Raw genomic sequence first — 57,671 nt, forward strand, 5'->3', positions numbered from 1 at the left:
GGTTATATCAATTTATCGATGAGTTGCCGGAGTTTTTGCGCTGTGCGATGCTGGTAGTATCACATGATCTGCACTGGGTAATGAAAGGCAGTCGCCGTGTCATTTGTCTCCAACAAGCACATTTGCTGTGAAGGGACAACCAAGCGAGCTTGCTATGAGCTCTGAGTTTCAAAAGCTATTTGGTCATCATTATGAGCAGCCATATGTGCATCAGCCACATGCTTGCGAGCATCATGCACCAAGCGAGCTATAACGATAATGACCAAAAACAATGATGAACTAAATCGAAAATAGCTAACATCAAATTCGTTAAAGCCAGCGTTACCAGACCGATAGACAGCACTAACTTTTCTTATAAAAATTTTACGGACACTTCTTATGACCGCTTGGTTAGCCATTATTGCACCTGCTTGGATCGCTGGCAGTATTTTAGCCCTACTATCAGCGCCTTTAGGATGCTTAGTCTTGTGGCGACGCATGGCATTCTTTGCCGATGCTTTAGCACATGGTACCTTGCTTGGAGTCGCACTTGCTGCTTGGTGGCAGTTGCCCATGGGTATAGGTGTGGCATTGGTTAGTGCAGCGGTGGTGCTGTGTCTGGTACTGATGGATGATGACCGTCTGCCAGCTGATGCCGTGCTTGCGGTGGTAGCCGTCACGCTGTTGTGTTTGGGGCTATTGACTTTAACGCAGCTGACCAATCAACAAGCCAATGTCTTGGGGTTTTTATTTGGCAATTTACTTGAACTGGACTGGGCGGATTTGCCACTACTCGCTGGTAGTGTACTGGCTGGGTTGGGGCTACTATTGTATATTTGGCCCGCTCAAATAAAACTTGCAACTCATGAAGCATTAGCTCGCATTCAAGGCATTAACCCGACCCGCCAGCGACTATTTTTTATGGGTGTTCTTGCAGGGTTCTGTGCGATTGCGCTACAAGCTGTTGGAAGCTTATTGATCAGTGGTTTATTGGTATTACCTGCACTAACGGCACGCTTATGGTCTTCATCACCAAAACAAATGGTGATCACAGCGTTTATCATTGCGCAGCTCGGCGTGACGCTTGGCGTGTGGGGAAGTATCTGGCTAGATATCCAGACTGGACTCTCTATCGTATTGATATTAGCGATATTGTTTTTTATCGCGCTAATGATTTCGAAGCTAGCCAAAATAAAATTTCGGTCAGCGCGCTAGCGTGCTGATATATAGGCTATAGCAGCATTATACATCTGCTTTAGTCAACTTTATTTCATTGATATCACTAGAGCTTTCATTGGCTTTATGTTATAAACTTGCTTTGCCATTATTTGTACCGATTCACTATATGACTCGTCATTAATTAGTGTTAATAATAGATTAGGGCGTGTTGAACATTCACAAATAGGCACTGCTGATCGCTAAAATTGTTCCAGACAAGGCACAAAGCGACGATAATGCAGATGCCTTAGCGAGATTTGTAACGCAGTATGGGGCAATTTTAGCATCAGTCCCAACGATAAACGGGGGACAGGACTCTTTTTGCCGCTTCATCGTTAAAAATAAGCGCTTAGAATGACTAAACTTATTATTTTTAACATCGAATCGCCTAAAAAATAGTCGCTGTCAGTGCCATGGTCGAATGTTCAACACGCCCTAATATAATTTTTGAAAATAGTAGATCATTTATCCATATTCGTTCTCACAATGACCATTGTTTTGATTCGATAAGGGACCGACCCAATGCCGAACTATCCCGTCAATAAAATCAGCACGTCCGATGAACAGATAAATATTTTACAAATCACTGATTTGCATCTATCTACGCCTGTCGCTGCTGATACTGACAGTAGTCATGTCAATGAAGTGGGTGATTGTCAGCGTAATTTTGAAGCTGTACTGCAGCAAGCACTGAGTGAAGATATTCGCTGTGATTTGATTATCGTGACTGGCGATCTGGTCAGTAAAGTAAAGCCCGCCACCTATGACCATATTTTTGCCGTACTACAGGCAACTCAAATTCCCTTTGTATGTATCGCTGGCAATCACGATGTGACTGATGAGAATGGTGAAGACTTGCCGTTTTTTCAGCGGACACTCATTGCCCAGCCTGCTGACTCACGCTTACTCAGTCGGCACATCATTGAGAGTGATCACTGGCAGCTACTGTTATTAGACTCGTCTATCACAGGGAAAGTGGCAGGTGAGATAACCACTACAGATATTGATTGGTTATGCAAACGGCTTGAGGCATGTGATAAGCCTGCGCTTATCGCCCCACACCATCACCTCATCCCAGTAGATTCTGACTGGATTGACACCCATATGGCGCAAAACGCTGAAACTTTTTGGGAGTATATGGCGCCTTTTGAGCATTTACAGGTAATCATTAGCGGTCATACTCACCAAGAGCAGATTCGTCATCGTCAAGGTGTGACTGTTTATAGCACACCATCTACCTGCTATCAATTTAAACCTTATTCGCATGATTTTGCTTACGATGAAGCTTGCTTGCCTGGTTACCGCTGGTTGCAATTAGCCAACAATGGAAAGGTTGCAAGCTGGATTGAAAGACTGGATACTTAATGCCCATATTTATTGGTGCATAAAATAGCTATAGCGCTTACACGTCAAGGATTTAGCACCTATTAACTGAAGTGGCACTAGAGAGTAGATTAAGCAAAAATGAGATCAGGGATAAAAAATAACTTCATTATTATTAAAAACAATGATACAACTTGTAAAATGAAGCGAAATGACCTGATATCTCACATTAGTCAGCAATATAGTAGCTAAAATCGTTTTTCACAGTCAGTCATTTACCACATGATTGCAGCCATGCTATTGAACGAAAATTTTGCATCGCAGTATACCTAAGCAATGGTGTGTCGATACCGATAGACCAGCATAACGATATTATTTGATCAGCTGTGTTACTTGTGTTACCAAGTGGTAAAACGTTTGATAAAAGGACAAATTATAGCGTTTGTAAAACTGATAACGTCTTGTCTTTTGATACGTCGTTTTATTGAATTAATTTGAAAAAGTAGGATACCTATATGAGCACCGTGACCACAAATCCAAGTGAAGTCAAGTTTACTCCTTATGTGCCAGCCCCAGACGAAGAGTATATGTCTGATGCACAGTTAGAGCATTTTAAGGCGATTTTGTTGGAATGGAAAAACCAACTGATTGGCGAAGCGGATCGTACCAAAAGCTACATCCAAGACGAATCAAGCGCCATGCCTGATATCAATGATCGTGCCACTCAAGAAGAAGAGTTTGCCCTTGCTTTACGCACACGTGACCGTGAACGCAAACTTATCCGCAAAATCGACAAATCCATATTGGAAATCGAAAATGATGACTATGGATTTTGTGAAACTTGTGGCGTAGAAATCGGTTTGCGCCGTCTAGAAGCACGTCCAACCGCAACCCAATGTATCGACTGCAAGACCTTGTCTGAGATTAAAGAACGCCAAAACCAAGGCGCTTAAATCAGATAGAACTAAGATGACTGTAAAACAAAGCGACCCTATGAGTGGTCGCTTTTTGCATTTTAGACGACCGTTTAGATGACTGCCTCTTCACGCAAACGCTCCCCCTACTCTGTGTTAAGTAGAGGGAGCGTTGGTGAAATGTTGCCTTTGCTCACGAAACAATCTCATTTAATAAATATCTTTTGGACCTGATTTTTATTATTCTATCTGTATTATTTTTATCGATAGCCATTTATTGTGAAAACTATTCCTACTGATACGCCATCTCACACCAAATCATCCCAGCCTATTGGCCGCTTTGCCCCTTCACCAACGGGTGAGTTGCACCTTGGTTCTTTGACCACGGCACTTGCAAGCTTTTGCCATATCAAATCGCTCGGTGGACAGTGGCTGCTGCGTATCGAAGATACCGACACCGAGCGCTGTGATAGACAGTTTACTGAACAGATTTTGATGGACTTAGAGGTGCTTGGGTTGCACTGGGACGGTGATGTCATTTATCAGTCTGAACGTATTGATATTTATAACGAATACTTGTCTTCATCGTTACGCCCATTGACCTACGGCTGCCAGTGCTCACGCAAATACCTAGAGCAATATTGGGCGCAAGAGGAAATTAATAGACATCACAATAATGCTAACTTAACACAACCATGCAATCAAACGCAGCCAAACAGACAGCGTTACCCACGACGCTGTGTTGCATCTGGCCTTGATAGGCAACAGCATAAATTACGTATACAGCTGCCAGACTATAAAATTGGCTTTCACGATGGTATCCAAGGACTGCAATGGGACAATCCGCAGCAGACACTAGGAGATATGGTGGCTCGTCGTCAAGACGGTATGATCAATTATATACTGGCAGCCAGCATTGATGACGGCCTACAACAGGTAACTCATATCATGCGTGGTTTGGACATTTTACCCATGACCACAGCACAGATCAGTATCATGCAGGCGGCACAACTGCCAACCATCGACCATTGGTATCATTTACCATTAATCAATAATGCTGACGGTCAAAAGCTCTCTAAGCAAAATCTTGCGCAGCCAATTGATACCCTCAGACCCAAGCCGTCTCATTACTCATGGATTAGAGCTACTCCAGCAACCAAAGGTCGATATCGACACACCAGCCAATATGCTCAAGCAAGCAATTGCTCAATGGGACAATACGCCGCTACGAGGGAAGCAGCAGTTGAATTCGCCTTATTGAAGATAACTAAAAAGCAACTCACAAAAAAATAGATAGCAAAAAGCGCCACTGTTTGCGGCGCTTTTTTAGTGCTTGATCATAGAATGTATAGACTAATTTAAACTTTTTAGTAGTAGCGGCATTGGCTCTTTTCAATCTCAGGACTTTCTTTATATATTTTTAATAATAAAGCCACCATCATCAAGCTAATCAACATTGAAGAACCGCCATAACTAAAGAATGGCATGGTGAGACCTTTGGTAGGAATGGCACCCATGTTCATCGCCGCATTAATAATCGTCTGCGCAATAAACACCACACCGATACCGAACGCGGTATAGCTCATGCGCATTTGGCGACGTTTTAGCGCGTTGTAACTGATACGCATCGCACTACCGATAATCAATGCTTCAAGTATCAATACCATACTGACACCAACAAAACCCAATTCTTCACCCGTAATCGCCAATAAAAAGTCAGTATGCGCCTCAGGCAAATGCGACAGTTTTTGCACGCTTTCGCCATAACCAACCCCGGTAAACTGTCCACGGCCAAAAGCAATCAGACTACGTGCCAGCTGATAATCGGTATCCTGCACATCATCAAACGGATCCATGAACGACATCACACGTACCAATCGATACTCTGCCGTGGTCACCATCAACACTGCGCCACCAACGGCTGCCGCACCCAATGCTAAGAAATGCTTATAAGGTGCTCCAGCGATATAAAAAATCGCAAATAGCGTCCCCAAAATAACGACAAAAGAACCAAAATCTGGCTGCGACAATAGCAGTATCGTTATCAGTACCACCACTAGCATAATGCGTAAAAAAGCCGTCTAGGCCATTACGAACCTCAAAAGAGCGGCGCACCACAAAATCAGAGACAAACACAATCATGACAAGCTTAGCCAACTCGGCTACCTGAAAGTTAAAGCCTCCCAGCGTGAGCCAGCGCTTAGAGCCGTTAATGGGTGTACTAAACAGCGTTGCCACCAGCAAAATACCAGTAATACCCAACAAAAGAAACTGCGTTTCAGTCTTATATAGCGTCCGTAACGACACACCATAATAAGGGATAATGGCGACGATTAACCCAATCGTCATGTAAAGTAGCTGATTATTGAAAAATACAGCTCCGTCATACCGCGACTGAGCGCAAAAGGAATAGAAGCAGAAGCCACCATCAGCAGACTAAGTACCATCATGCAACCTACGCTCGATAGTAAAATTGCGCGCGCTGATGGCATAGAAAGCACACCATCTGAGCCAGAGGCTTGCTTGGTTTTGGGCGAAGAACGAAAAAAAGAAGAGAGCGCCATAATTTTATATACACTAACAAACGAAAAAACACGGCGTCTATGAAACGCCACCGTTTAAAAAAATCATAAAGTAAATCTTACTAGATAGACGATGATAAAAACCCTCAATCATCAAAAAATGCTTGAGCAATCATTTATCTAGCAATCAGAGTCATTACGGTCGACAGTAGCAGCAATTTATAAGCAAAACAATCATTTATACGAGAAATACTGCTTTGGTTAATAAGTAACTCACGTGCTACTACACCATCTAAGCTAATCTGTTCGAGCCCATAGCCATTTAAAACTTTTAACTGATAATCGTGCTGTCTGATTGTGCCGTGTCTAACTGAGCAACCAATCGACTGAAATGCTCACCGCGAGCCGCATAACCACTGTATTGATCAAAACTGGCACAGGCAGGTGACAACAATACCGCTTGCACTTGCGATAGGCTGCTGGCAGTGACTTGCTGAATAGTGACAAAGGCGTTTTCTAATGTTTGGCATTGATGCAATGCGACATCGTCGCTGATCTTGGCGGCGCGTAAATGCTGCTCAATCTGCTTGCCATCCTCACCAATAAACAGCACTTGGCTGACATACTGATTGATAAAGGGCGTCAACTCGCCAAACTGCTGGCCTTTACCTTGCCCGCCTAAAATCAATAATAGCTTACCATCTTTTGGTGCATAGACCGCGCCTAGCCCTTCGATAGCAGCCATGGTCGAGCCAATATTGGTGCCTTTAGAATCATCAAAATAGTCGATATTAGCAAAGCTCCCTACATACTGGCAGCGATGCTCAAGACCTGTGAATTGCTGTAACGTTTCGAGCATACTCAAGGGGCAAACCTGCAAGCTCACCGAGCGCTAAAGCTGCTTGCGCGTTTAGCAGATTATGACGTCCTTTCATCAACAGTTTGTCTGCGGACAGTAACCTTTCTGTACCACGCGCAATAAATGTTTGACCTTCCCCATCTGTTATCAGGCCGTACTGTCCTTTGTCAGGCGCATGGATGCCAGTACTGATCCTTGGCAGATTGTCTGCAACCAATGGACGGGTGAGTGCATCCTCACGGTTGATGACGACGGACTTAGCGCCTTGGAAAATACGATGTTTGGCCTGATGGTAGCCCAGCATATCACCATGGCGATCGAGATGATCTGGCGACATATTGAGGACAGTAGCAACCTTTGCCCCCAAGTTTGTGACGGTTTCTAGTTGAAAGCTAGATAGTTCTAGCACCGCCAGCTCCATGTTCGTATTATCCAGCAAAGTGAGTGCCGGTATCCCTATGTTGCCGCCCACACCCACATTGATACCAGCGTCTGCTGCCATTTGCCCCACTAAGGTGGTCACGGTGCTTTTGGCATTGGAGCCTGTGATCGCCACGATCGGCACCGTACAAGCCTCACAAAAAGCTGAATGTCGCTGACGACGGGAATATTTGCGTGACGAGCTGCTGCAATGGCAGGTGTGTCAAGCGAGATACCAGGACTGATAATAATGCGGGCAGCTTGCTGCAATAATTCTGCATCAATGTTACCAAACTGACGAACCTCAATCTCATCTGGCAGTTGTGCTGCCAGTGTAGGCGCGACCTGTGCATCTGTTACCGCCACTTGATAGCCTTGTTTGGCAAGATAATGCGCGACCGATAACCCAGACTGTCCCAAACCAACCACGACCTGTAGACCATTACCCTTGTGGATCAAGGTTTCTGTTGCGTTATGAGCGGTCATATCTATTCCTTCTATTGAACGAGCGAGATGTCATCAAGCACACTGATGCGGATAGCGACTCCAAATGACACCGTCGAGATGACAAGCATCATAACGGTATCGTTCAGATTTCGGTACTGATTTTTTATGTGTTTGTGCTATTATTCGCCTATTTTTATATTCAGTGGCTAATGCTATAATAGCTAACTTAATTGATGCGTGACATTGCTATATGATAAAGCAGTTCACCCAAGCATTTTAGTTTATCATGTTGTCACATTAATCGCGCTATTGTCACGTCTCTTTAGCAATGATTCAAGTGTCACAATGGGATGTCAGACCCGCATTCTTTTCTGGCAGATTATTGATTACCCTCTACCGCAGCAAGTGATTGCTGATTCTATGTCTTACGATAGGCCTTTTTTATAGCCTATTTTAAGCAATCTGGTTCAAACCATATTTTAGGTAGTTTTATTGCTCTTATCATCTTTTTGAATATTGATGAGCGTATTTGTGATACCAAAAAAATCAGTAGACATACTTATGATTGACCTTTCACATTCCAACACGGCAACATGACCTGTGCATGTTGACGTAAAAGAAAAAATGAATAGCTATTTTTAGTGACACGATCATTTTATAAATGAGTAATGATTACTTTTTTGCCTCTAACCCTATGTAGTTTACTTATGATATCTTTTGTTGATAACTTGCGTGACGAGTGGTTCTCCAACGTTCGCGGTGACGTTTTATCGGGCTTGGTTGTCGCCTTGGCGCTTATTCCAGAAGCCATTGCCTTTTCTATTATCGCAGGTGTTGATCCAAAAGTCGGCCTATATGCCTCATTCTGTATCGCGGTCGTGATTAGTTTTGTCGGTGGTCGTCCAGGTATGATTTCGGCAGCAACGGGTGCTATGGCCTTAGTCATGGTTGATTTGGTTGCCGATCATGGTTTGCGGTATTTACTGGCTGCGACCTTATTGTGCGGCGTCATTCAGGTCGTCATGGGCATCCTAAAGCTCGGTAATTTGATGCGCTTTGTCTCGCGCTCAGTCGTCATTGGCTTTGTCAACGCACTGGCAATATTGATATTCGCCGCCCAGTTACCAGAATTAAATCCCATGACTGAACGTGTCGGTATGACGGTATATATCATGACGGCTGTGGGTTTGGCAATTATTTATCTGTTTCCACTTATCCCTAAAATAGGCCGTGTGATTCCCTCTCCATTGATTTGTATCGTTGGTTTGACAGCGGTCGCCATGTATATGAATCTTGATATTCGTAACGTCGGTAACATGGGTGATTTGCCAGATTCGTTGCCTGTGTTTTTATTGCCTGATATTCCATTAAACCTAAATACATTGTTGATTATTGCTCCTTATTCTATTGCGCTTGCCATTGTGGGTTTATTAGAGTCTATGATGACTGCGACGATTGTCGATGAGCTGACCGATACGCCAAGTGATAAGAACAAAGAGTGCCGTGGTCAAGGCATAGCTAACGTGGTGTCAGGTTTCTTCGGTGGTATGGCAGGCTGTGCGATGATTGGTCAGTCAATGATTAATGTAAAATCCGGTGGACGCACGCGCCTTTCTACCCTTGATCGCAGGTGTAGTACTGCTTATCATGGTGGTGTTTTTGAGTGAATGGGTCAGCCAAATTCCGATGGCAGCCCTCGTTGCTGTCATGATTATGGTATCGATTGGCACGTTTAACTGGCAATCTATTCGCGAATTCAAAACGCACCCTATGTCATTCAATATAGTGATGCTAGCGACGGTATTGACCACTGTCTTTACGCACAACTTAGCTTATGGCGTTGGTGTTGGCGTGTTGCTATCTGCCTTAGCATTTGCCAATAAGATTGGTCAGTTCTTAACCATATTCAGTGAGTACGATGATAGTAGCAATACCCGTTATTATTATGTTCAAGGACAGGTATTCTTTGCCTCTACGACGCAGTTTTTGAATAGCTTTGATACCAAAGAAGCGGTAGACAGCATTCAAATTGACGTCAGCCATGCACATTTTTGGGACATCAGTGCTGTTGATACCTTGGACAAGCTGGTCATGCGCTTGCAACGTGAAGGTATTAATGTCAAAGTGGTAGGACTCAACAATGCGAGTCGAACACTGATTGACCGCTTCTCTATTCACGATCGCCGAGATATTGGCTTATTAGATTAAGCAAATCTACGTCTAACTTGTCATTGATGTATGGCAAGGTTGTATGGCAAGGTTTTGTGAATCGATGGATAAGATGGATAAATAGACAGCTGCGTTGGTCAAAAGAGTTGGGTATGTACGTGATGCCTTAGCCCTACGCTGAGTGGCTGATTTTGATGATTAGAATGATGTGGCCGTTTTATGAGTAACTTAAAACCAGATAGTGTCATTGCTTGCTTGGACTGTCCTGATCATGTTCAAGCTGTATTAGAGGCCAGCATGTGGGCTTCTATTCGCTTGCGCGCGCCTGTAGGACTGCTACATTCAGTCCCAAGCTTACAGCAAAAAGCTGCGGTCAATTATTCTGGTTGTCTCAATATCGATGATGAAAATGCCTTGCTTGAGCAGTTCACAACCAAAGAGCATTTGGGCAACTGTGAGCTAAAAGCACAGGGCAGACTATTATTGTCTCAAGCTACCACGTATTGCGAGCAAAAGCCTCATAAGCTTAAAACTTATACCTTGCATCGTCATGAAAACCTGAACCAGAGTATCGATTACGTCGATGACAAGGCACAATTGATCGTCATCGGTCATCATGTCACGTGCAAATCGACATTAGGACAACTGATTAGAGTCAGCCACTGCCCCATTTTGGTGACACATGCACCATTTTTGCCCCCTACTACCGCTTTGTTTGCTTTTGACAACAGTCCAACATGCCATAAGTTACTTAATTGGTTGTGTAAAACTCCGCTCGTGCGTGCCTTGACCATTCATATTGTCATGATCGGTAAAGAAACCTCTGATAACTGTGACGCCCTACGTGAAGCATACGCGAAGCTCAAGCAAGCAGGTATCAAATCTAAAAAACATTATTAGACTGCCGTGATGTTGCGGCGGCTTTAAATTACTACCAAAACCAAAACGATATCGGCCTACTCATAACAGGCGCGTTTGGCCAATCGCGTTTACGTGAGTTGCTACAAGGCAGCGATACTAAGAAGTTATTAGGCAGCACCAAAACACCGTACCTCCTTTTTCCTAAGGCTTAAGCATCGTTTTATCTACACACATAGCCTATCTATATAAGCGCAGAGCACCAATGACTCTTTTGGTCTCTGCCGCTTACCGCGACCTCTCCTCTATTTAGCTTTAATCAGCTGTCATCAAACGTTCATTTTATTACTAAACTCAAGTTAGCAAATCGTCACATGAAATAGAGGGATAGCCTCCCCAAGCACCTAAAAAGTTGGTTATAATAAAGTTTTCATTAACCAAACGCTAAAGGTTGATTCGCTTTTACTATGTTTATAATGATGGCTCTCATCATTACATCGTCACCCATATACTCTGTTGCAACCGCGGTTATTTTTGAATAAATAAACCCAATTCTACCTCCCCCTTGAGTAGGTTGGCACAGTTCTTGAATAACTTATCGTAAGCAAAGCAGAGATACGACGATGCACTATAATGCCTCTATCAATCTGCGGCATCACACAAATAAGGAATTTTTTATGAAGCTAATCACTGCGATCTTAAAACCGTTTAAGCTCGACGATGTGCGTGAAGCGCTTTCTGACATCGGTGTTAAAGGTGTTACCGTCACTGAAGTCAAAGGTTTCGGTCGTCAAAAGGTCACACAGAGCTCTATCGCGGCGCAGAATACGTGGTGGACTTTTTACCTAAGGTAAAAGTCGAAGTCGCTGTGATCGACGAGATGGTCGAACCTGCTATTGAAGCAATCACTCGTATCGCTAGCACTGGCAAGATTGGTGACGGCAAAATCTTCGTCACTGCGCTTGAGCAAGTCATTCGTATCCGTACGGGCGAAACCGGACCTGATGCTATCTAGATTTGAGGCCATATCTATAAACATCGATTTATAGAGAAAGGCTCTTACTGCATTTTTATCTATCGGTCATACCGATATCTATATTGTAAATTCAAGGGGGAATTTAAATGGAAAGTCAAATCTTTGAGCTCCAGTATGCGCTCGATACGTTTTACTTTTTGATCTGTGGGGCGTTGGTCATGTGGATGGCAGCTGGCTTCACTATGTTAGAGGCCGGATTGGTCCGATCAAAAACACGGTCGAAATCTTAACTAAGAATGTCGCGCTATTTGCAACCGCCAGTATCATGTACATGATATGCGGCTACGCTATTATGTATGGTGGCGATCTGTTCTTGAGCGGAATTGCAGGCGGCGACACCTTGGTAGAAGACGCGTTAGCAGCCTCTGCCGAAAATGGCTTTAGTGGTGACTCCGTCTACTCTGCAGCCTCGGACTTTTTCTTTCAAGTTGTCTTTGTAGCAACCTGTATGTCAATCGTTTCAGGTGCTGTTGCTGAGCGTATGAAGCTATGGGCTTTCTTATTATTTGCTGTTGTCATGACTGGTGTTATCTATCCATTAGAAGGCAGTTGGACTTGGGGCGGCAACGATGTCTTTGGATTATTTAACCTAGGTGACATGGGTTTCTCTGACTTTGCAGGCTCTGGTATCGTCCATATGGCGGGCGCTGCTGCTGCTCTAGCAGGTGTATTACTCCTAGGACCCCGTAAAGGTAAATACGGTCCTAACGGTGAGATACGTGCGATTCCTGGCGCCAATCTTCCACTAGCCGCGCTTGGTACGCTGATCCTATGGATGGGTTGGTTCGGTTTCAACGGTGGTTCAGTACTAAAACTTGGCGATATCGCCAGTGCCAACTCTGTTGCCATGGTCTTTTTGAATACCAATGCTGCTGCTGCTGGCGGTGCTGTAGGCGCTCTGTTAATCGCTCGTATCATCTTTGGTAAAGCGGATCTAACCATGCTCCTAAACGGTGCATTAGCCGGCCTAGTCGCCATTACTGCAGAGCCATCAACCCCTTCTGCGCTACAAGCCACTCTTTTCGGTGTTGCCGCTGGTGTCATCGTCGTATTATCAATCTTAGCGTTAGATAAAATCAAAATTGATGATCCAGTGGGTGCAATCTCAGTTCATGGCGTGGTTGGTCTGTTTGGTCTACTAATCGTACCAATTACCAACCCAGCATCTACCTTTATCGGTCAGATTACAGGCGCTGCGACCATCTTTGCTTGGGTATTTGTTGCAAGCTTCATCGTTTGGGTCATCATCAAAGCTGTCATCGGTATCCGTATCTCTGAAGAAGATGAGTACGAAGGTGCTGATATTGCAGAGTGTGGTATGGAAGCTTATCCAGAATTTATCAGATAAGATCTCTTAATAGTCTAAACCCTATCGTTCGATACGCTGATACTACTTACCGTAGTGTCAGCGTTTATTATTTTATTGAGTAACCTCCCTTACTGATACAATAAAATATAAAACATAAAAAATCCCGCAGTACCTTTCGGTAGTGCGGGATTTTATCTATTAAGTACAGATCTGATAAAAAACTACTTGATCGACTTATTTCTTTTCCACTCTTGGCTACGAGAGAATGGACCAATATAGCCTCTTAGCTTCAAAGTATTACCACTTAGATTTGCCGTCATACGATAATCTTTGCCTTTTTCAGGATCAGTAATCGTACCACCGCTGTATTTACCGCCGCCATCAGATTTTAGACCTCTAATAATGGTCTTGCCTATATGCTTTTTGCCTTTGGCTGAGTTAGTAGCAATGAGCGTACCTGTCAGTACCCCATTTGACTCAGTAATTTTTACCGTACCTTTTGGCTTGCCTTCATCATATGTCTGCCAAGTCGTATTGGCTAATGGGTCAGCAGCAAATGCCATACTAGCAATACCAATACCAGCAACGGCTAACGTGGTTTTTGTAAATAATTTCATAGATTGACTCCCCTTCATACAATGATTGCTCGAAACATTATGTTTCTGATGTCCTATGCTTATCCTTTGCTAGAATCTTTTATTACAAGCTTTGCGACTCTCTACTTATAAAGCGTAGGTTATCGATATTGCTCATAACTCTTTGTCAAAGATTTTGAGCGACATAAGCGATGTCTTGACTCATTATAATCAATTTTCCGACTTTGCCTAGTAATTTTTTTTATACTTTATTATTTCTATAAAATAAAACCATATCAAAGACTTACAAGAAGGGATTGTCGATATCTTTGCCGAATTGGTCATCATTTTCCTTTGACTTATCATCATTATTATTATAAAGGTTTTTACTTTCAAATGTGTTTATGACCCGACTCATTAGCTCATGCAATTGCTGAGCGTGTTCATATCCGGATGCATCCAAAGTCAGGTCTAGATCACCATAGATGATGATTTTGTCCTTTTGGTTTTCAATAACAAGATCACCAACCTGCATGCTTTGGTGATCATTGGCGAATGGGTCAATCATGTGTGCATCCTTATGGTGTATTTAAAACTCAAAAAGTATTCTACGTTTTGCTCTATGCCTTTAACTGCGAAAGTAACCACTCCAAAATAGCCCAGACGAATAGCATCCAATCCGGCTCCTGAGCTGGCGCATCAGTTGTGTCTGAACTCTCCCCCTGCCTTCAATGGCAAATCCAATGCTTCTCGCTTAGTTTGAATGTCCAACATCGGCAAGACATCGATACCGGTTTCAGCGGTCAGCTCATCGATACTAATAACATCAATGCGTTCAGATTCGTCATTTGGTGCGTAATATACCCCTGCCTGATTGGTCGCGGGTATATACACTGCTTTGAAAAAATGGCTGGGTACAAGCACACGATTGGCAAGCTGCTTGGTCTTAGTATTGGTAAATGCGACGCCAGTAATGGTATAAACCTCACCGTATTGCTGGGTCAAATAGCGAGTTGCCGATTCGATATTGCGCCAAATATAACGATTATTGCGCGGCGACTGCGGCGCGATATTGGCCAGACTGAAGCTATCATACTGTTGGCTGCGCGTTGCCATATTGGCATTTGGTGCTAGGTGTCCGCGATCATAACCAGAACCTGAATAGTCAGTTAATGACGCGCGTGCTGATTCTGGGAGCTTGCTTTCTTCGTGAAAACTGTCTTCGCGGTCGATCTGTTTGGCTTGCTGCAGACGTGTGCGATCTAGATGTTCTGCTGACCAGAGCGGTGTCCGTGATACACCAGAGTACATAACGGCAAAGCCATCCATGCATAGTGTTTGTGTTTGATTACTTAGCTTGGTGTTGGTAAATTCAGGATAGATACCACCATAAAGGACTGGCTACACTGCGTGAAATCATCAGCATGCGCCTGAGTGATACCTATTGCAACTGTCATGACAGTCATTAGTATGCTGTGTTTAAGTCCATATGTGCGCTCACGGAAACTTATCATTCAATCTTCAACCATTTATACTCATCATTGCGTATCTGCTATCCCTAGCAGGCAGTTAGCAATAAAGAAAGATAGCGCGCAAGTCGTGACATTTTAAATGGTATCCGCTATACTTAGGCGTTCAAAAAACGGTGAAGTGGGTGAGTGGCTGAAACCGCACGCCTGGAAAGTGTGTATACGTTAATCGCGTATCGAGGGTTCGAATCCCTCCTTCACCGCCAATCTTATCTATTCTGAGAAACGCACTAGTTTTTCTGTACTGTCATACTCTATCCTAAATAAAATCCAGACACCTTAACAGTAAGACTGTCAGTCTGATCGTCTAATGCTGCCTAAATGGTGATTTTTATCCTATCTATCAAAAAAACCACCAATAAAGAATATTGCTGGCTCATATCACTGCTCTATTGCTGCTAATATCTAAACCTACAGCTGTTTACTGCCTATACATCTCTTTATTGCTTCTTTTCACTGTCACTTAGATTCATATGTAACTTGTTCAACCCCAAATTTATGCGGCAGTCTCGTCTGATTTTTTTCGTTTCAGCAGACTTGACTGGTTTTGGAGTCGCGTTTACTGCTTCTGCAAAAGCAATGCTTGGTACCATCGCGTTGGCTAAGTAGCCTATTACACTGAATAAGGTGATAAATAGTACGAACAAGGTTTGTCTCATGGGCGCTCTCAGTCGATTTTTAAGATGATTATTTAGGACAGTCAATGAATATTTAACATCACTGGTTTGATTGAAAAGCACTACTTGAGATAACTAGCGCGCGCAGACGATGTTAATACTGCCTCTTATCATAGCCAGTTCCTATGTTAAGTAGCTTGATGAAAGTTTAAGAAACGTTAAGGTGTGAGCGTTTTGCATATCTGCTAAACCGTAATATCTCTTCAAATAGAGATACAAGACCAGATATATCACAACTACTAGCCAAACCATTGCACATAAAAATGACGCCTACTTAGGGCGTCATTTTTAAATAATCAGATATCACTTTTAAGAGCGGTGTCTGTAGTCGTTTTTGCTTTGTTTATCGTTTTTATATTTGCCCTGATATTTGTCTTGATGCTTTTCTTGTGCTTTATGCTTGGCAGCCACTATTTTTGCTTTTTGCTGTGATACCTTTGCCTTGTTTTTGACAACTTTATGTTTACTACCTACTTTGGCTTTAGCATCATGCTTTTGATGCTGTACTTGAGCGGCATGAGACTTTGAGTAGTCAGGTGCAGCGTTGGCTTGACCAACCATAGATAAACAAGCGGTAGCGGCTAAAATCGAACTTACTATTATCTTTTTCATTGTTTTTCCTAATGTAATTCATATCAATAAATGATGATTAAAGATACCTTATGAAGTATTACGATAAAGCATCGCTCTATCGACAAAGAAAATGATAACTGGTTCTCGTATTAAGTAGCTTTATGAAACTTGAAGAAAGGTTGCGATTGTTACCGTTATTTGGCATATTCGTCCACTAAACTGCAGACAGTTGAATAGTTGTGCCACTGGTGTAAATAGACGGGCAGACCTAGAAGTATGTATAACGCTTTTGGTCGCTGTTGATGTGGCTGTAGCGTTTAATATTTGATGCTGAATGTTTGACACTTATATAAAAAGCGTGATTGATCTATCAGTGCTGACAGGATAAAAAATTTATGTTTGGATTATTACGTATCGTATTGATAGCGCTTGGATCCATACTCATCATTGACTGTACTGCTCTGATGGCCGTAGATAAGGTTAATTTTGGTACAGTGCTGCCTTTTTTGATAGGCGTGGTTTTTGTAGGGCATGGACTAGGTGCTCCTTTAATTATAAAAATACTTGCTAAGAATCCTTTACTGCGACGTATTTGGTACGGATTGTGGCTAGCGTTTGGGTTATGGTTCATAAGCTTTTTGCTCTTTGTTTATTCATTGCAGCAGCAGATTGCCCAGGGCAAACAAGATTTGCCACCTGTAGCAGCTATTATTGTACTCGGTTCTGGGACGGTCGATGGCAAGCCGACCCCTACCTTAGCTAGTCGCTTAGATACGGCAGCAACACTGATCGAGCAGCAACCACAGGCATTGATTATTACCAGTGGCGGTGTGGGCTATGAGCACACGCGCAGTGAGGCGGACATCATGGCGACTTACTTGGCGCAAGCACATGACATTCCACTAGATCGTATCTATCAAGAAGGGAAAAGTACCAGTACTGAGGAGAATTTGGCGTACAGCCAAATCATACTTGAACAGCATGGTATTGATAAAGAGGTACCGATTGCGATTGTCACCAGCGACTTTCATACCATCCGCGCAGCCGCCATTGCCCTCCATCAAGGTTATACGCAACCAATCACGCTTGCCAGCCCAACCCCACTGTCTATTCGCTACAATGCATGGTTTCGAGAGTATTTTGCCTTTGGTAGCGGTTGGCTACTACAAGAATACTGATTAGTGGATGCCGTAACAAAAATATTAAAAGGCTCTCAACTGGACGCCTTTTTTTGCAAAATATAAACCACAAACTTGGCCTCTGTATTAAATGGCGCGTGCTTACTAAGCTCCAGTAACGCTTGTCTTTTTTCACTACGTGCGCGGTAGGCATACGGGGTCATGGTCATTAAATCAGCCAAATCATCCGCTGATAATGTCATCTCTGTACTAACATGGTCAGTCCCCATCAACGTAAAGTATGGCGCCAACTCGTGTAAAAACTTATCAGAATCATGCTCACGCACATCATCGAATAAGGCATCTCGCATCGTCGCCAAGTGTCCGGCATCTGGTTTGGCAATGATTAAATAACCATCATCGGCCAATACCTCAGCGAACGCTTCAGGTAAAATAGGACTAAAAATACTGCTAATACCCGTCACACTATGAGAGCGTAACGGTAGATGCGCGGCGCTGGTCACTAACGGATAAATCACCGTTGTTTTGGCAGCGTTAGTATTATTGCGCTGATACCAAAGACGACCTGCCGCTTTACTCACTTTAGCCAATTCCACCAATGCAGGTTTGCTGATATCCGCTGCGAGTAAGTTATCAATAATACCTGAGCCCAGTTGTGCCATTGCCTGCGTGTAGTAGCCCTCGCCGCAGCCAATATCAAGCCAATTCACAGACTGAGTATCCTGCTCCTCTATGGCCTCACTTTTTGACAGTAGCGCTGCCATCTTTTGGCTAATCAGATTCTGTAACGGCCCATAGTGACCATGACTCAAAAATCGCTTACGGGCATTGATAGAGTCTTGACTGTCGCCAGGTGCTTTTGATTTCTTCTGCTGTACAGGCAACAGGTTGACGTAACCTTGGCGAGCCACATCAAAAGGGTGTGAGGTGTTTTTGGGGTGCAAACTACCGTCACAGCGCCAAGTATCTGCGGCAGGCTGTAGTGGCGACTGGCAAAGTGGGCAAATAAATAAGGACACAGGTATCTCAACGTCATAGCAATATGACCCACATTTTAACAAATTTCGTGTTGCTTAGACGATAAAAAGCCACCTCAATAATCATCGAGATGGCTTCTAAGCAGGAAAGTTAGGTATGTTTGAGGCTTGTTTTTCTAACGCAGCTTCAAAGTCATTAGCCCAAGGATGACGAGAATGATGGCGATAATCCAAAAGCGTGCCACCACTTGCGTTTCTTTCCAGCCAATTTCTTCAAAATGATGATGTAGGGGAGCCATACGAAAAACGCGTTTTTTGCGCAATTTATAAGAGCCAACTTGCAGCATTACTGATAGCGCTTCAGCGACAAATAGACCACCCATAATGGCAAAGGCAATCTCTTGTCGCGTCATCACGGCAATTGTACCGAGCATCGCACCCAGTGCCAACGCGCCCACATCACCCATAAATACTTGTGCAGGATGCGCATTGAACCATAAAAAGCCAAGACCCGCCCCGACCATAGCACCACAAACGATAATGACTTCAGAGTTATAGGGAATGTACGGAACATGCAAATAATCCGCAAAGCGCACATCGCCTGACACATAAGCCATCGCACCCAAGCCTGCTGCGATAAGCACTACTGGTAGGATTGCCAAGCCATCCAGGCCATCGGTTAAGTTAACCGCATTGGACGCACCATTGATCACAAAGTAGGTAAAGATAATAAAACCAATACCAAAAGGTACTGCCGAAAATGGAATCATCCAATCTTTAAAGATCGGTATCAACAAGTCCTGCATCTCGCGAGTGGTGTTGATATCCGGCTGTAGTGTGGCGATGTAGTATAAAGAGACGCCGACGAATAATGCGCCCATCGACAACCAAAAATATTTCTTTCGCGCAATCAGACCTTTAGGGTCTTTATACTTGATTTTGAGCCAATCATCCGCCCACCCTACAGCACCGAAGATCACCATAACAACGAGCAAAATCCACACATAAGGATTGTTCAAACGTGCCCATAGCAGAGTCGATACCCCAATAGCACTGAGAATCAATACCCCGCCCATGGTTGGCGTACCAGTCTTGACCAAATGCGATTGCGGCCCATCATTGCGAATGGCCTGACCGTATTTGAGCGCACGCAGATGCTGAATGACCCGCCCACCAAAAAACATACTAAACACAAGCGCTGTGATAACCGCAAGCAGCGCTCGCAACGTCAATGAAGAAACCGCAGAAAACGGTGTATAATACTGGCCAAGCCAGCCAAACAACCAAACTAACACCGCCTACTCCTCTACTAGCGCATGAATAAGTGTTTCCATTGTCATGGAACGCGAGCCTTTGAACAACACAGTACAAGGCTTGGCTTGTTGCGCTTGCAAATACGGCTGTAAATACTGTAATAAACTGTCTTTGTCTGCGAATGCCTGAGCATTGATATCAGCAACCTCTTTCGCACCAGCAACGGTGGCCTTGGCATATTCGCCAACACAGAGCAGCACATCGATACCTGTGGTCGCGATAGTACGGCCGAGGCTTTGATGCTCACTAACTGCCGCCTCTCCTAGCTCGCCGATATCACCCAACACCATCACTTGCGTACCCGTTTGTGCAGCCAATACTTTGGCAGCGGCGCGTACCGAGTGTGGATTGGCGTTATACGTATCATCAATCAGACGGTGCTTACCCAGTATCTGACTGTTCAGACGACCTTTGGCTGGACGCGCGTTTTCAAGGCCGATAACAATATCACTGACGTTGATATTTAATGCATGCGCACAGGCTGCAGCAGCCAAAGCATTATTGACATTGTGTTCGCCTGCTAATGGCAAATTGATATCATGAATCTGATTACCGATATGTAGCTTAAACTCACTACGCTCTGGTTCTACATCTAAATGGCTTGCGCTGACATCGGTATTACCAAACCCAATCACATGTGACGTGTGCTTTTCAGCAATGCGGCGTAACTGATTGGTAAAATCGTCTTTATCAGGAACAATCGCAAACTGCGCATCCGTTAAGGTGTGATAAATCTCCGCCTTGGTTTGGCAAATACCTTCACGGCTACCGAACTCACCCAGATGAGCCGTACCAATATTTAGGATACAGGCCACATCAGGGCGCACAATCTCAGTCGTATAGGCGATCTCACCAATGTGGTTGGCACCCAATTCTAAAATGGCATAGCGGTGATGGTCTGATAACTCAAGCAGCATCATGGGCACACCCAAATCATTATTGAGATTGCCACGGGTAATCAATGTCGGTGCAAGGCGACCAAAAATACCACCAGCATCTCTTTACAAGTGGTCTTGCCGCTAGAGCCTGTAATGGCAATCACGGTCAGATTTTGGTGCTGCTGGCGACGATAGCTTGCCAGCTGCCCTAACGCCAAACGGGTATCACTGACAACCAGCTGCGGAATCGCATTTGACTCAGATAAGATAGGACGAGACACAATGACAGCAATGGCCCCTTTTGATGCTGCCATATCGATATAGTCATGACCATCGAAGTTCTCACCACGTAACGCCAAAAAGATATCACCAGGCTTTATCGTACGGGTATCGGTCGCAATACGCTGACTGGCTAGGGCTGGCTGGCCTGCATCTGTATAGTCTTGTGGCAATTGCCAGTGACCATCGAGCGACGCTGTCGCCTCGAGCATATTATCCATTTGCCAGACATAAAGCCCTTGCGACTGGATGGTGTTATCGTTGTCGGCTGTCATAATGGTTACCTTATATAATGACTACTCAATTTTTATATTTAATGTTTAATTTTTTGATAATAGGGGTATCGATAATCACTCGACTATATACGGCCCGCTTGCGCTAACGCCTGCTGCAAAATCACACTGTCATCAAAATCATAACGGACGTTATTAATCTCTTGATAGGTCTCATGGCCTTTACCGGCGATGACGACAATATCGTCTGGACCTGCCTGACTGACGGCATATTCAATGGCCTTTTGGCGAGCAGGTTCTATATGCGTACGTTGATATTGCTCAGCACTCATCCCAGCCTGCATATCCTGTAAGATGGCATTAGGGTCTTCGGTACGTGGATTGTCAGCGGTCAAGACAACTTGATCAGCACCTGTGAGGCCCGCTTGCGCCATCAGTGGGCGCTTACCTGCATCACGGTCACCGCCACAACCAAACACTGCCCATAGCTGGCCTTTACAGTGAGTTTTCAGGCTCGCCAGCACTTGACTTAAGGCATCTGGCGTATGCGCATAATCAACGATAAAACAGCCATCATTCGATGGCACGCGCTGCATACGCCCAACTGCACCTTGTAGCTGCGTGACCGCAGTCGCAATGCGTCCAATATCCACATTTGAATCAGTAGCAGACTTAGTAGCAGACTTAGTACCAGCAACAGTACCAGTCGCTACTGCTGCTGCGATAGCGGCAAGCAAATTAGCAACATTAAAGCGCCCTAATAGTGGACTGACAATCTCGATAATATCCGTTTTCTCATCACCAACTGTTTTATCATTAAAGTCAGTACGCAGACTTATCTTGACGCCCTGTAGACTTGGCTCGATATCAGCAGCGACAAAAGTAGCAGATGTTGCAGACTCTAGACTATACGTCCATACCGTCAAGTCACTAGCAGTGGCTGTATCCAACATAATATGAGCATGTTCATCATCGACGTTGATGATGGCATGGGTCAAATCTGGGAAGTGAGCTTTATCAAATAGTTTGGCTTTGGCAGACGCGTATTCTTCCATATCAGCATGATAGTCTAAGTGGTCACGACTCAGATTGGTATAAATCGCAATGCTAACTGGCACGCCTTGTAAACGCTGCTGATCCAGACCATGAGAGCTGGCCTCTAATGCCAATATTTCAGCATTCTCGGTACCCATTTGATACAAAAACTGCTGTACAGCCAAGGCGTCTCCAGTGGTATGGCTGGCTTGCACCAAAGCGCCAAGGCGACCATTACCTGCCGTACCCATCACTGCACTGCTCATGCCTGTTAATTGGGTCAGCTGTGCCACCAATTGACTGATGGTGGTTTTACCATTGGTGCCCGTGACAGCGACTACCTTTGGCAGGGTCACTGGCTGCTGATATTGCAAATATGCTTGGATTAAGCTGCCTAAGAAATCACGAATATTAGGGACGTATAAGATTGGGCACGGCAGCGCTGCTAATTGCTGCTGTGCGTTAGACTCACCATCCATCTTCAGAGGGGTATTTGCTTCGCTAATCAAGGCAGCAGGATCCATCTCTGAGAGGACAAAAGCAGCCTTCTCAGCGGCTTGTAGCAAATAATTTCGGCTCTTTTGGTGATTTGGATTGTGGCTTTTTAAAAGGGATGAATACGTCATTATTGGATAGTTGACGGCTGTCTAGTTGGAACTGCTGAAAAGGAATATGAGCAATTGATTGAATCTGATCCGCCCCTGACTGACTCGACGCCTGTTGAACCGATGCTGCGATCATCGCGGTTAGCTGTTGCGCCAGCCTATTATCGCTAGTATCGATAAGCTGCTGTAGAGTGGCCGTCGTAACAGTGGCGCTATTTGGCGATAAGGTAGGCATGGTCATGAGCAAATCCTAAACAGTTAATACAAATCAGCCCTTAAAGAGCTGACTACTTAAAATCATTGAACGCCTACTGTGGTTCTGTTTTGAGCGGCTTATCTAAAGGCACATTATACAATCGTAACGCTTCTTTCATCACGTTGTGGAACACAGGTGCGACCGTTAGACCCGCATAAATCTGACCGCGCGGATCTTCAATAAGCATGACGCCCACAAGCTTTGGATTAGACGCTGGTGCCATACCAGCAAAGACATTGCGATACTGGTCAGAATAATAGCCACCCTCTGGGTTGATACGGCGCGAGGTACCCGTCTTGCCTGCCACACGGTATCCGTCAATGGCGGCGGCTCTAGCTGTTCCACCTGCCTCGGTCACGCTCTCAAGCATCTGTACAATAGACATCGCCTGCTCGCGCGCCATAATGCGTTTGCTTGGTTGCGGTTTGTCATCTTTGATCAAAGTCAACGGGTGCATCACTCCGCCTGCTGCGAGGGCTGAATAAGCCTGCGCTACCTGCGCTAGTGTCACTTGTAAACCATAACCATAGCTGACTGTCGCACGGCGTGACGTCTCTTTCTCTTTTGGCGTCACAATCAGACCACTGCCCTCACCTGGGAACTGTAAAGGCGTTTTTGAACCAAAGCCAAACTGTCGTTGCATATTAGTAATGGCATCAGGCGGTAGCGACAACGCAATCTTAGTTGAAGCCACGTTACTAGACTTCTGTAATAGCGTCGCCATGTTGATCATGCCCAAGTTATTATGATCGCGGATGGTATAGCCACGCACGCGAATTGAGCCAGGATTGGTGTCAATTAAAGTGGTCGGCGTATATTTGCCTGAATCTAAGGCTGCCGCAACGGTAAAGGGCTTCATCACTGAACCGGGTTCAAACACATCCAATAGCGCACGGTTACGCTGGTTTTCACCGGTCATCTCATTGAGATTGTTTGAGTTGAATGATGGCCATGTGGAGAGCGCCAGTACTTCACCAGTCTGTACATCGACGATCATACCCGTCGACCAGCGCGCTTTTGCAGACGCCCTGCTTTTTCTAGCTCTTTGTAGAGCAAGTATTGCAACCGCGAATCAATCGTCAGTGCCACATCTTTGCCTGGTATCTCAGGTTCAAGTTGCTTGATCTCTTTTAAGCTGTTTTGTTTGGCATCTTTTAAAACAAGCACTTTGCCATCGTCGCCTGCTAAATCTTTTTCATACTGGCGCTCAATACCAGCACGTCCTTCGTAACCACCCTCAGGGTCGTTGGCGTTTTGCCCCATAAATCCTAACAGCTGCGCATTAGACTGCGGCTGCGGATAATAACGCTGAAAGAAGTTTTTCTCATGGACACCAGGGAAATCAAGCGAGCTAACACTTTGTGCAATCTCAGGTGTGACTTTATTGAGAAGGGGTAAATAATGCGAGCCTGCACCAGAGGGCAGCGCCGCTTTGACTGCTGCTTCATCGGTCACATCAATACTGTCATCGATTGCCGTGGCTTTTTTTAGCTCATCGACAGAGATGTTGGCAGCCGCAGCCAGCGTCGTCAGATCCATATTGTCCAAACGCTTTTGCATACGCGCCTGCAATTGTGGACTGTTAGGATTGGTCAAGATAATACGTTTGAGCTCGTAGTATTCGCTCGCGTAATCATGCGGGCTAAATGACACGGTCGCCAGCGGTGCGCTCACTGCAAGTGGTAAATCATTACGGTCAGTAATCATACCGCGATAGGATTTTTGCGTACGCTCACTGGTAATGAGCTCATTACCTTTGTCTTGATAAAACTGCGCGTTGGCCACCTGAATATAGTAGGCACGGCCAATCAATAGCACCAATATAACCAGCGCCAAACCCCAAACGGTACGAAAACGGTTTTTATCCTGCTCAAAGCCGCCACGAGACGAGGCGCCAGAGGCTTTACCCAAAAACCCTCTTTTGCTCTTTGGGTTTCTGGCACTAGCATGCGTCCCTTTCGTGTCACTCTTTTGATACGATCAAATAATTTGGCTTTACGACTGCCTGCCGCTTTATCACTCGTTTGTCCAGATTTGGCAGCGCTCGCACGGCGTAATGGTTTGGTCACCTTGCCACTGGCTGGTTTTTTGCTGGTATTTTTTGCTGATGTGGATTTAGGTTTTTGTCGCTCATTGTCCTGCCTCCGCTACCGGTTCTTCAGGGAGATATCGGTAGAAGCTCGTGGTCCGACCACATCTAAATCTAACTCATCGTCGTCATCAGAGACTACTGGTGCCAAGGCGGTGGCGACACCAGGCTGAATAATCAGCTTATCCTTTAGTGTCGGTGAGTACATACCCAATTCCGCCACTGCACGACTGGCGATTTGCGGCGTGGCGCTAAAGGTTTGCTGCTCAATCAATAGACGCTGATGTTCTATTTGTAGCTTACGCTCTTGTTTTTTCATGTCTTGCAAGGTTTTATAATCCTGATGATATTGCTGAACGGCTTCGGCAGTCTTGATGCCGCTCCATACGATTGCAGCTGCCAAGAGCAGTAATACGACCACATAAATGCTCACCACATTGAACCGACGCACGAATAGCTCGCCGATATCGGTGTTATAGGGCGCGGCGGTGCGGCGGTTTGCAGGTTTGTCAGATATTGCCATGACGATCTCAAAAAGTGAACGTAAACGATAAAGTAGATAATGGTCTGCAAGCAATGAACGCATCATTGCTCAGCCATACCATTGATAAAAATAAAACCAAAGATGACCGTCTTATAGCGGCAACAGCCTGCCGCTATAGCGATATGTCATATCAAAACCTGCTGTCTTACTAAACCTGCTATCTTGCAAAGTCGAATAGGTCGAATAAATAATCACGTTATTTTAGAGTAAAGAATGACTGAGTCGCTTGATATCTCAGACACTCTCAACTAATAAATGACGGAAAATTATTTGCTGAGCCTAACAGACAATATTTACAGCTTTTTAACAGTGGCGTAGCGATTAAGACATTTATGCATCATTCAGACAAACAATAGCAATCATATGCGATTTACTCCGTGTTTTCATCCATGATTTATGGCGCGGCCGTCTGCTGATACTCTGTGTCGGTGCGAGTTGCCATACGCAACCATGCACTGCGCGCGCGCGGGTTTTGGCTCGTTTCAGCTTTGCTGGGGCCAACGCGTTTTGGCTTGCTAAAATAGCGCGGACGATTGGGCGGCATCGGTAGATTTTCATCTTCTGGATATTGCCCTTTGCTATGTCGCTGCAAAAACTGCTTAATACGGCGATCTTCTAATGAATGAAAACTAATGACCGCAAGCTGCCCGCCTGACTTTAAGATAGCAATACTTTGCGCTAAAAAGTCGTCAACATCGCCCAGCTCATTATTAATAAAAATACGCATGGCCTGAAAGCTTTGCGTGGCTGGGTGCTTGCCGCGTTGCCAATTGGGATGCGCCTCTTTGATTACCTCTGCCAGCTCAAGCGTAGACTCGTAGCTGTCCATTTGCTTGATAGCGCGAGCAATACGGCGACTATGACGCTCTTCACCAAATTCATAAAGCACATTGGCCAATGTCTCATCGTCAACCTGCTCAAGCCACTCGGCAACTGACTGGCCGCGACTGGTATCCATACGCATGTCCACTGCCCCATCGCGCATAAAGCTAAAACCGCGGCTACCATCATCAATTTGCGGTGATGAAATACCCAAATCCGCCATCAAGCCATCCACTTCACTAATGCCCATAGCAGCCAGACTATCTGTCAACGTTGCAAAGCTGTCATGAACCACATGCACACGGCTGTCTTTACTTGCCAATTCCTGCGCCACACTAATGGCTGTCGGATCTTTGTCAAAGACAATCAGTGTGGCGTCATCGGCAAGCTGACTTAATAGTAACCTGCTATGACCGCCACGACCAAAGGTCGCATCAACGTATATACCGCTTATATTTAAGCCATTTTGGTCGCCGTCTTTTTTGCTTGGGTAGGGATTTTACCCCTAGCACGGCAGCGACGGTCTCCTCTAGCAGCACCGCATCGTGGACAAAATCCAGCTTATTAGACGGGGCAGAATCTTCCATTGACGATTGCAGGTTTTGAGCTGCATCATTTTCTATCGAAGAGGGGCTGATCGCAGGCTTAGGAGCAGCCGCGACTGAAGAATGGTTAGCGTTAGCATTTGACTTAGATTTAGATAGGGACACAAACAACTCAATAGATGACGACCATACTGGCCAGTAATTGGATGAAAATAAACAAGTTATGACTTGCCTAGCATTATTATCGCAAGGATACACGGGTAGTCAAGCACTAGAAGGGCTTTTCATTAAAAATATCACATGTCTCTGTTATACTAGCGCTATATTTTACGCTATTTCTTAACACCCTCTTCATATCTTTCATCGCTATTTATACTAATAGCCTATATTGATAGTAAACTTTGAGACTTTTATCATGCAAACCTCTACTGACAGCAAGCGCCCTGTACGCACGCGTATCGCCCCATCACCAACTGGCTTTCCACACGTAGGCACGGCCTATATTGCACTATTTAACTTGGCTTTTGCCAAAGCACATGGCGGCGAATTTATCTTACGTATCGAAGACACTGATCAGACGCGCTCGACTGAGCAATCAGAGCAAATGATTTTGGATGCCTTGCACTGGGTTGGCCTAGACTGGAGCGAGGGTCCAGATATTGGCGGCCCGCACGCCCCTTATCGTCAGAGCGAGCGTAGTGATATCTACAAAAAACACGCCGAGATACTCATAGAAAAAGACCATGCGTTCCGCTGTTTTTGTACCCCTGAAGAGCTCGATGCCATGCGCGCTGAGCAAATGGCCAATGGCGAGACGCCGCGTTATGACGGTCGCTGCGCACATCTTGCTCCAGAAAAAACCGAGCAACTAGTAAGCGAGGGCAAACCACACGTGATTCGTATGCGCGTGCCGACCGAAGGCACCTGTCAGGTACAAGACATGCTACGCGGTACGGTTGAGTTCCCTTGGACCCAAGTCGACATGCAAGTACTGCTAAAAACAGACGGTATGCCAACCTATCATCTCGCCAACGTCGTCGATGACCACTTGATGGAAATCACTCACGTCATGCGCGGTGAAGAGTGGCTGAACTCTGCGCCCAAGCATCAGCTGCTATATGACTACTTTGGCTGGGAAATGCCGACCCTCTGCCACATGCCGCTACTGCGCAACCCCTGACAAATCAAAACTGTCTAAGCGCAAAAACCCAACCTCTATCACTTACTATCGTGATGCAGGCGTGCTGCCTGAAGCGTTACTCAACTATCTCGGTCGTATGGGTTACTCCATGCCCAATGATGCTGAGAAATTTACCTTAGATGAGATGATTGCAAGCTTTGATATTCAGCGTGTGTCGCTTGGTGGTCCGATTTTTGATATCGAAAAGCTCAACTGGGTCAATAGCGAGTGGCTACGCGCGCTCACCCCTGAAGAGCTAAAAAATAAAATCCTTGAATGGGCCAGCAACAGTGACAAGCTGACTGCTATCGCCGCGGCGATTCAGCCACGTATCGAGCTATTGTCTGATGCGGTTAATTGGGGTGGTTTCTACTTCCAAAACCTACCTGACATCAACGCTGAGAGCTTTACCCATAAGTCACTCTCGCCTGAGCAGATTATCGAAATGCTGCAATTAGCACTTTGGCAGCTTGAGACCCTACCAACGTGGTCAGAAGAAAACATCTATGCCACACTAAAAGGCCTTGCTGCTCACCTTGATATCAAGATGCGTGACTTTATGGCGCCGTTCTTTATCGCGATTGCTGGTAGCACTTCATCGACGCCAGTCATGAACTCTATGGCGATTATCGGTGCTGACATGACTCTGACTCGCTTGCGTCATGCAGTTGATGTATTAGGCGGCCTCGGTAAAAGAAATTGAAAAAACTTGAGAAACAAGCGGCAGAATTGCCAGACTTTTTGGCTGTTGAGTAGTTAAAAACTTAAAATGGATCAAATTATGACGTGGGTTTGCAAAAGCTAATTTCACGTCATTTTCAAATTCAATCTGCTCTATAAAGCTTAGATAAAAACATAGGATAATATTATATGGAAGAAGGATATTATAGAGTTGATAAGTACATTGATACTTTTAAAGGTAAAAACTATGGTCTTATCCCAGTGAAAACTAGTGGTACACAGTTAAATAACAGGTTTAAAAATTCTGAAAAATGGGAGCTTATCAAAGAAAAAAGAAATATTGATGAGAGAAATGACAATCAATGTGACATTGATAGAGGCTCTAATTTAACTTATCAAAACATCGAAACAAAAAATATTGTTAAGGTTACTCAGGAACGTTCTAGAAGCGGTAAAACACTACATTGGTCATTTTGCTATTTTTTTGAAGGAAAAGCTGATTTCTAAAAGATGTAGAGCAAATAATTTGTAAGACATTATTAGCATAGTAAGGTGATGACTGCCCAGTCTTGTCTTAGCACTGATATTTACTTAAAATTATCGATTGGAAATGAACATGGCCGCCAAAACCGTCATAATAGAAAGCAAAGATTATGTGTTTAACACCCTAAAAGAAGCGCAAAAATACTACGATACCATCGTAAAAGAGCTTTTGAGGCAAACCTTACCCTAACCACAGGTCAGGATTTTGAAGATTTAAAATGGATATACCGCACTTACTGCGGTTATACCAAGCATAATCTAGATAAATTAGGCAAATATGACATCATTGGGGTCAAAAGTATCAGAACAATCCGAGAAAAAGGCGGTCAATATGTGCCAACGGAATGCTGTGCGATTATTTTTTCTGATTGTAGCGAAGCAGAGTTTTATACCGATAAAGCCATCAAAGAGATCGCGCTTAAGCAAAATCCACGCTAATTTGGGTTTGTTTAGCCTTTAAAATAGGCTAAAACGCTTTTTTTTGCATATTTATGAATTATTTTTAAAATAGTGGTTGACAAGACTGCCGCTCTTACATAAAATACGCACACTCTTAGCGAGGGGCTATAGCTCAGTTGGTAGAGCACTTGCATGGCATGCAAGGGGTCAACGGTTCGACTCCGTTTAGCTCCACCATACTTTATTTATAGCAACGCTCAGTATTACTGAAACGTAATCGTAAATACTCGCTAGTAGGACGATATCAGCACCTAGGCAAGGCTTGCTCTATTATTAATAGATAAGCTATCTGATATTGTGAAGTACCGTTGTAACCACTGGTTATAACACTCTATGCGTCCCCATCGTCTAGAGGCCTAGGACACCGCCCTTTCACGGCGGTAACGGGGTTCGAATCCCCCTGGGGACGCCACTATTCGGCGTCACTTATTAGCCCTTTTGCTTAGCATCAGATCAGACTAATAAGCGAACAATAAAAAAGCCCATTCATCATCCGGTGTCTGGGCTTTTTTACGTCTGTCATTTCTCTAATATATCTTAACGCAGTTCTTTTCATAGCTATCCGCGCTATTGCCAAGCTATTCAATGCTCGCTACTATCTACTCCATAAGTATTCTGTACAATATAAAAATGTCCTACGACGTATGAATTTTTGGTGCTATTAAAGGAAGGTATTGGCTATGTTTGGTATTGAAAACTACCTAGGGTTTGTCCTAGCGGCTATTTTATTGAACCTCACGCCCGGCACTGATAGCATGTATATCATCACTCGTAGTGTCTCGCAAGGGCAAGCCGCAGGAATATATTCTGTATTGGGCATTACCTCGGGCACTTTGGTACATACACTATTGGCAGCACTAGGATTGTCAGTCCTACTCGCCAACTCCCCCTACCACCTTTATGCTTGTTAAATATATCGGTGCGGCTTACTTGTGTTATCTAGGCTTTAAAATGCTAACGAGCAAAAACTCGAACTCAATCGCAAACAGTTTGTCTAAAGCTCAGAATGTGACTAACCAAAAGGCCTTAGACGGGTGGAAAATCTATCAGCAAGGCATGTTGACCAATGTGTTTAATCCAAAGGTTGCCTTGTTTTTTATTGCGTTCTTTCCGCAGTTTATCGACCCTAGTTATGCTTATGGCATGCTGTCATTTTTGATGTTGGGACTGACTTTTGCTACCACTGGCTTTATATGGTGCTTATGTTTGGCGCTATTGGCGGCGCGATTTAGTACACGCTTGCGGGAAAACCCCTCTATTGAAACAATGTTAAATAGAGTCAGCGGTATGGTGTTTATTGGGCTGGGGATTAAGTTATTGACTGAGAAGGGTTGAGTAATTTTTGAGTTGGGGTATGTTGGAAATTAGTCCATAGCAATAATAATTTACTATCTCATCCTAATATATCAAGATTGCTATTTCATCATTACCGCACATCTCCTTTATGCTGTTGTATACTCATTAACAAACAACCGCCGATGATATCTTCTATGCAAAACAACGATACCGATCAAATTATTCAAGCCATACAGCAGGTTTGTCAGATGCGGCAGATTACTTGTCTGCACGCTATTGAAAGTGGCAGCCGTGCATGGGGCTTCGCCTCACCTGATAGCGACTATGATGTCCGTCTGCTGTATTGCCAACCGTCTGACTGGTACTTGAGTTTGTTTGAGGGTAAAGACACGTTTGAGTTTATCCAAAACGATCTGCTCTCAGTACCATTTGACATTGGTGGCTGGGACATCAAAAAGCTCTACAGCTACTCTATAAATCCAATGCAGTGGTATTTGAATGGCTACACTCACCTATTGTTTATGAGCAGCAGACCGACCTAATGGCACACTTGCAAGCATTGAGCATAGACTATTTTCAACCTATCACCGTGTTTCACCATTACCTCGGTATGGCAAAAATGCCAGTCGTGATCTCGACCTTAATGCACCTGTGCGCCTCAAAAAGTGTTTTACTTACTGCGCGCACTGCTTGCGGCAAAGTGGATATTAACAATGCATACGCCGCCGCCAGTCATCATGAAGCAGATGCTTGAGCTGTTTGAGCAAAAAGTGCAAACTGAGATACTAACCTTGATTGATATCAAGCGCACGCAAGATGAAAGTTACATACACCAGCTTTCACCAATAATGATCAACGCGATTGCATCACTACGCGCCAGCATCGACAACCCCACTTTTGCACCCACCACGGCTTCCGATATTGCCCCCTTAAATGCGTTTTATCGTAGCGTTGTACGCTCGATATAACAGTATATGGCTAATATTTAGGTTAAATGGCAACCAATATAGATGACACATTCAATATCAAAAAAGAGAAGCCCGTTATGCCAGCAGCCCCTTTAACCATAGAGCGCCTCAAAGCTGAAGGGCTGATTCTCTTAGAGTGCGTCTCAGGTAGTCGCGCTTATGGCCTCGCGACCGCCGATTCAGACACTGACATCAAAGGCGTGTTTTATCTGCCAAAGTCTTATTACTTTGCTCGCCACGGCGACTATATCGCGCAAGTCAGTAATCGTAGCAATGATATCGTCTACTATGAGCTTGGACGCTATATTGAGCTGTTGCTGCAAAACAATCCCAATATGATGGAATTGCTTGCCACACCAGCCGAGCACATCCTATATCAACATCCGCTCATGGCACATTTTTCTGCTGATTGGTTCATTAGCAAATTGTGTCAAAAAACCTTCGCAGGCTTTGCGAGTAGTCAAATCAAAAAAGCACGCGGATTAAACAAAAGATCGTCAATCCGATGGACCGTGAAAAAAAATCCATTTTAGAATTTTGCAGCGTATTTATAGATGGGCGTAGTATGCCGCTGAACGAGTGGTTACAGAAAACCGCAATCGATCAGCGAAGTATTGGACTGGCAGCGATGGCAAAAGCGACGCACATGTATGCCATGTATATTGATAAAACTGAGACACTTAGATTTTCGGGCTTGTATCAGCATGCAGATGCCACTCAGCTGCGCCTAAGTGCCATTCAAAAGGTATGACGCCTATCGCTTATCTGTCGTTTAATGAGCAAGGCTATAGTAAATACTGCCGAGACTATAAAGAATACTGGCAGTGGGTTGCTAACCGCAATGAAACGCGCTATCAATCTACCATTGCTCACGCCAAAGAATATGATGCTAAAAATATGATGCATACCATTCGTCTACTTGAGATGGCATACGATATTGCCACGACTGGCAAAGTCATCGTCGAGCGTCCTAATCGTGATGCGTTGCTGAGCATCAAAGCAGGTCAAAGTGAGTACAACGAACTATTGGAACAGGCTGATCATCTAAGCATCCAGATTGCCACCGCTTTTGAGCGCAGTCAGTTGCCTGATGTACCCAATGAGCAAGCAGCATTGTCAGCTTTAGTCATGGTCAGAGATCGGTTGTATGCAAGTACAGATTGAACCTATTCAGCGATATATGATGCTGATATGAAAATCGTAGCGGACAAAAAAATGCTCAACCAATCGGCTGAGCATTTTTTATGATACTACATTCCATATTGAGTATAACTAGCGATTAGCCTGCTTCTTTGCTCTCGCTTGCCAATTGACGCAGTACATAGTGCAACACGCCACCATGACGCACGTATTCGCGCTCTTTTGGTGTCTGTAGGCCGACATTGACCTCAAAGGTTTCGGTCGAGCCATCGGCGCGGGTGGCAGTGACTTGAGCGGTTTTGCTCTCGCCATTGTTTAGGCCAGTGATGCTCAGTACTTCAGAGCCATCGAGCTTGTAGGTTTGAGCGTCTTCGCCATCTTTGAAAGTCAATGGCAGCACACCCATACCAACTAGGTTTGAACGGTGAATACGCTCAAATGAAGTGGTGAGTACCGCTTTGACACCAAGCAGAATGGTACCCTTCGCTGCCCAGTCACGACTAGAGCCTGAGCCATACTCCGCCCCGCCGAGGACGACGAGCGGACGCTTGTCTTCTTTATACTTCATCGCTGCATCATAGATAGCCATTTCTTCGCCATCTTGTAGCGTCGACTTATCATCTTTGAAGTAATAGGTATAACCGCCTTCTTTGCCGCCCATCATTTGGTTTTTGATACGGATATTGGCAAGGTACCACGAGTCATGACTGCATCATTACCACGGCGTGAGCCATAACTGTTGAAGTCCGCTTCCATGACGCCGCGCTCTTGCAGGTACTTACCTGCTGGTGAATTTGGATCAATATTGCCCGCAGGTGAGATATGGTCGGTGGTGATTGAGTCACCAAACAGACCTAAGATACGCGCACCTTCGATATCAGGGATACCCTCTGGCTCCATGGTCATACCATCGAAGAACGGTGGATTTTTGATGTACGTTGAGCCTTCATCCCATGGATATAGCTGGCTATCGGCTGAGCTAATCGCGTTCCACTCTTTACTACCGTCGAACACTTCACCATAGTTTTTACGGAACATATCAGCATCGATATTATTGGCAATCAGCTCGTTGATCTCATCTGACGTTGGCCAAATGTCTTTTAGATAGACATCATTGCCGTCTTGGTCTTGACCGAGTGGGTGGGTAGTCAAGTCAATATCGACTGTACCTGCTAAGGCATAAGCGACAACCAATGGCGGCGATGCTAGGTAGCTGGCCTTGACGTGTGAGTGAATACGACCTTCAAAGTTACGGTTACCTGACAAGACCGCGGCAGCGACTAAATCGTTCTCTTCGATGCCTTTTTCGATCACATCAGGAAGCGGACCTGAATTACCAATACACGTGGTACAACCGTAACCGACCAAATAAAAACCTGTTTTTCGAGCTCATCCATCAGTTTGGTTTTTCAAGATAATCGGTGACTACTTTTGACCCAGGTGCCAATGAGGTCTTAACCCAAGGCTTGGCTTTGAGGGCCTTTGGCAGCGGCCTTTTGTCGACCAATCCAGCACCAATCATGACGGCTGGGTTCGAGGTGTTGGTACAAGAGGTAATAGCGGCAATCACGACTGAACCATCGCGCAATTTGTGCTCTTTTTCGTCAATATTAACGCTTGAGAACACGTTATTGGCTGGCTGGTAGCCTTTGCTATCGTCAGTTTCGGTGTCAACGTCGATCTTTGGTTCAGCTGCCAAGTGTTCCGCTTGCTCTTGCTCGCCGCCTTCTTGGTCAAAGCGTACTTTGCCTTCGACTTCTGACTTGCGGTCTTTGGTCATTTTTTCTAGCGTTTCGCCAAACTTCTCATGCATATCAGACAGGTTGATACGCTGCTGCGGCAAGTTCGGCCCTGCTAATGCTGGTTGTACTGACGATAGATCGAGCTCTAGCTTGCTCGAGTAAGTCGCCGCTGGCGTATCGGCATCATGCCATAAGCCTTGCGCCTTGGCATATTTTTCGACCAGCTCAATTTGCGCTTCGTCACGGCCTGATAGACGCAGATAGTCAATCGCCATTTGGTCAATCGGGAAGATACCACAAGTCGCGCCATATTCTGGCGACATATTGGCAATCGTCGCCCGATCCGCTAATGGCATTTGATGCAAGCCTTCACCGTAGAATTCGACAAACTTACCGACCACGCCATGTGCTCGTAGCATCTCGACCACACGCAAGACGAGATCCGTTGCGGTGACGCCTTCACTGAGTTTGCCTGTCAGCTCAAAGCCAACCACTTGCGGGATGAGCATCGAAGACGGCTGACCGAGCATCGCCGCTTCAGCTTCGATACCGCCAACGCCCCAACCAAGCACACCGATACCATTAATCATCGTCGTGTGACTGTCGGTACCAAATACCGTGTCAGGATAGGCGGTCAGCTCGCCATCGACATCCGCTGCCATGACTACGCGCGCAAGATACTCAAGGTTGACTTGGTGCACGATACCCGTCGCGGGCGGGACAACGACAAAGTTCTCAAAGGCATTACGGCCCCAATGTAAGAACTCATAACGCTCATTATTACGCTTAAACTCAATCTTTTCGTTGAGATCCAGCGCATCCCTCACGGCCATAAGCATCCACTTGTACCGAGTGGTCAACGACCAGCTCACTAGGAATAAATGGGTTGATTTGCTCAGCACGACCGCCAAGCTCCACTACCGCATCACGCATCGCTGCCAGATCGACGACTGATGGCACGCCGGTGAAATCTTGCAGCACTACCCGTGCTGGCATGAAGGCAATCTCTTTGGACGCCTCAGCGCCAGCGTCCCAGTTGGCCACTGCTTCGATGTGGTTTTTGCCGACAGACTGACCATCATCTTCGTTACGCAATAGGTTCTCTAGTACAACTTTCATACAGTATGGTAGCGTATTGATATTGTCGTAAGTCTCGGCAAGTTTGGGCAAGCTATAATAGGCATGCTCCTTGCCATCGACCGAAATGGTGTCTTTTACATTAAAAATATCACTCATGGTAGCTTCCTTATCGTTGTTATAAATCCTAAACATAAATGGCCAGTTACAATTTAGCATTTATGTGGATATTGGTGGCTCAATAAATGGTGGTTTATTAAAGAAACACTGTGTCAAAGTAGGCACTAAAAACATTCATTATTACAAAACCATGTAAGACAAAAATCCTAAGATATATGTTTCATCAACCCAAGCTGTAAAAGTGCTTGTAAGACCTGACATCAGCTTGTTTTTACCATAACAAATATATAGTACTTTGTTAACGTCTGGACGTAGTCAAATCGTGGCACAATCGTAACTGTAACAATGTGTTAGCGCTTTATTAATGAGAGGCTAGCCAAATCCATTTTTATTATTTTTTACGGCGACCACTACGAAACACAAATGCATCATCATAAAAATGAGAATCTTCATTCTCGGCCCAAAAATGCGGCACACCTAAAATGGGCAATGGCGATAAATGACACGGTGTGACTGTGTCCTTTGATAATAATTCATTCATATAATCAGCCAATTTATTATCCAAAAGGCGATGCGCTGCTGCGTTGACAAGGCAAAGAAATCTTGGCCGACGCTGATGACCACACTATGCGCGCACAAGGGCTTACGCGGCGTTATCAATTGCTCAAGGAGAGCATGACCAAAAATATAAACCACCGCTTGCGCGTTTGGACTAGGACTTGTAGGGTCATCCCACTGCGTGCGCGGCTGCACCAAACTGCCCTGCCAGTCAAAGCCAATCAACGCCTCGCCAATACTAGGATTGGCGGTAACCAATACCGCGCCGTTTTCATCAAACACAGTGATGGTATCGCGCACCCGCCCTCGACTGGCACCGACCCCTTGCTGCTCAATCTCAAGCATATGATAGTGGTTTAGCAGGGCTTTGGTCTTAGGAAAAGTCAGCCAAATACTGCCGTTAAATAAGTCGTGTAAGTTATCACGCGTCGGGATATTGCCCGTACTGCCGATAAAACTTTCGTAAGCCTCGCCATCGGGCAATGCATTTTGAGAGACAAACTGTAGCGTTTGAGGCGTTTGGTTATGGGTAGGTTTGGTCTGCGGTAATGGCTGCTCTAAATGATTGGCCTGCTGCTGCATCGCCGTTTTTAAGACGTTGGCAATCGTGTCAGGCGTGCTGATGTTACAAGCATTGATACCATGCGTATCTAGACTTTCTGCATTATCCAAACTACTCGATTCACTTAAGTTATTCATCTGCTGACTTGGTCTACTAAGGTGCTCAATAGTGGTGCTCAAGTAATGTCGTTGAGTAATGTGCAACAGCCACGGCGCTTGCCAATCAATCTCAGCAAAGCTGTTATCAAGTGTGCCCTCTATTTTAGAAGGCGGCTCAATACAGGCGTTAGAATCAGGTTTGGTAGGTAAATCACTGGCAGGCATAGGCGCTATCTCTTAAAGGCTATCTCTGTTAGATGTCTGGCTACTCTATGGTATCATGGTGCGCTTTTTTACGGCTAGACGGGCAGCTCGAAACGTTGTGTTCGCGCGCTCTTTATTGATGAGTTTTTATGGCAAATTTTAATACCCACTTAAATGTCGCTTTTATGGTCAGCGGCACCCTGAGTTTGACGGTTTATAAAGCTGGATTGATTGATGATTCAGGGTTTTTAGTATGCGTGGCGCTTGGTACCATCGGTGGATTGCTACCAGATTTGGATTCAGATAATTCAACACCGATTAAGCTGGGTTTTAATATTACCTCGTTTGTCTTTGCCTTTGGCTTGGTCATGCATTGGCGTAGTGATTTGAGCTTGCTCGCATTGATCGCATTATGGCTGGCGGGTTATGGTTTTATGCGTTATGTGATCTTTCATATTTTTACCACCATGACCGTACATCGCGGCGTTATCCACTCTGTGCCTTATATGGCGATACTTGGACTGGGGTTAACCTGTCTAAGCTATTATGGTCTGCATCTACCGCTGACAACCAGTTGGTTTTATGGTCTGTTTTTATTTGGTGGCGCGATGGTGCATTTATCATTGGACGAATTGTATAGCGTCAATTTGTCCAATATGAAAATGAAGCGCTCGTCGGGTACGGCGATGAAGTTTTATCAGCATAAAGACAAATGGTGGTATTTGCTGCTATACGTTATTTTGGCGTTATTGTTATATATCGCGCCGCCGTTTGACACCTTTTGGCAACAGGTCAGTGATCCTGCAGCTTGGGCAAAGCTTAAGCTCGGTCTATGGCCAGAATTGATAAAAGGCTGGCGAAGTTAAGGCCGCCTCTACCAGCAAAAAATGATAAATAATGAGAGTACACTATGTCGACTTCTGCCGCCCTCCAAACCTGCCCTTGCCAAATCAACCCCGCGTCAGAAACCACCACCGCGCCCCTACTTTATAAAGACTGCTGTCAGCCTTATCATGACAGCCTGTTAAATAAAGAAGCGGATAAAACTGACGGCGTACAGGCAGAAACGGCGGAGCGGCTGATGTGCACGCGTTATAGCGCTTTTGTGCTTATCAAGCCAGAATACATCGTCAAAACCACACTACCCGCGCAGCAAAGCTTACTTGATGTGACAGCAATTGAGGAATGGGCCACCAAGACCGATTGGGCAGGATTAGAGATTGTAGAACACAAGCCAAAGCTTGGTAAAAGACATGCACAGGTTGAGTTTAAGGCTTATTTTAATACCAAAGATAATACAAATGATTTAGCAGGAAAAATACAAGCGCACCACGAGTTGTCTGCTTTCGTAAAGGTTACAAACAAAACTAATCAAGATGCACGCTGGTACTTTATCGACCCGACCGTGCGCATGAACGTGAGCCAAAAACAGCCGTGTATTTGTGGCTCAGGGGAGAAGTTTAAGCGGTGTTGTGGGGTTTATATTTAAACAACGTTAGATATCCATTGACCGCTAAACACTCGCCCCAACTTCCCTTGCAATCGCAATCCCTTCCTCAACGGTCAAAAACTTGCGCTGACTTGGGCTGTCTTTATAAATGACGTCACCATCTTGAAAGATTAAGCATTCATTGACGGCGAGCTGCTGCCACTTCTCATTTTCAGTCAATGGCACGGTCACCAAAATCGTCACCTTATCGGTATCGGTGGTGACATCGCTAAAATTAATCGCCATATCATCGTCCGCCAGTTTGGCTTCACCAAATGGCGCTTTGCGCGTGAGATAAAACAGTAAGCTACCTGCATACGCCAGTTGCCACCTGCCATTGGATATTAAGCAATTAAATAACCCATTGGCCGATAGATAGCGACATTGCGTGGTCAAAAAATTAAACAGTGTCTTGTCATCAGGACGGGTTTTAAAGCTGCTCTTTAAACGATTGACCAAATAGCAGAATGCCATCTCAGAATCAGTACTGCCTACTGGTTGACAATGCGCGGCATTGCCGTTGTCTTGCAAGCGCTGACAGCGTTTGATAAATTCGCTATTCATCTGTCCATTGTGCGCAAATACCCACTGTTCGCCCCAGACTTCACGGACGAATGGATGGGTGTTTGCCAAGCAGTTCTGCCCTTGCGTCGCTTTACGAATATGCGCAATAACGTTCATGGCTTTGATTGGATAGTTGTTAACCAAATCAGCGACTGGCGATAGATGGCTTGGACGATTATCATGAAACAAACGCAGACCCGTTGAGTCATTTGCCGTCTCATCATTGGTTTTGTCATTATTGCTGCATTCGCTGCGCTCAAAAAACGCAATACCAAAGCCATCTTCATGACTGTCCGTCATACCGCCGCGCTTGCGAAACCCTGCAAAGCTAAAACCAATATCTGTTGGGGTATTACAGTTCATTCCTAAGAGTTGACACATTTATAAAGTACCGCCGTTATTGTCATCTATTATTGAGTTACCTTGAGTAGCATTGCCTTGAGTAGCATTGCCTTGAGTAGCATTGCCTTGAGTAGCATTGCCTTGAGTAGCATTGCTTTGATTGGCAGATAGCGCATCAAAGTCAGCATCACTCATCTCATCAAGCAAAGCGGCACCATCAGTTGGGATGGTATCCAAAATGCGCTGAGCTTCTGCCAAGACGGTGTCTTCTACCCAGAGAACGATACCCGAGTTCATACCAGGGATTGCGCTGAGCGGCTGCAAGGACACGGTTATGCCGTTATTACGTAATAGATTGGCATGCAGCTCGCCTTGTATATTGGTATCAAAGCGCGCCAGTTTGTGCCAGTTGTCAACGTGATCGGTCATGGGATCGCCTTCAAAGTGTTGGTAGGTACATACCTGAGTAAAACATACTTATGCCAATTGGTCTAACGTATATGTTTCAATCGTAAAATCATTGGTGTTGGTTAAGTGATCATGTGCTTGCTCAGCTTGGGTAATACTGCTAAACACACCGACTATTTGATTGTCTGGTTTGCTTAATAGTACAAATACGGTGTTTTGCGACTTTTCAACATGCGCCCAATGGTAAGCGGCCAGACGCTTCATTAGGTCAGGGTTTTTGACCATGATGTTATCACCCGTACGACCTTCGGTACGGTTGTAATGAATCACATTGAGGCGCAATAACCAAAAAATCACGGCCGCTTTTGCTAGCATCACAGGTAGTGCACGTTTTTCCTCACCATTGAGTGGACGTATCGATTCATAACCTTGTAAGAACGCTGCCATTTTACTGCGGTCAAAGTTCACAGATTCACCTTGTTCTGCGCCGCCCCACGTGGTACAAAAAATCATTGATAGTGATCGCAATATCCATCACGTAATGCTCGACGCTGACTTCGGTGAAGTCTAGTAGACCTGTCAGACGCGCCTCGCCTTTTGTAGATTCCATAAGGTATTGTCGGCAAACATATCTAAATGGCATAGACCTTTTGGCAAGGTATCTAATGGCAGCTCTGAATAAGCGCGCCAAATATCGCTCATCAGCTTGGCTTCGTCACCTGGCATGAACTGCATTTCACGGTCACGCACGTCGCTCCATGGATACAAAGGCACGCCGTACTGCTCACTTGGCTGCAATGCTTGCAGCGTCTCATGTAGCGTCGCCAATGCTGCGCCAATATCGTGACACATCGCTTGCGTAGTTTGCTCGGGATGTGAGCCTGCTAGACACGGCACTAAAGTGATGGCTTTGTCTTCATAATGGATGACATAGCGTTTATCATCACCATCTGTTCGCGAACCATTTGACTCAATAACGGCTAACGGTGCGGCGACTGGTAATTTGCCATTTAACTGATTGAGGATAACGGCCATTTTTTCGATATCAGCAGGAGGACGCTCTTCAAATAATGTAAACACGTAAGAGTAGGTGCCGTCTACATCGTCAGTCGTTTGAATAAACCAGTTTGAGTTTTTAATACCTTGAGTGATCGGAATCGCGCGGGCAAACGATACGCCAAAACTTTGGCAAAAGGCGGCAAACTGATCATCGGTTAACTGGGTATAGACGGACATGACATCTCACTTATAGCAATTGGGTAAAGAGGTTAGATAGAATAAATTGATGCGGTAATGACCGCAATTGTACCGCACATCATAAAACGATGGTGAAAAGCGTAATAATCTTGCGAAAACCTGCCTGAAATAGCAGTGATTTTGCTAGACTAGCGCCTATGAATTGATTATAAGGTGAAAGACCCTATGTTAGCAAAGCGTATCATTCCTTGCTTGGACGTTGACAATGGCCGCGTGGTCAAAGGCGTACAGTTTGTCGATATCAAAGACGCAGGCGACCCTGTCGAAGTCGCTCGCCGCTACAATGAACAAGGCGCTGATGAGATTACTTTTTTGGATATTACTGCGACCAATGACGAGCGCGATACCACTTATCATACGGTCGAGCGTATGGCTGAAACGGTATTTGTCCCACTCACCGTAGGCGGCGGCGTGCGAAAAATCGCTGATATCCGCAATTTGCTCAATGCGGGCGCAGATAAAGTCGCAATTAACTCAGCTGCGGTATTTACGCCTGAGTTCGTCGGTGAAGCCGCGCAGAAGTTTGGCAACCAATGTATCGTTGTGGCCATCGATGCCAAACGCGTCGCTGACATCAACGTCGATGGGATTACTGTGCCGCGTTGGGAGATTTTCACCCATGGTGGCCGTAAGCCAACCGGTATCGATGCCGTCGCTTGGGCGAGCAAAATGGCTGAGCTGGGCGCTGGTGAATTGCTGGTCACCTCAATGGACGGTGATGGCACCAAAAAGGCTACGATTTGGCACTCATGCAACAAATTACGAGCCGCGTCAATGTGCCCGTCATTGCCTCAGGCGGCGTCGGCAACCTGCAACATTTGGCAGAAGGCGTGTTAGAAGGCGGCGTCGATGCGGTACTTGCCGCCAGTATTTTTCACTTTGGTGAGTATACCGTGTCGGAGGCCAAAGCCTATATGGCAGCACAAGGGATACAGATGCGTCTGTAGCACGCTCGTAAAATACAAATAACACCCAAAAAAATGCTATCATAGTGCTAACCATTTATTTTCGTTCAATTAACTAGAGCAACGCCAAAATAATAGGCGGCCAAGTCGATTGAACGCATCAGACTGTTTAGCTATTTATTGATGCCTATATTTCAATTGAACGCTTATTAAGCAAAGGATTTTTTTATGTCGAATTTACAACAGCAGCGCAACGACGTGACTCATATCGATGGTAACTTGCATCAAAACGCTGACGCGCGCATTGGTATTGTCGTCGGTCGTTTTAACGGTTTTGTCGTTGAGTCATTGGTTGATGGTGCGATTGATGCCCTACTCCGTCATGGTGTATTGGGTAGCAACATTACTGTTATCCGCGTTCCTGGTGCATTCGAGCTACCACTTGTGGCCCAGCGCGCTGCGGAATCAGATCGTTTTGACGCCATTGTGGCATTGGGTGCAATCATCCGTGGCAGCACCCCACATTTTGATATTGTAGCCAGCGAGTCGGCCAAAGGTTTGAGCGCTGTGGCAATGGATTATAATATCCCTGTCGCCAACGGTATCATCACTACTGACAGCATCGAGCAAGCTATCGAGCGCTCCGGTACCAAAGCAGGTAATAAAGGCTCTGAAGCTGCGATGGTCGTATTAGAGATGATTGCTGTTCTATCACAGCTTGATATTGATGATATCGATGAAGCTTAAGCCTTAAAGCTCAAATTTATTAGTCTAACTGGTGCTGCTATTGAGCAATAGCAGCACCTTGTAACATGACGCCAGCTATCAAGATAATTGGCTATTTTTTGAATTTTCGCCGTATTTCTATACCCTTTAAAATTTTGAATAAACAAAGCTAAAAAGCTACTTTGTTATTTATATTTTGACTGGGTATCATCTCAAAAATTTAGGTACAGACCCCCTATGACTGACCAACTCAAGCGCGCTATCAGCGCTGCGAAAACCGCACAAGCCAATCAAGCTGAAGCTACCCGTATAGCGAGCAGTAGTGCAGGTGATCAAACCTTCGATATGAGTGAGTCTTCTTACAAGACCAGTCACACCGCTATCCGTAAGGCGCGCCGCTTTGCCATGCAAGGTCTATACGAGTGGCTCGTCACCGACCGCCGCTTTGATATAGATGGCAAGCTTGGCTGGAAAGACAATGCACCGCATGATATCGCGGCACGCACGCGCGCAACCAACGCTATGCACACCGTCCATATTGGCTACTATCACGAAATGATGCGTGACATCCCAGAGCAGATCGATGCGCTAGACGCGCTTATCAGCCAACACCTTGATCGTGAGATTGATAAATTAGATACCGTTGAGCACGCTATTTTGCTAATTGGTGCGTACGAGCTACAAAACCGTATGGAGATTCCTTACAAGGTTGTACTCGATGAAGCGATGAAGCTGAATAATCACTTTGGCGCGACTGACGCTCACAAACTGATCAATGCAGTATTGGATAAAATGGCTGGTGAGCTACGTGCTTTAGAGGTACAAGCAGATACCAATGCCAACCTACGCACGTCACAAAAAGCGGCGGCTAAACAATCTGAAGCGAGTTCGGCTGAAGTAACGGTAGCTGACAATATCGAAGCGGCTGCTGAAACAGAAAGCGCGATCGATAATGCGCCGACTGCATCAAATAAGCCACGTATCAGCGCTAACAAAGCTAACGTTAAACGCAGTAGTGCCAGTAAAGCCAGTGCCAATATCAGTGACTTCAAGGCGAGCAAGAAAAACGCTAACGATACCAAAGACTAAGACTAGCCATGAACGAGTTTGAGCTGATTGAGCGTATATTCTCACAGATGCAGGCCACGCATGCGCCATTAACGGGTATCGAAAAAGGTATCGGTGATGACGCGGCTGTGATGGCATTGCCAGCAAGATCACGCTTGGTGAGCTGTATTGATACATTGGTTCAAGGGCGTCACTTTCATGCTGACTTTGCACAAGTAGATAAGCTTGCGTTTGAAATTGCTTATAAAGCGGTCGCGGTTAATGTTTCTGACATTGCAGCGATGGGCGCGACGCCGCATAGTATTTTGCTAGCGTTGGCATTGCCTGAGCGTCTAGCGAATCATGAATGGCTTACGACATTTGCCAAAGGATTGTTTCATGCCTGCCAGCTGTTTGGCGTGACGTTGATTGGCGGAGATACCACGCGCAGTGCGCAATTGGTGCTGAGTGTCAGTGCGCAGGGATTGCTTGCCACAGGGAGGACGCCCGCGGTCTATCGCTCAGGTGCTAAGGTGGGCGATAAAGTCTATGTATCAGGTACTGTCGGTGATGCTGCCTATGCTCTCAAGCACCCCGATAGCCCTATTGGTCAGCAGCTGGCGCACCGACTGCATATGCCTACGCCGCGCATTGCCTTAGGTGCCGCCTTGGCACAAGCTGGCGCAACCTCGATGATCGATATCTCTGACGGTCTTTATCAAGATCTTGGACATATCTGTCAGCAAAGCTCAGTCAGTATGCGTATTCATTTAGATCAATTACCGAGTAGCGAGTCACTAGCCACGGTAGAGTTATCTGAGCGTTTGTTATGTCAATTAGCGGGTGGCGATGACTACGAATTGGCATTTACCTTGCCTGCACATATTGAACCACCTACTTCTAATACGCCTGTCACTTGTATTGGAGAAATCGTTGCGCTCGCAGATTCTATTGCGACAGATGCCAAATCGCCTAATTACTCACGTCTTGAACTGTTTTATCAAAATCAGCCAGTCACACCGACTCAATCTACCCCCTTCTACGTGGCCTAATCTCACCGGTTATCAACATTTCACAGGCTAATTCATGACTGATCAACACTTATCTAAGCCTGATATTCGACAAGCAAATGATTGCCCGCCTCTACCAATCGGTGCCAGTATGCTTGACCGCATGGTTTATTGGCTCGGACTAGGTTTGGGCAGCGGCCTACCTCGACGCGCCCCCGGTACGTGGGGCACGGTTGGTGGTCTGATTGTGGGTGTGCCACTGATGAGCTTGGGTTTCGTTCCTTTTTTAATCTTGACGATTTTGTCGTGTTTGGTTGGTGTTTGGATTTGCGGGCGTACGTCTGAGTTGATGCAGGTACACGATGATCCGCATATTGTGTGGGATGAATGGGCTGGCATGTGGATTACCCTATTGCCGTTATCTTATATATTATCATATGTATTTCCTACGTCTAAAAATACCTTGTCGATAATGATGCTGCCGATGTTTTGGGGCTGGCTACCGACTGCTTTTATCCCTATTTCGCGTATTTGATATTTTAAAGCCACCACCGATTGGTTGGGCAGACAAAAAGGTTGCGGGTGGCCTTGGGGTAATGTTGGATGACATTATTGCAGGGGTTATGGCAGCAGTGATTTGGTTGATTATTTACATCATTGTGATGATGTTTATGTCTTTTAATATTATTCCGCGGAAATCATTACTTCGGTTTAGCCATCTTACGTATTTGATTTTGCTTGCTTAAGTTTTGGGTATTCAAGTTACAAAGCTTGCACGTCATAATTTTTTTTGTGCAAGTTTTTACGCTATAATTCAACATTATATTTTGTTACATTTGTAGGCTTATTATGACATCTCCTCTTTCTGTGATTATTTTAGCGGCCGGTAAAGGCACTCGCATGCAGTCGGCAAAGCCAAAGGTTTTGCAGACCCTAGCTGGTAAGTCATTATTGGCCCACGTATTAGATACTTGCAATCAGCTCACTGTTGATGAAACCATCATTGTCCATGGTTTTGGCGGTGATCAAGTAAAGTCAGAGATTACCAACCAATATACACAGTCGTCGTTTACTTGGGTTGCTCAAACTGAGCAGTTAGGAACAGGTCATGCGGTCAAAGTGACACTGTCTGATTTACCGAAATCAGGGAAAAGTCTCATTCTATATGGTGATGTGCCATTGGTCAGCTGCCAGACATTAGCTGCTTTAAAAGCTGCCAATACTGATGGTATGTCTATGCTGACGTTGACTGTCGATAATCCGTTCGGGTTGGGTCGTATCAAACGTGACCAAAACGGCAACATTGAAGCCATCGTTGAGCAAAAAGATGCCAGTGCTGACGAGCAAAATATTAAGGAGATCAACAGTGGTATCTACTGCGTAGACAACGCCCTACTGCATAAGTATTTGCCAGAGCTCTCTAACAATAACGCGCAACAAGAATATTACCTCACTGACATCGTCAAAATGGCCGTCGCTGATGGTATTACGATTGCGGCGATTGAGCCTGAGCATACGTTTGAGATTGAAGGGGTTAATAACCGCCAACAACTCGCAAGCCTAGAGCGCACGTGGCAACGCAAGATAGTCGCCGACCTACAAGAAGCGGGCGTTCAATTTGCCGATCCCACGCGCGTGGATATTCGCGGGTCGTTGAGTGCCGGACAAGATGTGTTTATTGACGTCAATGTGGTATTTGAAGGCGACTGCACTTTAGGCGACAATGTCTATATTGAAGCAGGCTGCGTCATCAAAAACGCTCAGATAGGCAATGCTTGTTATATTAAGCCTTACTGTGTGATTGATCGCGCTGACATCGGAGCTGGTGTCGACATAGGACCTTTTGCACACCTGCGTCCTGATACGGTATTGTCTGACAACAGCAAAGTCGGTAACTTTGTTGAAATCAAAAAATCAACAATCGGTCAAGGCAGTAAAGTAAATCACCTAAGCTACATCGGTGATGCAACTGTCGGCACAGGCGTCAATGTCGGTGCAGGTGTCATTACTTGTAATTACGACGGTGTCAACAAGTCGCAGACTATCATTGGAGATAATGCCTTTATTGGTTCCAATGCAAGCCTAGTCGCGCCAGTAACCATCGGAGATACGGCTACCATCGCTGCAGGTTCTGTCATTACCAAAGACGTTGATAGTAGTGCTTTAGCATTTGGCCGAGCTCGTCAGGTACAAAAAAATGACTTTCAACGACCGACTAAAAAATAACTGATTTATCGAAAGTTTGATCAATCGTCGTCATTCTTGAGTAAACCTAAGCAGTACGGCAATCGTGGTAGTACTGCTTCATCATACTTTTGAGCTAATAACTGAGCATTGGTAGCTAACGACACTTACTAGTCTTGTACCATCATATATTGAATTATTAAAAAACAAATTTAAGGAAAAGCCATGTGTGGAATCGTTGGCGCAGTTGCTGAACGCAATATTGCGAATATCTTGCTTGAAGGTCTTAAGCGTCTAGAATATCGAGGCTACGATTCGGCTGGTTTAACCGTCATTCGTGATGGTGAATTACATCGCGAGCGTCAAGTGGGCAAGGTTCAAGCCTTGGTCGATGCGGTTGAAGCCAGTACCGATTTTTTTGATGGGCATATTGGTATCGCTCATACTCGCTGGGCCACGCATGGCGAACCTGCACAGCGCAATGCCCATCCGCACATATCTGGTAAGATTGCCGTCGTTCACAATGGTATCGTCGAAAACTACGCTGAACTCAAAAAGAGCTCATCGCTAAAGGCTACGCGTTTACCTCACAAACCGACACCGAAGTGGTGGCGCATCTGATTCATGACATTTATGAGCAAACCAATGATTTGCTAGAAGCGGTACGCGCAGTGATTCCTAAGCTGCATGGTGCATTTGCTTTAGGCATCATTCACGTGGACACACCAGATGAGCTGGTCGCGGTACGTTTAGGTTCGCCTTTGGTCATCGGTGTTGGTATTGGTGAAAATTTTATCGCCTCAGATCAGCTGGCACTACTGCCAGTCACCAACCGCTTTATGTACCTAGAAGAAGGCGATATTGCCAAATTGACCCGTGACAGTATTAAAGTCTATGTCAATGGCGAGGAAGTCAGCCGCGAAGTGCATGAAATCGATGCCAAGCAGCATAATGCTGACAAAGGCGAGTTCAAGCACTATATGCTCAAAGAAATCTATGAGCAGCCAGATGCAGTCGCGCGTACGCTTGAGATGGCGATTGATAACCGCCAAGCATCAGCCCTGCGTGATGACTTTTTAGCACGCAATGAAGCGCAATTATCAGGCGTACAGCATGTACAAATCATCGCTTGCGGCACTAGCTATCATGCGGGGATGGTTGCTAAATATTGGTTTGAGAGCTTGATGCGCCTATCCTGCTCTGTTGAGGTTGCTAGTGAATTCCGCTATCGCAATCCTGTAGTACTCGACAACTCGCTGGTGATTTGTATCTCTCAGTCTGGTGAAACAGCCGATACCTTATCAGCCCTGCGTGAGATCAAAAACAAAACCCAGCAGGACTGGTTAGTCTAGCACTATGTAACGTGCCTACCTCATCCTTGGTTCGCGAGACAGACATATTCTTGCCGACCCTTGCAGGTCCTGAGATCGGTGTAGCATCGACCAAAGCTTTTACCACCCAGCTGGTCGCACTCATGCTATTGGTCTTAAAAACAGGCGCAGTACAGCAGCGTATCGACAGCGCAAACCTAAGCACCTTACTTGGCGAGCTACAAAAGCTGCCCGGTCAACTCTATGCCAGCTTGCACCTTGATGCTCCGATCAAAGCGATGGCGGAGCACTTTGAAGATAAGAAAAGCTGCTTATTTTTAGGGCGCGGTCTACAGTTCCCTATCGCTCTAGAAGGCGCATTGAAGCTCAAAGAAATCTCTTATATCCACGCTGAAGGCTACGCCGCAGGTGAGCTCAAACACGGTCCGCTAGCGCTTGTTGACAAAGACATGCCAATCGTCGTGCTGGCACCCAAAGACAGTATGCTCGATAAGCTCAAAGCCAACATGCAAGAAGTACATGCCCGTCACGGCGAGCTGTTCGTCTTTGCCAGTGAAGATAGTCACATCAATGCTGAAGACCGCCTACATGTAGTACATGTTAAAGCAGTTTGCGAGACGCTTGCCCCTATCGTCTACAGCGTACCCATACAGCTACTGTCTTACCATGTGGCCGTGATGCGCGGTACTGATGTCGATCAGCCACGCAATCTTGCCAAATCAGTGACAGTTGAGTAATATAAGTTATTGATTTTATTATAATTTTTATTAATAAATTACCTGTCACACTATTGTGTGAGGATTCATCCTTTGCTATCTTGTATCAACGAGGTGGCAAAGGATTTTTTGTGAATAACAAAAATAGAAAAGGACCCACAACAACTGAGTCTTTGAAAGATTATCAGCCATTTGTCAAAATAGCTGATATATTCTCACTTGGAAGATCTCACCGTGTCTTTGGTCACAAGACTAAACGAACACACCACTACAGCCCTATGTCAGCAACCAAGGAAGAGATAGCTGAGTTCATGAAGTCTGAGTTCCCTCAAGCAAAGTACAAGATTGAGGCAGTAAATAGCAGTAGGTCAATTTTATCCCATGATATTGGTTTAGATGATTTGAGACCTGGAGGTACTGTATCGGGACCTTTCATAACTTAGATTAAAGCGCTAGCTTATCCTTATAAGAACACATGCCTTTTAATGCATCATCTATTAACGCTTTCATTTTAGATAACTCTAGAATCTTAACTTCAATTTGCTTGTTTTTTCTAGAAGCTTTTCACCCATTTGTGATTGCGTCAGGTTGTTTGAATACAATAGCTCTGTTAGCTCTCTAATCTCTTTTAAGGTGAAACCTAACTCCTTCGCCATAATAATCATATTGAGCTGTTCTACAATCCTGTTATCGTAATCTCTATAACCATTAGATTTTCTAGATGGTGACGAAATTAATCCTTCCCTTTCGTAAAAACGAATGGTATCTCTGCTTAGTCCGACTGTTTCAGTTAATTCTTTTATATTCATTAGCGAGCACCCTCAATTAACGCTTGACTGTGGAGTAATGTCCATAGTTTATAGTAGGCGTTAATTAACAACAAGTAGGTTCTTTTATGGATATAAATATTCTGACGGACGACAACGTCGAGCTGCGTGCAACCCTCTATAAAGCGAATAACCCTAAGGCCGTTGTTCTAATAAATCCAGGAACCGCTACCAATACTTCTTATTATTTGCCGTTTGCTAAATACTTAAGAGAGCATGGTTTTCATGTCATTCTTTGGAACTATAGAGGGTTTTGCGATTCTAAAATAAGTCATCTAAAGGAGTGTCATTACCAGTATTCTGATATTGGGCGCTATGACATTCCAGCTGCCATCGATACAGCTAAGCGCCTATTTAAGGATTTACCCTTGTATTGTGTGGGTCATAGTACTGGTGGTCAACAGGTAGGTCTGGCTCATAACGCCGATCAATTAGATGCTCTAATTGCAGTGGCTGTCTCAGCAGGATACTTTAGCTATATGCCGCTTCGCTATCGTCTTAAGGCTAACTTCTTTTTCCGTTTTTTAGCCCCGCTTAGTAATAAAGTCTTTAATTATGTGCCGGCTAAAAGCTTCAAACTCATGGAAGATTTGCCAGCTGGTTTTACAGATGAATGGGGGCTTGGTGCCGAGAAAAAGAGCTGTTTTTCTCAGATAAATTCTATGGGAAAACCATTCCCCTTGGGACTTACAAGAATTTTAATGTGCCAACTTTCGTCTTCACTGCCGATGATGATGAAATCTGCACTGAACGCAACCTGCATAATTTTTGGAAAAATGTGACTAGCGATCAACCCATCACTTTTAAACGCTATACCATTAGCAAGGGATCAGACCAATCAATTGGGCATTTTGGCTATTTTAGAAGCAAGAACACTCATATTTGGCAAGATATTTTAGAGACGATCAACAAGGTACACCATGATAAATCGTTACAAACATTATAAGACCTTAATTTTCATTGTATTACTTAATGTGTTCTCGAGCATTTTGCACTATGTTCATAATGTGGTTTATTTTGACCACTATCCTGAGCCTGATTGGTTATCCCCTCATCTGGTAGATGCTTTTTGGTTCGTCATGACACCAATCGGTATCTACGGCTTGATCGTGGCTGTCAAAAGCCAGATGAGCAAGGGGCATTGGTGGCTTTATTTGTATGCCTTGATGGGTTTATTGTCACTACTACACTACAACGTTGAGACTGATAATATTATGACGATCACCATGCACAGTCTTATCTGGTTTCCAAGCAATATGTGCTTTTTGGTTAATCGGCTATGTAACGATGTATTTTAAAAATAAAAGCAAACATCAAGAACACTAATTGATAAAACTTTGGTCTTTATAAGAATGAGCTAACCTCTTATTTATCGTTTTAAGGAATTGAAAATGAATGTTGAAGAAACTATAGCAACATGGGAAACAGAAGAAGCACGTATTAGAGAAAAGCTAGGTGACGCTGACGTCATTCCATTATCAGACTTAACCACTCGCAGCGGTATGGACATTTTTAACGCTATGTTTGCAGGAGAGCTGCCTCATCCTCCCTATTGGTCTAACGCTCGACTACACTCCTATTCATATGGAAAAGGTATTGCCGTTTTTCAAGGGCGTCCAAAGCGTCATCATTACAACCCATTGGGTACAGTCCATGGTGGCTGGTTTTGTACGCTTTTAGATTCTGCTGTTGGCTGCGCTGTACATACCCTTTACCAGCAGGAAAAACCTATACAACTTTAGAGATAAAAGTAAATATGGTGCGAGCTTTGACAGTGGCAACACCTTTAGTACGGGCTGAAGGTAAAGTCATTCATGCTGGTCGAAGAACAGCAACTGCTGAAGGAAAAATTGTGGGGCCTGATGGCAAGTTGTATGCTCATGCCACCACAACCTGCATCATTCTTGATGTTTAGATAGAATTTTCGATATAGTCAATACACTCTAAAAATGTCATAGCGCTACTGGGATGAATTTTGCGCAGCCTCTGGGAACGCAGCACGCAAGTAAAATTTATACCAGTAGCGCGTTTAAATCCATAACAGTTTTACATTCAGCTAACTATAGTTAATGAAGCTTACCTGACAGTCTCAAGTCTAATAGCTTCTAAACCAAAGAAAACCGCTAAGAATATAATGGATGTTATAGTGAAACCATTATAAAAATGGTATAGCAAGATTAAACGCTATTTTTCGCAGCCTCTGGAGACGCAGTCACAGCAAGCAAGAAAAGTAGCATTTTATAATAGATTACTAAACTAGGCGTGATTTTCAATATTAAGCAATATCATATCGTTCTTAGTCTTCATATTTCAAACACACCAATCCAAATCTTCAAAATAACCCTTTATACAGAAAATAAAGTCCCACTACGAATAACAATACCGAAAAGCACTTCTTTAACAGTGGCGGTGAGAGCATATGAGCGACTTTTGCCCCAACTTTAGCGGTAAAAAGCTCATACTCGCAATGCCCAAAAAGGCATAAATATGCACAAAGCCAATGGTATTGGGTACATCAACTTGCTGCTGCATACCAAAGAACATAAAGCCGAGCGCACCAGCAATGGCAATAGGCAAACCACACGCCGCCGACGTGCCTACCGCCTTTGCATGACCACATTATAACGGGTGAGATACGGCACCGTTAAGCTGCCACCGCCAATACCAAAAATGGCCGAAGCCACACCAATAATACCACCTGCCGCAAGTTGCTTGGGTTTAGACGGTAATACCACAGGCGTATGACTCGCATCACTCATATGTGTACGTCTTTTACCAGCGGTAAACATTCTATAAGCGACCCACAGTAAAAACACCCCGACGATAAGCTGCAGATATAACCCTGATATTTGCCCTGCTATCCCTGCTCCCAAAAAACACCCTAGCGCCAAACCAGGTGCTAGATTTTTAAAGACCGGCCACATGACGCCGCCCTTTTTATTATGCGCCATCAGCGAGCTGATCGAAGTGACGATGATGGTCGCAAGCGACGTCCCCAAAGCCAGATGCATAATGGTATCGGCATCATAGCCCATTTGGGTAAAGACGATAAATAACAGCGGTACGATAATGGTGCCACCGCCCACGCCGAAAAGCCCGGCCGCAAACCCTGCTAGTGCACCTATGATTAAAAAAATGAGTAGTTCCACGGGATAGTGTCTTCTTATATAGATTTATTTTCTGAGCAAGTGCTCTATATTAATGCCAGTTATGACTTATACAAGCTCAACTTGACCGACGTAATGATAAGCACGGTTAAAATACACTAAACTCTCATCTTGCCCGCTTGGGGATTCTGGAGGTTTGATAGCGACCACTCGGCACATCAGCACACTATGCGTACCCACTTCTTGAATGTGCTCAATCTCACAATCAAAGCTCACTAGCGCATCTTTCAGGATAGGCGCGCCTGTCACAAGCTCAGTCCAAACTCCTTGCTCGAAGCGCTCATCTGAGCTTAGTTTAGAAGCAAAAGCATTAGATAAGTGTTCATGCTGGGCACCAAGCACATTGACGCTCAAGACTTTATTATCCACAAAATGCCCATGCGAGCGCGCCGCTTGATTCATACATACTAGCAGTGTCGGCGGTGTATCAGTGACGCTACATACCGCCGAGGCAGTAAACCCATGAGTGCCTGACGGACCATTGGTGGTGATCACATTGACCGCCGTGGGCAATAGCGCCATGGCATCTCTAAAGTCAGTGGCTTCAATCATATCTTTTATCATTACTACAATCCTGAGAAACGTTAAATCTATAAGTACCTTGTTTACTGAGGCCACTCATAAGCTTAAACAAGCCAAAACTTGTTAAGTTTTGCTAAACGCTCAGCTCTTGCCGCACGATTGCCGCACCAGCGCTCAGCGCATGTAGCTTGCCGCGTGCCACCTCACGAGACAACGGCGCCATACCGCAGTTGGTCGAGGGGTACAGCTTGTCCGCATCGACAAATTGTAAGGCCTTGCGTAGCGTATCGGCTACCTCCTCAGGAGTTTCAATATCATTAGTGGCGACATCGATTGCACCAACCATCACTTTTTTACCGCGGATGAGCTCTATCAAATCCATGGGCACATGTGAGTTTTGACATTCTAATGAGACGATATCGATATTGGACTGCTGCAATTTAGGAAACGCTTGCTCATACTGACGCCACTCTGAGCCCAGCGTTTTTTCCAGTCGTTATTGGCTTTGATGCCGTAACCGTAGCAGATATGTACTGCTGTCTCACATTGAAGTCCCTCTATAGCACGCTCTAGTGTCGCAATGCCCCAATCATTGACGTCATCGAAAAAGACGTTAAACGCCGGCTCATCGAATTGGATAATATCCACGCCTGCTGCTTCTAACTCGCGGGCCTCTTGATTGAGAATTTTAGCAAACTCCCATGCCAGTTTTCACGGCTCTTGTAGTGACCATCATACAGCGTATCGATCATGGTCATCGGGCCGGGCAGCGCCCATTTGATCGGCTGGTCGGTTTGACTGCGTAAAAATTTTGCATCATCTACAAACACAGGCTTTGAGCGGCTAACACTGCCCACTACCGACGGCACGCTTGCTTCATAGCGATCACGAATTTTAACGGTTTTACGATTGGTAAAATCGACGCCGTCTAAGTGTTCGATAAATGTAGTCACAAAATGCTGGCGGGTTTGCTCGCCATCACTGACGATATCGACGCCTGCTTGCACTTGCTCTTGTAGCGATACTAGCAGCGCATCCTGTTTTGCCTGAAGCAATTCTTCACCGTCAAGTTGCCACGGCGACCAAATTTTTTCAGGTTCTGCCAACCAAGAGGGTTTTGGCAAGCTGCCAGCGGTCGATGTTGGTAATAATAAAGTCATGTCGTATTGTCTTCTCTATTTTAGGTGTTATAGCGTGCGCTTTTATATTTGGATTTTTTAAGCGACGTTCTTGTTTACAGCGTAATTGGCTGCCCATGCTTCAAGAATATCTTGGTAAGGCTTGATAAAATGCGTTTCGGTAAATTTGCCTTGTTTGACCGCCATTTGGCTACGCTCTTCACGGTCATAGACAATCTGCGTGAGCGAATAGTCTTGGTATTTTAGGCTTGGCTGATAGACCTGACCTGCCGTTGAATTGGCGTTATAAATCTCAGGACGATAAATCTTTTGGAACGTCTCCATCGTGCTGATTGCGCTGATCAGCTCAAGATCGGTATAGTCGCTGGTCAAATCACCCGCAAAATAAAACGCTAATGGTGCAGCGCTGCCCTCAGGCTTAAAGTAACGTACGACTAGGCCCATCTTATGAAAATAATCATCGGTCAATGAGTACTCATCTTGCTTGTATTCTACGCCCAATACTGGATGCTGATTGGCAGTACGATAATAGGTCTTGCTGGTTGAGACACTCAAGCAAATCACAGGCTGTTTGTTAAAGTGGGCTTTGTAGGCCTCTGAGTTCAATAAATATTGAAACAATTTGCCGTGTAAGTCGCCAAAGTCGTCAGGCGCTTTGGTATTTGGATGCTTATTAAAATGCTCCAGTAGCACCACGCTAAAATCATAATCGCGCACGTAAGATGAGAAACTGTTGCCAATCATGCCATCGATGCGCTTGTTTTCTTTATGGTCCACGATGGTGGTTTGTAGCATCTCAATCACAGGGAACGCATCGCCATTGCCTTCGATATCCATGTTGGCAGACACGATGTCCACTTCGACCGAATAACGATCGGCATTGGGGTTGTCCCAATGTGCCAGCGCGTTAAAGCGGTTGTTAATCATGGTCAACGCTTTACGCAGATTGTCTTCACGCTGCTCGCCGCGCGCCAGATTGGCAAAGTTGGTCGTCATGCGCGTGCTGCTGGCAGGCTGATAGTTTTCATCAAAACGAATGTGCTTGATTGAGCATGCAAAAGGCTTAGTCATGGTGATTCCTACCCTACAAATTGAGATAATACTAAATGTCTGTATGGGTATATTTAAACAAATCTTTAACATGAATAAAAACGATATAAACTTATTATAAGTTGAATTTTATTCATTATTAGTAGTTGTGACTTTTTTTAATCATAAATACGTCATTTTCTATTAGATATATTTTATAGATAGAAAAAACCTTAAGACAGCAGCGCTACTATCTTAAGGTTTATTAGTTTTACTTCTGAAAAATATACATCACCAAAAATCTTACTTTACGCTACACCCCAAACCCACAAGCAATGCTGTTATCTTTTTTATCAAACGTTAAATGCGTAAAGCCCTCGCCTGTCACTTGATAGCCGCTACTGTCGTTTTTGGTTACGGTGTTAATATCATGTTTATCAACAGGCAGCGTAAATCCACTGCGTAGCGACTGTGGGTTATTGGCAAAATACAGCTTTAAATGCGACCATTCAAAACCGCTGAGATATTCAATTTTTGAGAGCTGTTTACCAAAGGCGGTCGCGTTATTTAGCGTGTAAGTGGTGATGGTTTCGTCCAAATGCTCCAGTTGCTCCTCATCAGACGAATTGTAAGGTTTGATACGTGTATCGGTATCAATAATGGACTGCTGATACGCTATGGGCAAGCTGCTGGTTGTCGGGTTAGGATAATCACAGCCTTTTGCATGGATTTGAGATATGGGGTCCAGTCGGTACTGGCTGCCTGCCGCGTTGCACAACTGGTTAGTGATAAGGCGGCGACCATACTGAAAATGATGGCGGTTAGCTTCATGAGTGCCTCCTAATGACAAATCATAGAATACGGTTTGATAATGGCGTTACTATAACGTATTGATATATCAGACAATTAAACGATAAGTAAAAAGGCATATGGGTTCTATGACAGTTTGGTTGTGAGAAGTATCAAATAACCCCATACGCGGTAGTCACGTATGGGGTGCATGATCATCATGATGACTGTGTATTGCAGTATGTTAAATATGTGGGCTTCTCTTCTTCCCATGTGGCACCAGCCATTTGGCAAACCATCCCGATAGATCATCCATCAATGTATATACCACCGGAATCACTACCAAGCTTAGTAGTGTCGAGGGTGACAAGGCCGCCCAGCACAGCTGCGGCCATCGGGCGACGGAACGTCGGATCGGCATCGCCCCACCCAAATACCAAAGGCAGCATCCCTGCGCCCATCGCAAT

At 44.9% G+C, this 57,671-nt stretch carries 37 protein-coding genes, 3 tRNA genes and 22 pseudogenes (2 of these 62 cut by a window edge); 37 read left to right on the forward strand and 25 right to left on the reverse strand.

All coding sequences use genetic code 11. The annotated features are described in order from the left end of the window. From PKHYL_RS15980 to gluQRS, 5 genes and pseudogenes are all read left to right on the forward strand, one after another. Window positions 1-253: pseudogene (locus PKHYL_RS15980) on the forward strand (metal ABC transporter ATP-binding protein); it begins 502 nt to the left of the window's first position. A gap of 125 nt (window positions 254-378) precedes the next feature. After that, window positions 379-1,194: a metal ABC transporter permease gene (locus tag PKHYL_RS15985; RefSeq protein WP_071002796.1), complete on the forward strand. Its 816-nt coding sequence runs from the start codon at window positions 379-381 to the stop codon at window positions 1,192-1,194. A gap of 525 nt (window positions 1,195-1,719) precedes the next feature. Then, window positions 1,720-2,562, forward strand: a complete 843-nt coding sequence (locus tag PKHYL_RS15990) for a metallophosphoesterase (protein ID WP_240365595.1) — start codon at window positions 1,720-1,722, stop codon at window positions 2,560-2,562. Window positions 2,563-3,035: 473 nt separating this feature from the next. After that, the gene (gene dksA / locus PKHYL_RS15995) at window positions 3,036-3,473 is read left to right on the forward strand and encodes an RNA polymerase-binding protein DksA (protein WP_071002794.1); all 438 of its coding nucleotides are present in this window, start codon (window positions 3,036-3,038) and stop codon (window positions 3,471-3,473) included. Between the two features lie 249 nt (window positions 3,474-3,722). After that, window positions 3,723-4,695, forward strand: a pseudogene (gene gluQRS, locus PKHYL_RS16000) (tRNA glutamyl-Q(34) synthetase GluQRS). Window positions 4,696-4,801: 106 nt separating this feature from the next. Here the strand turns inward: gluQRS and PKHYL_RS18360 are convergent. Continuing rightward, window positions 4,802-5,998: pseudogene (locus PKHYL_RS18360) on the reverse strand (peptidoglycan glycosyltransferase FtsW). Window positions 5,999-6,287: 289 nt separating this feature from the next. Next, window positions 6,288-7,721, reverse strand: a pseudogene (gene murD / locus PKHYL_RS16020) (UDP-N-acetylmuramoyl-L-alanine--D-glutamate ligase). 668 nt (window positions 7,722-8,389) lie between these two features. On the opposite strand from murD, the pseudogene PKHYL_RS16025 reads away from it, so the two are divergent. The 4 genes and pseudogenes from PKHYL_RS16025 (at window position 8,390) to PKHYL_RS16040 (ending at window position 13,093) form a co-directional block, all read left to right on the forward strand. Continuing rightward, a pseudogene (locus tag PKHYL_RS16025) lies at window positions 8,390-9,890 on the forward strand (SulP family inorganic anion transporter). Window positions 9,891-10,070: 180 nt separating this feature from the next. Then, window positions 10,071-10,751, forward strand: a complete 681-nt coding sequence (locus tag PKHYL_RS16030; RefSeq protein WP_240365599.1) for a universal stress protein — start codon at window positions 10,071-10,073, stop codon at window positions 10,749-10,751. A gap of 635 nt (window positions 10,752-11,386) precedes the next feature. Next, window positions 11,387-11,724, forward strand: a pseudogene (locus PKHYL_RS16035) (P-II family nitrogen regulator). Between the two features lie 181 nt (window positions 11,725-11,905). After that, window positions 11,906-13,093 carry an ammonium transporter gene (locus PKHYL_RS16040; RefSeq protein ID WP_240365600.1) on the forward strand — a complete coding sequence of 396 codons (1,188 nt, stop codon included), beginning with the start codon at window positions 11,906-11,908 and terminating at the stop codon, window positions 13,091-13,093. A 182-nt stretch (window positions 13,094-13,275) separates the two neighbouring features. Here the strand turns inward: PKHYL_RS16040 and PKHYL_RS16045 are convergent, their stop codons facing one another. From PKHYL_RS16045 to PKHYL_RS16055, 3 genes are all read right to left on the reverse strand, one after another. Continuing rightward, window positions 13,276-13,671, reverse strand: coding sequence for a DUF2147 domain-containing protein (locus PKHYL_RS16045; protein ID WP_240365601.1), 396 nt, complete (start codon window positions 13,669-13,671; stop codon window positions 13,276-13,278). A 262-nt stretch (window positions 13,672-13,933) separates the two neighbouring features. Further along, complete coding sequence (locus PKHYL_RS16050; RefSeq protein WP_071002788.1) at window positions 13,934-14,197, reverse strand: hypothetical protein; 264 nt, start codon at window positions 14,195-14,197, stop codon at window positions 13,934-13,936. Window positions 14,198-14,328: 131 nt separating this feature from the next. After that, the gene (locus PKHYL_RS16055) at window positions 14,329-14,958 is read right to left on the reverse strand and encodes a DNA/RNA non-specific endonuclease (RefSeq protein ID WP_240365602.1); all 630 of its coding nucleotides are present in this window, start codon (window positions 14,956-14,958) and stop codon (window positions 14,329-14,331) included. Between the two features lie 315 nt (window positions 14,959-15,273). Here PKHYL_RS16055 and PKHYL_RS16060 point away from each other — a divergent pair. Continuing rightward, window positions 15,274-15,364 (forward strand) — tRNA-Ser (locus tag PKHYL_RS16060). Between the two features lie 780 nt (window positions 15,365-16,144). Here the strand turns inward: PKHYL_RS16060 and PKHYL_RS16065 are convergent. Further along, on the reverse strand, window positions 16,145-16,447 hold the full coding sequence (locus PKHYL_RS16065) for a hypothetical protein (protein ID WP_071002761.1): 303 nt from the start codon (window positions 16,445-16,447) through the stop codon (window positions 16,145-16,147). A gap of 356 nt (window positions 16,448-16,803) precedes the next feature. Between PKHYL_RS16065 and PKHYL_RS16070 the strand changes: the two genes are divergently transcribed. Further along, complete coding sequence (locus tag PKHYL_RS16070) at window positions 16,804-17,586, forward strand: YdcF family protein (RefSeq protein WP_071002760.1); 783 nt, start codon at window positions 16,804-16,806, stop codon at window positions 17,584-17,586. Window positions 17,587-17,621: 35 nt separating this feature from the next. Here the strand turns inward: PKHYL_RS16070 and PKHYL_RS16075 are convergent, their stop codons facing one another. The 6 genes and pseudogenes from PKHYL_RS16075 to ftsL all read right to left on the reverse strand — a co-directional run bounded on the left by PKHYL_RS16075 (window position 17,622) and on the right by ftsL (window position 25,736). Further along, window positions 17,622-18,572 (reverse strand): putative RNA methyltransferase, encoded by a 951-nt coding sequence (locus PKHYL_RS16075; RefSeq protein ID WP_071003737.1) that lies wholly within the window; start codon window positions 18,570-18,572, stop codon window positions 17,622-17,624. 128 nt (window positions 18,573-18,700) lie between these two features. Further along, on the reverse strand, window positions 18,701-19,819 hold the full coding sequence (mraY, locus tag PKHYL_RS16080) for a phospho-N-acetylmuramoyl-pentapeptide-transferase (protein WP_071002759.1): 1,119 nt from the start codon (window positions 19,817-19,819) through the stop codon (window positions 18,701-18,703). Between the two features lie 3 nt (window positions 19,820-19,822). Then, window positions 19,823-21,270, reverse strand: a pseudogene (locus tag PKHYL_RS16085) (UDP-N-acetylmuramoyl-tripeptide--D-alanyl-D-alanine ligase). Window positions 21,271-21,353: 83 nt separating this feature from the next. Continuing rightward, window positions 21,354-23,109: pseudogene (locus PKHYL_RS16095) on the reverse strand (UDP-N-acetylmuramoyl-L-alanyl-D-glutamate--2,6-diaminopimelate ligase). Between the two features lie 67 nt (window positions 23,110-23,176). Continuing rightward, window positions 23,177-25,193 (reverse strand): annotated as a pseudogene (locus tag PKHYL_RS19125) (peptidoglycan D,D-transpeptidase FtsI family protein). A gap of 78 nt (window positions 25,194-25,271) precedes the next feature. Beyond that, window positions 25,272-25,736 carry a cell division protein FtsL gene (gene ftsL / locus PKHYL_RS16110; RefSeq protein WP_240365607.1) on the reverse strand — a complete coding sequence of 155 codons (465 nt, stop codon included), beginning with the start codon at window positions 25,734-25,736 and terminating at the stop codon, window positions 25,272-25,274. Between the two features lie 14 nt (window positions 25,737-25,750). Here ftsL and PKHYL_RS16115 point away from each other — a divergent pair, with 14 nt between their 5' ends. Beyond that, window positions 25,751-25,909, forward strand: a complete 159-nt coding sequence (locus PKHYL_RS16115) for a hypothetical protein (RefSeq protein ID WP_167669394.1) — start codon at window positions 25,751-25,753, stop codon at window positions 25,907-25,909. Between the two features lie 242 nt (window positions 25,910-26,151). Here PKHYL_RS16115 and rsmH read toward each other — a convergent pair. Further along, a pseudogene (rsmH, locus tag PKHYL_RS16120) lies at window positions 26,152-27,166 on the reverse strand (16S rRNA (cytosine(1402)-N(4))-methyltransferase RsmH). A gap of 373 nt (window positions 27,167-27,539) precedes the next feature. Between rsmH and gltX the strand changes: the two are divergent. The 11 genes and pseudogenes from gltX to PKHYL_RS16170 form a co-directional block, all read left to right on the forward strand. Continuing rightward, window positions 27,540-29,001, forward strand: a pseudogene (gene gltX / locus PKHYL_RS16130) (glutamate--tRNA ligase); the annotation flags it as partial. Window positions 29,002-29,174: 173 nt separating this feature from the next. Further along, entirely contained in the window at window positions 29,175-29,492 is a 318-nt protein-coding gene (locus PKHYL_RS16135; RefSeq protein WP_071002753.1) for a hypothetical protein, read from the forward strand. A 596-nt stretch (window positions 29,493-30,088) separates the two neighbouring features. Next, window positions 30,089-30,164: transfer RNA gene (locus tag PKHYL_RS16140), tRNA-Ala, on the forward strand. A gap of 160 nt (window positions 30,165-30,324) precedes the next feature. Beyond that, a tRNA-Glu gene (locus PKHYL_RS16145) sits at window positions 30,325-30,399 on the forward strand. 268 nt (window positions 30,400-30,667) lie between these two features. Next, the gene (locus PKHYL_RS17850; RefSeq protein WP_269778193.1) at window positions 30,668-30,898 is read left to right on the forward strand and encodes a LysE family translocator; all 231 of its coding nucleotides are present in this window, start codon (window positions 30,668-30,670) and stop codon (window positions 30,896-30,898) included. Continuing rightward, on the forward strand, window positions 30,888-31,322 hold the full coding sequence (locus tag PKHYL_RS16150) for a LysE family translocator (RefSeq protein ID WP_269778194.1): 435 nt from the start codon (window positions 30,888-30,890) through the stop codon (window positions 31,320-31,322). Before PKHYL_RS17850 ends, PKHYL_RS16150 begins: the two co-directional genes overlap by 11 nt. Before the next feature lie 209 nt (window positions 31,323-31,531). Further along, a pseudogene (locus PKHYL_RS19130) lies at window positions 31,532-32,037 on the forward strand (nucleotidyltransferase domain-containing protein). Continuing rightward, window positions 31,949-32,251 carry a DNA polymerase beta superfamily protein gene (locus PKHYL_RS17860; RefSeq protein ID WP_269778196.1) on the forward strand — a complete coding sequence of 101 codons (303 nt, stop codon included), beginning with the start codon at window positions 31,949-31,951 and terminating at the stop codon, window positions 32,249-32,251. Before PKHYL_RS19130 ends, PKHYL_RS17860 begins: the two are co-directional and overlap by 89 nt. Before the next feature lie 26 nt (window positions 32,252-32,277). Beyond that, window positions 32,278-32,784 carry a DNA polymerase beta superfamily protein gene (locus PKHYL_RS16160; protein WP_240365609.1) on the forward strand — a complete coding sequence of 169 codons (507 nt, stop codon included), beginning with the start codon at window positions 32,278-32,280 and terminating at the stop codon, window positions 32,782-32,784. 32 nt (window positions 32,785-32,816) lie between these two features. Further along, a complete protein-coding gene (locus PKHYL_RS16165) occupies window positions 32,817-33,002 on the forward strand; it encodes a hypothetical protein (protein ID WP_240365610.1) in 186 nt (61 codons plus the stop codon). Next, a complete protein-coding gene (locus tag PKHYL_RS16170; protein WP_240365611.1) occupies window positions 32,999-33,415 on the forward strand; it encodes a hypothetical protein in 417 nt (138 codons plus the stop codon). Before PKHYL_RS16165 ends, PKHYL_RS16170 begins: the two co-directional genes overlap by 4 nt. A gap of 115 nt (window positions 33,416-33,530) precedes the next feature. On the opposite strand, the pseudogene PKHYL_RS16175 reads toward PKHYL_RS16170, so the two are convergent. Further along, a pseudogene (locus PKHYL_RS16175) lies at window positions 33,531-36,369 on the reverse strand (aconitate hydratase). Between the two features lie 352 nt (window positions 36,370-36,721). Then, window positions 36,722-37,773, reverse strand: a pseudogene (locus PKHYL_RS16185) (DUF3025 domain-containing protein). 128 nt (window positions 37,774-37,901) lie between these two features. Here PKHYL_RS16185 and PKHYL_RS16190 point away from each other — a divergent pair. Both PKHYL_RS16190 and PKHYL_RS16195 read left to right on the forward strand, forming a co-directional pair. After that, the gene (locus PKHYL_RS16190; protein WP_071002748.1) at window positions 37,902-38,618 is read left to right on the forward strand and encodes a metal-dependent hydrolase; all 717 of its coding nucleotides are present in this window, start codon (window positions 37,902-37,904) and stop codon (window positions 38,616-38,618) included. 44 nt (window positions 38,619-38,662) lie between these two features. Continuing rightward, window positions 38,663-39,241: a YchJ family protein gene (locus PKHYL_RS16195; RefSeq protein WP_071002747.1), complete on the forward strand. Its 579-nt coding sequence runs from the start codon at window positions 38,663-38,665 to the stop codon at window positions 39,239-39,241. A gap of 24 nt (window positions 39,242-39,265) precedes the next feature. Here PKHYL_RS16195 and PKHYL_RS16200 read toward each other — a convergent pair whose 3' ends face one another. The 3 genes and pseudogenes from PKHYL_RS16200 to PKHYL_RS19135 form a co-directional block, all read right to left on the reverse strand. After that, window positions 39,266-40,186, reverse strand: coding sequence for a class II glutamine amidotransferase (locus PKHYL_RS16200; protein ID WP_071002746.1), 921 nt, complete (start codon window positions 40,184-40,186; stop codon window positions 39,266-39,268). Continuing rightward, entirely contained in the window at window positions 40,187-40,576 is a 390-nt protein-coding gene (locus tag PKHYL_RS16205; RefSeq protein WP_240365614.1) for a hypothetical protein, read from the reverse strand. A 48-nt stretch (window positions 40,577-40,624) separates the two neighbouring features. Then, window positions 40,625-41,791: pseudogene (locus PKHYL_RS19135) on the reverse strand (homoserine kinase). A 186-nt stretch (window positions 41,792-41,977) separates the two neighbouring features. Between PKHYL_RS19135 and hisF the strand changes: the two are divergent. From hisF to PKHYL_RS16265, 8 genes and pseudogenes are all read left to right on the forward strand, one after another. Next, window positions 41,978-42,759, forward strand: a pseudogene (gene hisF / locus PKHYL_RS16220) (imidazole glycerol phosphate synthase subunit HisF). A gap of 186 nt (window positions 42,760-42,945) precedes the next feature. After that, the gene (gene ribH / locus PKHYL_RS16225; RefSeq protein WP_057762077.1) at window positions 42,946-43,464 is read left to right on the forward strand and encodes a 6,7-dimethyl-8-ribityllumazine synthase; all 519 of its coding nucleotides are present in this window, start codon (window positions 42,946-42,948) and stop codon (window positions 43,462-43,464) included. Between the two features lie 216 nt (window positions 43,465-43,680). Next, a pseudogene (gene nusB / locus PKHYL_RS16230) lies at window positions 43,681-44,511 on the forward strand (transcription antitermination factor NusB); the annotation flags it as partial. Between the two features lie 29 nt (window positions 44,512-44,540). After that, a complete protein-coding gene (gene thiL / locus PKHYL_RS16235) occupies window positions 44,541-45,542 on the forward strand; it encodes a thiamine-phosphate kinase (RefSeq protein WP_240365618.1) in 1,002 nt (333 codons plus the stop codon). Window positions 45,543-45,576: 34 nt separating this feature from the next. Then, window positions 45,577-46,246: pseudogene (locus PKHYL_RS16240) on the forward strand (phosphatidylglycerophosphatase A family protein). A gap of 103 nt (window positions 46,247-46,349) precedes the next feature. Then, complete coding sequence (glmU, locus tag PKHYL_RS16245) at window positions 46,350-47,726, forward strand: bifunctional UDP-N-acetylglucosamine diphosphorylase/glucosamine-1-phosphate N-acetyltransferase GlmU (RefSeq protein ID WP_093070089.1); 1,377 nt, start codon at window positions 46,350-46,352, stop codon at window positions 47,724-47,726. Window positions 47,727-47,909: 183 nt separating this feature from the next. After that, a pseudogene (gene glmS / locus PKHYL_RS17865) lies at window positions 47,910-49,752 on the forward strand (glutamine--fructose-6-phosphate transaminase (isomerizing)). A gap of 110 nt (window positions 49,753-49,862) precedes the next feature. Then, on the forward strand, window positions 49,863-50,174 hold the full coding sequence (locus PKHYL_RS16265; protein ID WP_240365620.1) for a hypothetical protein: 312 nt from the start codon (window positions 49,863-49,865) through the stop codon (window positions 50,172-50,174). A 78-nt stretch (window positions 50,175-50,252) separates the two neighbouring features. On the opposite strand, the gene PKHYL_RS16270 is transcribed toward PKHYL_RS16265, so the two are convergent. Beyond that, complete coding sequence (locus PKHYL_RS16270) at window positions 50,253-50,540, reverse strand: MerR family transcriptional regulator (protein WP_240365621.1); 288 nt, start codon at window positions 50,538-50,540, stop codon at window positions 50,253-50,255. An 86-nt stretch (window positions 50,541-50,626) separates the two neighbouring features. Between PKHYL_RS16270 and PKHYL_RS16275 the strand changes: the two genes are divergently transcribed. From PKHYL_RS16275 to PKHYL_RS16290, 4 genes are all read left to right on the forward strand, one after another. After that, on the forward strand, window positions 50,627-51,340 hold the full coding sequence (locus tag PKHYL_RS16275) for an alpha/beta hydrolase family protein (RefSeq protein ID WP_240365622.1): 714 nt from the start codon (window positions 50,627-50,629) through the stop codon (window positions 51,338-51,340). Window positions 51,341-51,565: 225 nt separating this feature from the next. Further along, the gene (locus PKHYL_RS16280) at window positions 51,566-51,856 is read left to right on the forward strand and encodes a hypothetical protein (protein WP_240365623.1); all 291 of its coding nucleotides are present in this window, start codon (window positions 51,566-51,568) and stop codon (window positions 51,854-51,856) included. Between the two features lie 93 nt (window positions 51,857-51,949). Further along, on the forward strand, window positions 51,950-52,300 hold the full coding sequence (locus PKHYL_RS16285) for a PaaI family thioesterase (RefSeq protein ID WP_240365624.1): 351 nt from the start codon (window positions 51,950-51,952) through the stop codon (window positions 52,298-52,300). Window positions 52,301-52,314: 14 nt separating this feature from the next. Continuing rightward, a complete protein-coding gene (locus PKHYL_RS16290; protein ID WP_240365625.1) occupies window positions 52,315-52,473 on the forward strand; it encodes a PaaI family thioesterase in 159 nt (52 codons plus the stop codon). Window positions 52,474-52,890: 417 nt separating this feature from the next. Here PKHYL_RS16290 and PKHYL_RS16295 read toward each other — a convergent pair. The 6 genes and pseudogenes from PKHYL_RS16295 to PKHYL_RS16320 form a co-directional block, all read right to left on the reverse strand. Continuing rightward, a pseudogene (locus PKHYL_RS16295) lies at window positions 52,891-53,707 on the reverse strand (sulfite exporter TauE/SafE family protein). Between the two features lie 66 nt (window positions 53,708-53,773). After that, window positions 53,774-54,277: a flavin reductase gene (locus tag PKHYL_RS16300; protein WP_025646795.1), complete on the reverse strand. Its 504-nt coding sequence runs from the start codon at window positions 54,275-54,277 to the stop codon at window positions 53,774-53,776. Window positions 54,278-54,380: 103 nt separating this feature from the next. Next, window positions 54,381-55,407, reverse strand: a pseudogene (locus PKHYL_RS16305) (methionine synthase). Between the two features lie 57 nt (window positions 55,408-55,464). Then, window positions 55,465-56,457 carry a DUF1852 domain-containing protein gene (locus PKHYL_RS16310; RefSeq protein ID WP_071002731.1) on the reverse strand — a complete coding sequence of 331 codons (993 nt, stop codon included), beginning with the start codon at window positions 56,455-56,457 and terminating at the stop codon, window positions 55,465-55,467. Between the two features lie 271 nt (window positions 56,458-56,728). Further along, on the reverse strand, window positions 56,729-57,265 hold the full coding sequence (locus tag PKHYL_RS16315; protein WP_240365626.1) for a hypothetical protein: 537 nt from the start codon (window positions 57,263-57,265) through the stop codon (window positions 56,729-56,731). Between the two features lie 183 nt (window positions 57,266-57,448). Then, window positions 57,449-57,671, reverse strand: a pseudogene (locus tag PKHYL_RS16320) (efflux RND transporter permease subunit) (it continues 2,870 nt past the right edge of the window).

Source organism: Psychrobacter sp. KH172YL61, assembly GCF_007182895.1.
In the GTDB taxonomy this organism is placed as follows: Bacteria; Pseudomonadota; Gammaproteobacteria; order Pseudomonadales; family Moraxellaceae; genus Psychrobacter; species Psychrobacter pacificensis.

Excerpts from the sequence above, each read along its gene's own strand:
- PKHYL_RS16135 (WP_071002753.1), top strand. The coding sequence starts at position 29,175 with ATGGAAGAAGGATATTATAGAGTTGATAAGTACATTGATACTTTTAAA.
- PKHYL_RS16200 (WP_071002746.1), bottom strand. The coding sequence starts at position 40,186 with ATGTGTCAACTCTTAGGAATGAACTGTAATACCCCAACAGATATTGGT.
- PKHYL_RS16065 (WP_071002761.1), bottom strand. The coding sequence starts at position 16,447 with ATGAAAAAGATAATAGTAAGTTCGATTTTAGCCGCTACCGCTTGTTTA.
- PKHYL_RS16205 (WP_240365614.1), bottom strand. The coding sequence starts at position 40,576 with ATGACCGATCACGTTGACAACTGGCACAAACTGGCGCGCTTTGATACC.
- PKHYL_RS16310 (WP_071002731.1), bottom strand. The coding sequence starts at position 56,457 with ATGACTAAGCCTTTTGCATGCTCAATCAAGCACATTCGTTTTGATGAA.
- PKHYL_RS16190 (WP_071002748.1), top strand. The coding sequence starts at position 37,902 with ATGGCAAATTTTAATACCCACTTAAATGTCGCTTTTATGGTCAGCGGC.
- PKHYL_RS16290 (WP_240365625.1), top strand. The coding sequence starts at position 52,315 with ATGGTGCGAGCTTTGACAGTGGCAACACCTTTAGTACGGGCTGAAGGT.
- thiL (WP_240365618.1), top strand. The coding sequence starts at position 44,541 with ATGAACGAGTTTGAGCTGATTGAGCGTATATTCTCACAGATGCAGGCC.
- PKHYL_RS16030 (WP_240365599.1), top strand. The coding sequence starts at position 10,071 with ATGAGTAACTTAAAACCAGATAGTGTCATTGCTTGCTTGGACTGTCCT.
- PKHYL_RS15985 (WP_071002796.1), top strand. The coding sequence starts at position 379 with ATGACCGCTTGGTTAGCCATTATTGCACCTGCTTGGATCGCTGGCAGT.
- PKHYL_RS16070 (WP_071002760.1), top strand. The coding sequence starts at position 16,804 with ATGTTTGGATTATTACGTATCGTATTGATAGCGCTTGGATCCATACTC.
- PKHYL_RS16170 (WP_240365611.1), top strand. The coding sequence starts at position 32,999 with ATGACGCCTATCGCTTATCTGTCGTTTAATGAGCAAGGCTATAGTAAA.
- ftsL (WP_240365607.1), bottom strand. The coding sequence starts at position 25,736 with ATGGCAATATCTGACAAACCTGCAAACCGCCGCACCGCCGCGCCCTAT.
- PKHYL_RS16050 (WP_071002788.1), bottom strand. The coding sequence starts at position 14,197 with ATGATTGACCCATTCGCCAATGATCACCAAAGCATGCAGGTTGGTGAT.
- glmU (WP_093070089.1), top strand. The coding sequence starts at position 46,350 with ATGACATCTCCTCTTTCTGTGATTATTTTAGCGGCCGGTAAAGGCACT.
- PKHYL_RS15990 (WP_240365595.1), top strand. The coding sequence starts at position 1,720 with ATGCCGAACTATCCCGTCAATAAAATCAGCACGTCCGATGAACAGATA.
- ribH (WP_057762077.1), top strand. The coding sequence starts at position 42,946 with ATGTCGAATTTACAACAGCAGCGCAACGACGTGACTCATATCGATGGT.
- PKHYL_RS16275 (WP_240365622.1), top strand. The coding sequence starts at position 50,627 with ATGGATATAAATATTCTGACGGACGACAACGTCGAGCTGCGTGCAACC.
- PKHYL_RS16270 (WP_240365621.1), bottom strand. The coding sequence starts at position 50,540 with ATGAATATAAAAGAATTAACTGAAACAGTCGGACTAAGCAGAGATACC.
- PKHYL_RS17850 (WP_269778193.1), top strand. The coding sequence starts at position 30,668 with ATGTTTGGTATTGAAAACTACCTAGGGTTTGTCCTAGCGGCTATTTTA.
- PKHYL_RS16045 (WP_240365601.1), bottom strand. The coding sequence starts at position 13,671 with ATGAAATTATTTACAAAAACCACGTTAGCCGTTGCTGGTATTGGTATT.
- PKHYL_RS16195 (WP_071002747.1), top strand. The coding sequence starts at position 38,663 with ATGTCGACTTCTGCCGCCCTCCAAACCTGCCCTTGCCAAATCAACCCC.
- PKHYL_RS16160 (WP_240365609.1), top strand. The coding sequence starts at position 32,278 with ATGGCAACCAATATAGATGACACATTCAATATCAAAAAAGAGAAGCCC.
- PKHYL_RS16150 (WP_269778194.1), top strand. The coding sequence starts at position 30,888 with ATGCTTGTTAAATATATCGGTGCGGCTTACTTGTGTTATCTAGGCTTT.
- dksA (WP_071002794.1), top strand. The coding sequence starts at position 3,036 with ATGAGCACCGTGACCACAAATCCAAGTGAAGTCAAGTTTACTCCTTAT.
- PKHYL_RS16165 (WP_240365610.1), top strand. The coding sequence starts at position 32,817 with ATGCCGCTGAACGAGTGGTTACAGAAAACCGCAATCGATCAGCGAAGT.
- PKHYL_RS16055 (WP_240365602.1), bottom strand. The coding sequence starts at position 14,958 with ATGGATGGCTTTGCCGTTATGTACTCTGGTGTATCACGGACACCGCTC.
- PKHYL_RS16300 (WP_025646795.1), bottom strand. The coding sequence starts at position 54,277 with ATGATTGAAGCCACTGACTTTAGAGATGCCATGGCGCTATTGCCCACG.
- PKHYL_RS16285 (WP_240365624.1), top strand. The coding sequence starts at position 51,950 with ATGAATGTTGAAGAAACTATAGCAACATGGGAAACAGAAGAAGCACGT.